42 protein-coding genes and 1 pseudogene are annotated in these 47,542 nt (G+C 70.4%); 11 read left to right on the forward strand and 32 right to left on the reverse strand.

Annotation, left to right across the window (positions count from 1 at the left end; translation table 11 throughout):
* The 3 genes and pseudogenes from ACNFOC_RS09950 to ACNFOC_RS09960 form a co-directional block, all read left to right on the forward strand.
* A partial coding sequence (locus ACNFOC_RS09950) for a ketopantoate reductase family protein (protein WP_416958717.1) occupies positions 1–966 on the forward strand: 966 nt, incomplete at its 5' end.
* A 25-nt stretch (positions 967–991) separates the two neighbouring features.
* Positions 992–1,615: a TIGR03086 family metal-binding protein gene (locus ACNFOC_RS09955; protein ID WP_416958718.1), complete on the forward strand. Its 624-nt coding sequence runs from the start codon at positions 992–994 to the stop codon at positions 1,613–1,615.
* Positions 1,616–1,771: 156 nt separating this feature from the next.
* Positions 1,772–1,984, forward strand: a pseudogene (locus tag ACNFOC_RS09960) (mycothiol-dependent nitroreductase Rv2466c family protein); the annotation flags it as partial.
* Positions 1,985–2,200: 216 nt separating this feature from the next.
* On the opposite strand, the gene ACNFOC_RS09965 reads toward ACNFOC_RS09960, so the two are convergent.
* The 21 genes from ACNFOC_RS09965 to ACNFOC_RS10065 form a co-directional block, all read right to left on the reverse strand.
* Entirely contained in the window at positions 2,201–4,729 is a 2,529-nt protein-coding gene (locus ACNFOC_RS09965) for a GTPase-associated protein 1-related protein (RefSeq protein WP_416958719.1), read from the reverse strand.
* A gap of 104 nt (positions 4,730–4,833) precedes the next feature.
* Positions 4,834–5,580 carry a sirohydrochlorin chelatase gene (locus ACNFOC_RS09970; RefSeq protein ID WP_416958720.1) on the reverse strand — a complete coding sequence of 249 codons (747 nt, stop codon included), beginning with the start codon at positions 5,578–5,580 and terminating at the stop codon, positions 4,834–4,836.
* 5 nt (positions 5,581–5,585) lie between these two features.
* On the reverse strand, positions 5,586–6,464 hold the full coding sequence (locus ACNFOC_RS09975) for an ABC transporter permease (RefSeq protein ID WP_416958721.1): 879 nt from the start codon (positions 6,462–6,464) through the stop codon (positions 5,586–5,588).
* Complete coding sequence (locus tag ACNFOC_RS09980; protein ID WP_416958755.1) at positions 6,451–7,233, reverse strand: ABC transporter ATP-binding protein; 783 nt, start codon at positions 7,231–7,233, stop codon at positions 6,451–6,453. Before ACNFOC_RS09980 ends, ACNFOC_RS09975 begins: the two co-directional genes overlap by 14 nt.
* A 37-nt stretch (positions 7,234–7,270) precedes the next feature.
* Positions 7,271–8,383, reverse strand: a complete 1,113-nt coding sequence (locus tag ACNFOC_RS09985; protein ID WP_416958722.1) for an aliphatic sulfonate ABC transporter substrate-binding protein — start codon at positions 8,381–8,383, stop codon at positions 7,271–7,273.
* Positions 8,384–8,618: 235 nt separating this feature from the next.
* On the reverse strand, positions 8,619–9,953 hold the full coding sequence (cysN, locus tag ACNFOC_RS09990; RefSeq protein ID WP_416958723.1) for a sulfate adenylyltransferase subunit CysN: 1,335 nt from the start codon (positions 9,951–9,953) through the stop codon (positions 8,619–8,621).
* Between the two features lie 2 nt (positions 9,954–9,955).
* On the reverse strand, positions 9,956–10,894 hold the full coding sequence (gene cysD, locus ACNFOC_RS09995) for a sulfate adenylyltransferase subunit CysD (protein ID WP_416958724.1): 939 nt from the start codon (positions 10,892–10,894) through the stop codon (positions 9,956–9,958).
* Positions 10,891–11,427, reverse strand: coding sequence for an adenylyl-sulfate kinase (gene cysC / locus ACNFOC_RS10000; protein ID WP_416958725.1), 537 nt, complete (start codon positions 11,425–11,427; stop codon positions 10,891–10,893). Before cysC ends, cysD begins: the two co-directional genes overlap by 4 nt.
* 71 nt (positions 11,428–11,498) lie before the next feature.
* A complete protein-coding gene (locus ACNFOC_RS10005; protein WP_416958726.1) occupies positions 11,499–12,209 on the reverse strand; it encodes a phosphoadenylyl-sulfate reductase in 711 nt (236 codons plus the stop codon).
* Positions 12,206–12,385, reverse strand: coding sequence for a hypothetical protein (locus ACNFOC_RS10010; protein WP_416958727.1), 180 nt, complete (start codon positions 12,383–12,385; stop codon positions 12,206–12,208). Before ACNFOC_RS10010 ends, ACNFOC_RS10005 begins: the two co-directional genes overlap by 4 nt.
* The gene (locus ACNFOC_RS10015) at positions 12,382–14,079 is read right to left on the reverse strand and encodes a nitrite/sulfite reductase (protein WP_416958728.1); all 1,698 of its coding nucleotides are present in this window, start codon (positions 14,077–14,079) and stop codon (positions 12,382–12,384) included. The genes ACNFOC_RS10010 and ACNFOC_RS10015 overlap by 4 nt, the downstream gene beginning before the upstream one ends.
* 129 nt (positions 14,080–14,208) lie before the next feature.
* A complete protein-coding gene (locus tag ACNFOC_RS10020) occupies positions 14,209–14,292 on the reverse strand; it encodes a putative leader peptide (protein WP_317774501.1) in 84 nt (27 codons plus the stop codon).
* A gap of 127 nt (positions 14,293–14,419) precedes the next feature.
* On the reverse strand, positions 14,420–14,992 hold the full coding sequence (locus ACNFOC_RS10025) for a GNAT family N-acetyltransferase (protein WP_416958729.1): 573 nt from the start codon (positions 14,990–14,992) through the stop codon (positions 14,420–14,422).
* A gap of 45 nt (positions 14,993–15,037) precedes the next feature.
* The gene (locus tag ACNFOC_RS10030; RefSeq protein WP_416958730.1) at positions 15,038–16,297 is read right to left on the reverse strand and encodes a hypothetical protein; all 1,260 of its coding nucleotides are present in this window, start codon (positions 16,295–16,297) and stop codon (positions 15,038–15,040) included.
* A 246-nt stretch (positions 16,298–16,543) separates the two neighbouring features.
* Positions 16,544–17,833 (reverse strand): helix-turn-helix domain-containing protein, encoded by a 1,290-nt coding sequence (locus tag ACNFOC_RS10035; protein WP_416958731.1) that lies wholly within the window; start codon positions 17,831–17,833, stop codon positions 16,544–16,546.
* A 205-nt stretch (positions 17,834–18,038) separates the two neighbouring features.
* Positions 18,039–19,673, reverse strand: a complete 1,635-nt coding sequence (locus tag ACNFOC_RS10040; RefSeq protein WP_416958732.1) for an acyl-CoA dehydrogenase family protein — start codon at positions 19,671–19,673, stop codon at positions 18,039–18,041.
* Positions 19,674–19,765: 92 nt separating this feature from the next.
* A complete protein-coding gene (gene sbnA, locus ACNFOC_RS10045) occupies positions 19,766–20,740 on the reverse strand; it encodes a 2,3-diaminopropionate biosynthesis protein SbnA (protein ID WP_416958733.1) in 975 nt (324 codons plus the stop codon).
* 32 nt (positions 20,741–20,772) lie between these two features.
* Entirely contained in the window at positions 20,773–21,801 is a 1,029-nt protein-coding gene (sbnB, locus tag ACNFOC_RS10050) for a 2,3-diaminopropionate biosynthesis protein SbnB (protein ID WP_416958734.1), read from the reverse strand.
* Positions 21,798–22,802 carry a TauD/TfdA family dioxygenase gene (locus tag ACNFOC_RS10055; RefSeq protein ID WP_416958735.1) on the reverse strand — a complete coding sequence of 335 codons (1,005 nt, stop codon included), beginning with the start codon at positions 22,800–22,802 and terminating at the stop codon, positions 21,798–21,800. Before ACNFOC_RS10055 ends, sbnB begins: the two co-directional genes overlap by 4 nt.
* A gap of 55 nt (positions 22,803–22,857) precedes the next feature.
* Positions 22,858–24,945, reverse strand: coding sequence for a non-ribosomal peptide synthetase (locus ACNFOC_RS10060; protein WP_416958736.1), 2,088 nt, complete (start codon positions 24,943–24,945; stop codon positions 22,858–22,860).
* Between the two features lie 42 nt (positions 24,946–24,987).
* Entirely contained in the window at positions 24,988–27,438 is a 2,451-nt protein-coding gene (locus ACNFOC_RS10065; protein ID WP_416958756.1) for a Pls/PosA family non-ribosomal peptide synthetase, read from the reverse strand.
* 529 nt (positions 27,439–27,967) lie between these two features.
* Between ACNFOC_RS10065 and ACNFOC_RS10070 the strand changes: the two genes are divergently transcribed.
* Positions 27,968–29,131 carry a YihY/virulence factor BrkB family protein gene (locus ACNFOC_RS10070; protein ID WP_416958737.1) on the forward strand — a complete coding sequence of 388 codons (1,164 nt, stop codon included), beginning with the start codon at positions 27,968–27,970 and terminating at the stop codon, positions 29,129–29,131.
* A 93-nt stretch (positions 29,132–29,224) separates the two neighbouring features.
* Here the strand turns inward: ACNFOC_RS10070 and ACNFOC_RS10075 are convergent, their stop codons facing one another.
* A complete protein-coding gene (locus ACNFOC_RS10075) occupies positions 29,225–30,067 on the reverse strand; it encodes an NmrA family NAD(P)-binding protein (protein WP_416958738.1) in 843 nt (280 codons plus the stop codon).
* A gap of 81 nt (positions 30,068–30,148) precedes the next feature.
* On the opposite strand from ACNFOC_RS10075, the gene ACNFOC_RS10080 reads away from it, so the two are divergent.
* Both ACNFOC_RS10080 and ACNFOC_RS10085 read left to right on the forward strand, forming a co-directional pair.
* A complete protein-coding gene (locus tag ACNFOC_RS10080; RefSeq protein ID WP_416958739.1) occupies positions 30,149–31,084 on the forward strand; it encodes an AraC family transcriptional regulator in 936 nt (311 codons plus the stop codon).
* A gap of 28 nt (positions 31,085–31,112) precedes the next feature.
* Positions 31,113–31,811: a helix-turn-helix domain-containing protein gene (locus ACNFOC_RS10085; protein WP_416958740.1), complete on the forward strand. Its 699-nt coding sequence runs from the start codon at positions 31,113–31,115 to the stop codon at positions 31,809–31,811.
* A 20-nt stretch (positions 31,812–31,831) separates the two neighbouring features.
* Here the strand turns inward: ACNFOC_RS10085 and ACNFOC_RS10090 are convergent, their stop codons facing one another.
* Positions 31,832–32,230, reverse strand: a complete 399-nt coding sequence (locus tag ACNFOC_RS10090) for a VOC family protein (RefSeq protein ID WP_416958741.1) — start codon at positions 32,228–32,230, stop codon at positions 31,832–31,834.
* A gap of 75 nt (positions 32,231–32,305) precedes the next feature.
* Positions 32,306–32,938, reverse strand: a complete 633-nt coding sequence (locus ACNFOC_RS10095) for a VOC family protein (protein WP_416958742.1) — start codon at positions 32,936–32,938, stop codon at positions 32,306–32,308.
* Between the two features lie 84 nt (positions 32,939–33,022).
* Here ACNFOC_RS10095 and ACNFOC_RS10100 point away from each other — a divergent pair, with 84 nt between their 5' ends.
* From ACNFOC_RS10100 to ACNFOC_RS10120, 5 genes are all read left to right on the forward strand, one after another.
* Entirely contained in the window at positions 33,023–33,673 is a 651-nt protein-coding gene (locus ACNFOC_RS10100; RefSeq protein WP_416958743.1) for a hypothetical protein, read from the forward strand.
* Between the two features lie 218 nt (positions 33,674–33,891).
* Positions 33,892–34,749 carry a 2-amino-3,7-dideoxy-D-threo-hept-6-ulosonate synthase gene (locus ACNFOC_RS10105; protein WP_416958744.1) on the forward strand — a complete coding sequence of 286 codons (858 nt, stop codon included), beginning with the start codon at positions 33,892–33,894 and terminating at the stop codon, positions 34,747–34,749.
* Complete coding sequence (locus ACNFOC_RS10110) at positions 34,730–35,830, forward strand: 3-dehydroquinate synthase II family protein (RefSeq protein WP_416958745.1); 1,101 nt, start codon at positions 34,730–34,732, stop codon at positions 35,828–35,830. The genes ACNFOC_RS10105 and ACNFOC_RS10110 overlap by 20 nt, the downstream gene beginning before the upstream one ends.
* Before the next feature lie 7 nt (positions 35,831–35,837).
* A complete protein-coding gene (locus ACNFOC_RS10115; RefSeq protein ID WP_416958746.1) occupies positions 35,838–36,653 on the forward strand; it encodes an arylamine N-acetyltransferase family protein in 816 nt (271 codons plus the stop codon).
* 2 nt (positions 36,654–36,655) lie between these two features.
* Positions 36,656–38,173 carry a class I adenylate-forming enzyme family protein gene (locus tag ACNFOC_RS10120; protein ID WP_416958747.1) on the forward strand — a complete coding sequence of 506 codons (1,518 nt, stop codon included), beginning with the start codon at positions 36,656–36,658 and terminating at the stop codon, positions 38,171–38,173.
* A 91-nt stretch (positions 38,174–38,264) separates the two neighbouring features.
* Here the strand turns inward: ACNFOC_RS10120 and ACNFOC_RS10125 are convergent, their stop codons facing one another.
* From ACNFOC_RS10125 to ACNFOC_RS10160, 8 genes are all read right to left on the reverse strand, one after another.
* Positions 38,265–38,708, reverse strand: a complete 444-nt coding sequence (locus ACNFOC_RS10125) for a hypothetical protein (RefSeq protein WP_416958748.1) — start codon at positions 38,706–38,708, stop codon at positions 38,265–38,267.
* A gap of 38 nt (positions 38,709–38,746) precedes the next feature.
* Positions 38,747–39,799 carry a LacI family DNA-binding transcriptional regulator gene (locus ACNFOC_RS10130; RefSeq protein ID WP_416958749.1) on the reverse strand — a complete coding sequence of 351 codons (1,053 nt, stop codon included), beginning with the start codon at positions 39,797–39,799 and terminating at the stop codon, positions 38,747–38,749.
* A gap of 200 nt (positions 39,800–39,999) precedes the next feature.
* Positions 40,000–41,592, reverse strand: a complete 1,593-nt coding sequence (locus ACNFOC_RS10135) for a glycoside hydrolase family 43 protein (protein ID WP_416958750.1) — start codon at positions 41,590–41,592, stop codon at positions 40,000–40,002.
* Positions 41,589–42,494 (reverse strand): carbohydrate ABC transporter permease, encoded by a 906-nt coding sequence (locus ACNFOC_RS10140; protein ID WP_366493039.1) that lies wholly within the window; start codon positions 42,492–42,494, stop codon positions 41,589–41,591. The genes ACNFOC_RS10135 and ACNFOC_RS10140 overlap by 4 nt, the downstream gene beginning before the upstream one ends.
* Positions 42,494–43,378: a carbohydrate ABC transporter permease gene (locus ACNFOC_RS10145; RefSeq protein ID WP_416958751.1), complete on the reverse strand. Its 885-nt coding sequence runs from the start codon at positions 43,376–43,378 to the stop codon at positions 42,494–42,496. Before ACNFOC_RS10145 ends, ACNFOC_RS10140 begins: the two co-directional genes overlap by 1 nt.
* A gap of 10 nt (positions 43,379–43,388) precedes the next feature.
* Positions 43,389–44,720, reverse strand: a complete 1,332-nt coding sequence (locus ACNFOC_RS10150) for an ABC transporter substrate-binding protein (RefSeq protein WP_416958752.1) — start codon at positions 44,718–44,720, stop codon at positions 43,389–43,391.
* Between the two features lie 203 nt (positions 44,721–44,923).
* Positions 44,924–46,015: a LacI family DNA-binding transcriptional regulator gene (locus ACNFOC_RS10155; RefSeq protein WP_416958753.1), complete on the reverse strand. Its 1,092-nt coding sequence runs from the start codon at positions 46,013–46,015 to the stop codon at positions 44,924–44,926.
* A 120-nt stretch (positions 46,016–46,135) separates the two neighbouring features.
* On the reverse strand, positions 46,136–47,149 hold the full coding sequence (locus tag ACNFOC_RS10160; protein ID WP_416958754.1) for a hydroxyacid dehydrogenase: 1,014 nt from the start codon (positions 47,147–47,149) through the stop codon (positions 46,136–46,138).
* Positions 47,150–47,542: the final 393 nt, after the last annotated feature.

Consider the following 47,542-nt stretch of genomic DNA (forward strand, 5'->3'; position numbering starts at 1 on the left):
GCCGGGGCGGGGTGCGAGGTCGTACTGGTCGCGCGGGGTGCGCAGCGGGCGGCGCTGGCCGAGCACGGGCTGCGGCTCAAGGTGCCGGACGGGGAGTCGACGTATCGGCTGCCCGTCGTCGAAGGGCCCGCCGAACTGGGCGAGTTGAGGCCCGACGACGTACTCGTGCTCGCCGTCAAGACGCAGGACAGCGAGGCCGCGCTCGCGGTCTGGGGCCAGGCGCCGGTCACCGGCGGCGGCAGCGCCGCCGAGCGACTCCCCGTCGTCTGCGCACAGAACGGGGTCGAGAGCCAACGGCTCGCGCTGCGCCGCTTCCGGAAGGTCTACGGCGTCTGCGTCTGGCTGCCCGCGACCTTCGTCGAACCGGGTGTGGTCGCCGCCGAGGGCGCCCCGCTCACCGGCATCCTGCACCTCGGCCGTTATCCGCACGGCGCGGACGAGACCGCCCGGCTGATCGCCGCCGACCTGGAGAAGTCGAGGTTCGAGGCGCCGGTCGTGCCGGATGTGACGCGCTGGCAGTACGCCAAGCTGCTCGGCAACCTCGTCAACGCGATCGAGGCGGTCGCCGAGGTGCGCGGTACCGAGGAGAACCTGGCGCTGTACCGGCGGGTGCGGGCCGAGGGCGCGGCCGTGCTCGACGCGGCCGGAATCGCGTACGCGAGCGCCGAGGAGGAGAAGGAGGCGCGCGGCGACAAGATCCAGCTCGTGGAGATCGACGGCGCCCCGCGCGGCGGCGGCTCCTCCTGGCAGTCGCTGAGCCGGGGCACCGGCACCATCGAGGCCGACTACCTCAACGGCGAGATTGCGCTGCTGGGGCGGCTGCACGGCGTACCGACACCGCTCAACGACCTGCTGCAACGGCTCGCGAACGAGTTCGCGCGCGAGCGCAGGGCGCCCGGTTCACTGCCGTTCGACGAGCTGGTCCGCCTCGCCGACGGCGCTGTCGCGTTTGTTCAAGAGTCCTGAGGGCCCGCTCCCTAGCGTGGGGTGCATGAGCAACCACGACCAGCACCAGGACACGAACGACCTGTACCCGTACATGATCGAATGCGCCGCCGAGGCGGCCCGCGTCGCGCGCGGTGTCACCTCGGACCGGCTCGACGATCCGACGCACTGCCCCGACTGGGACGTCCGCGCGATGGTCAACCACTGGGTCCTCTACACCTCGCACGGCATGGAACACCGCGCCCTGCGCAAGCAGCTCTCCGAGGAGCTGACCGCCCGCGACTTCACCGCCGACCCGGAGTGGGCGGAGGCGTACGCCGCCCAGCTGGACCGGGCCGTCGCCGCCTGGTCCGACCCGGCGGCGTGGGAGGGCGAGGTCGACCTCGGCATGGCGAAGATGCCGGCCGATGAACTCGCCTCGATGATCATCAAGGAGCTTGCGGTGCACGGCTGGGACGTCGCCACCGCCACCGGCCAGCAGTACCGCGTCTCGGACGGTGCCGCCCGCCTCGTCCTCGACGTGGTCGAGAAGCACGGCGAGCTCTACCGCCAGTACGACGGCTTCGCCGACCCGGTGCCCGTACCGGACGACGCGCCCGTGTTCGAACGCGCCCTCGCGTCCAGCGGACGGGATCCGCGGCAACAGGTCACGAGCAAAGTGGACCACTGAGAGTTCGCCGGATTGGGTCGTTCTTTCGCGCCATTCCGCGGCTGACGTTCCCGGTATGAGCCAAGACAGCAGCCGAGGCGGCGGCCACGGCACCCCCGTCCGCGTCGACTTCTCCTTCGACCCCGCCTGCCCCTTCGCCTGGATCACCTCCCGTGCAGTCATGAGGCGGGCGTCGAGGAGGAGTCGGGCGGATACGTGGGGACGCCGACCCTGCATGTCGACGGGACGGTGTGGTTCGGTCCTGTGCTGCGGGCGATCCCGCGCGGCGCGAGGGCGGCCGAACTCTTCGACAGTTTCCGGGTGTTGGCCACCCATCCCGATCTGTTCGAGTTGAAGCGGACGCGCACCGGGGGTCTGTCCTTCGACTGAGTCCGGCGCTCATGTTCCGTGAGGCCGAGGCCAGTTGCAGTCACGCAGTGACATAAACGCGGCGGGAGACGCAGTACGGATTGCGACCCCCGCGATCATGCTCATGTCGGCGGGGGCCGTGCTGCGGACGGGCCGTCCGGGGTCCGACATCACAGGGGAGTGCCGGACTTCGGGCGGCGCTCCCGTACCCCCGGACCGGTCATGACCCGAGGCCGGTCACGCGCCGGGCTGTTCGGCGCGCCGGCCCCGTCCCGACAGTCGTCCCGCGAGGCGCCCCAGCGCACCGGGCCGGTTCCAGGCGCGGTACGCGTCGAGCTTGCCGCGGCCCGCGCGATCGAGCGCCGCCTCGACCTCGTCCTGGTCCTTGCCGGACATGGCCCGCACGACGGGCCGCAACACCTTGGCCAGCAGGGCCGTACGGGTCTCGTCCCAGGCCTGGTAGGTCCCCGGGAACGCGCTCCAGTCGCAGAACCGGGCGGCGGCATACGCGGGCTCGGTCCGCAGCCGCTCGCCCACCCGGTCCGAGCGGCCCGCCCGCTCGTACGCCGCGAGGAGACGCGGCTCGGCCGAACGGGCCAGTGAGTACAGCTCGTTCTCCGGCGCCGTGCCCTCCAGGAGCCGCCACGCGAGGGCCTCGAAGACGCGCTCGACGACCGTGTCCGGCACCGGTTCGGCGGCGTCGGCCTTCAGGCTCAGTGCCCGGCCGACCCACTCCTCGCCCTCGTTCCCGGTGCCCAACACCCCCGTGAACTCCAGGAGTCGCAGAGCCGAACGCCGACCCGGCCCCAGTTCCGTGGTGAAGCAGCGGAGCAGATCGGTGGCGAGCGCCGGTATGTCACGGTCCTCCGGGGAAGCGGAGAGTGCCGCCTCGATCAGCGACTCCCGGGTACCGGCGGCACGGTGGGTGTCGGAACCCAGCTCCTTCAGCAGCAGGCTCGCCTCCCGGCCGTTCGGCAGCTCGCCGCCGGGCCAGGTGAGGCGCAGGGCCGTGCGCAGCACGCTCGGATCGGCCAGCGGTGAGACGCCGGCCGTGCGGAGCAGGCCGTGGAACCGGTCGAGCCGGTCCTGTGACCCGGCGGGCGCGACACACATCCGCAGATGCGGGAAACCGGACTGCTGGAGGTCGAGCGGCAGCCCCGAACCCTTCAACACCCCTGCCACGGACGCCGGTTCGGCGACGGCGAGCGTGTCGAGCGAACCGAACAGCGCGACCCGCAGCCCGGGGTGGGTGTGCACCGCGTCCAGGAGTGCGGGCGGACAGCCCACGGCGGGAGGCTCCCCGCCCGCCCGGCGCCCGGTGGGTTCGGGCGAGGGCTTCGTGTCGCCGTCCGACAAAGACGTGGCCGAGGCGCCCACCAGCTCCCGCGCCAACCGCTCGGCCAGCTCCGGGAGTTGGTCCTGGCAGTCGACGTCGAGCAGGTCGGCGGCCCGCAGCAGCGCGAGGGGCCGTCCGACGGCCGGTTCGTGCGTGTCCGCGATACCGGCCCGCAGCGAGGGCGCGAGATCGCGGGCCAGGTCGTCATGGGCCCGCGCGGTCAGGGACCCGGCGCGCAGCACGGGCACCGGTCCATGGGCGAGGACCGCCGACGCCAGCACGCGCGCGGCGAGCGGCGCCGACACCGCGGCCGTCACGCGCCCGTCCAGCCGGGCCAACAGCGCGGCCAGGGCGACCTGTTCGGCCTCGCCGGGCAGGGTCGCCGAGCGGGAGCCCAGATGCGGCACCGGGCCGCCGCACAGCCCGGCGACCAACGCCGTCAGTCCCTCGTCGGGCAGTGCGTCCAGCTGCTCGGCCGCCCAACTCGCCGCCGCAGCACGGGCGTCCGTACGCAGGTCGATGCCCGCGACGAGGGCGCTCACCACCAACGGGCCCAGATCCTCGGGGTCGTTGTGGAACAGGTCGGGGCGGCCCGCACGCCAGATGCGGGCGCACACCTCGGCCCAGGTGTCCGCGACCGGCCCGGACGGCTGCCGGCCCGTGCAGTTGTGCACGCGGTAGCGCTCGTCGTCGGCGACGGGCTCGGAGGACGGCAGCGCGCCGACGAGCTGCTGGCGGGCCTGCCGGGGGTCTCGGGCGTACGTCGTGAAGGTGAGCCGGTGCGCCTGCTCGCGGGGCAGGACCGTGCAGGCGAGCGCGATCCACCGGGCCACGTCGGCGCTGTCGTGCTCCACGACCACGATCTGCCCGGCACGCGGGTCCGCGGCGACCGCGCGCAGATCGGCGAAGAACGCGGCGAGCCGTCCGGCCCGTGACACCGCGAACGGGACCAGCGCCTCCTTGCGCAGCAGCCCGGACGGTTCGACACGGCCGACGGGATCGGGCCCGCCGTCCGGGGGAGCCGACTCGGCCCAACGCGGGGACTCCCACGTGGAGATGGGCAGGACACCGTCCGGCAGCCGGGTCCCGGCCGGCAGCAGGACGGCGTGCGTGTGGAAGGAGACCGGGCCCCCGGCCCAGTCCGTGCCGGTGCACACGGAACGGCTCAACAGCCGCCCGCCGTCGGCGAGTTCGCTGAAGCCGAAAACCGTGGGGAACCTCTTGAGCTGCTCGGCGTCGGGCTGCTGCGGACTGTCGGGCGGCGGCTCGTACCCGAGGAGACGCTCGGCCTCCCGCAGCACCCCCGGCGGCACCTCCGCGCCGACCGCCGTGAACCGGGGGCCGGAATCCTCCGAGCCGGACGGCGCCGAGGCGTAGTGCAGCTGGGCCGGCGCAGGCCCTTCACGATGCCCGAACTCCTGACCCACCACGTGTACTTGCTCCCTGCTAGCCCTCAGAGGCACCATCCCAGCAGATCCGGGCGCCGGGGGAGACCCCTTTCCGGGAATCCGGGCAGGTGGGAACCGTGAAGACGTTATGCGCCGACTGCGGTGAGCGCCGGAGCCAGGGCCGCCGCGTCGTAGCGCTCCAGCAGCACCCGCACCACCTCCGGTGCCGGGCCCAGTACGTCGGCGAGGGTATCCGCCTCCGCCGCGCCCCGCGCGATGCGGTCGGGGAGGAAGCCGGGGGCGAGGACGTACGGCGCGACGGCGACGCGTTCGCAGCCCAGGGCCCGCAGTTCACGGACCGCGTCCTCGGTGCGGGGGAGGGCCGCCGAGGCGAACGCGGGCCGTACCGCGCGCCAACCGGTGTGCCACCACTGCCGCGCGAGGTCGTCGATCACCGCGATCGCCTCCGGGTCGGTGGACCCCGCCGAGGCCAGGACGACGCCGGTCGAGCACTTGTCGGCGGGCGCCAACCCGGCCTCGTACAACCGCCGTTCGAGGGCCCGCAGGAGCAGCGGCGACGGGCCCAGCACCTCCGCCTGCCTGATCCGCAGCCGCGCCGGTGCCTCCCGCAGGACCGCGGGGATGTCCGCCTTCGCGTGGAACGCGCGGGTCAGCAGCAGCGGGAGCGCCACCACATCCTGGACGCCCTCCGCCGCGAGCGACTCCAACACCCCTTGTACGGAAGGGATGTTGAAGTCCAGGAAGCCGGTCTCCACACGCAGCCCTGGCCGCCGCGACCGTATCCGCCGTACGAGGGCGTGGACGGTCGCGGCGTGCCGCGGATCGCGGCTGCCGTGGGCGACGACGAGAAGGACCGGCTTCCTGTAGTACATGGGACTCAGCTCTTCACCAGCAGACCGCGGCTGCGCAGCACCCACCGCTCCAGGGGGCTGAAGAGCAGCAGGTCGATGGCGATACCGACGAACAGGATCAGGATGATCGCCTCGAACACCATGGCCATGTCGCTGTTGGTACGGCCGTTCTCCAGCAATTGGCCCAGGCCCACGCCCAGATCGGGGAACTGGGCGATGATCTCGGCCGCCATCAGCGAGCGCCACGAGAACGCCCAGCCCTGCTTCAGGCCCGCCACATAGCCGGGGAGCGCCGCCGGCAGCGTGACGTGCCAGATGCCCTTGACGCCGGTCGCGCCCATCGTGCGGCCCGCCCGCAGGAACAGCGGCGGCACCTGGTCGACGCCGGACACCAGGCCGTTGGCGATCGAGGGGACCGCGCCGAGCAGGATCACCGCGTACATCATCGAGTTGTTCAGGCCCAGCCAGATCACGGCCGGCGGCACCCAGGCCACCGACGGCAGCGACTGGAGCCCGGACAGGATCGGGCCGATCGCCGCGCGCACGAACTTCACCCGGGCCACCAGCAGTCCCAGCGGGGTGCCGATGAGCAGCGCGAAGAAGAAGCCCAGCAGACCGCGCGAGACGCTGGTCCAGATGTAGCCGAGGAGATCGCCCTGGAGCCAGGCGTTCTTGAACTCGGTGCCCACCGCGCCCGGCGAGGGCAGCTTGCTCGGGTCGTCGACGACCGGAGTCAGGATCAGCCAGACCACCATGACCACCGCGAGCGCGACGATCGGCGGAAAGATCTTGTTGACGAAGGTCTGCCGGAAGGTCGGACGGCCCGTGACCTGACTCTCCAGGGCGTCGAGGCCCGCCTCGACACTCCCGCCGTCCTGGACGGTCGTGGTCTCAGTGCTGGCCATGACGGCGGATCTCCCCACGCAGTACATCGGTGATCTCAAGGGACAGTTCGGCCACGGGCGCGTCCTCGATGCGGCGCGGCTGCGGGATGTCGACCGTCCACTCACGGGCGATCCGGCCGGGCCGCGAGGACAGCAGGATGACCCGCTGGGCGAGCCGTACCGCCTCGCGCACGTTGTGCGTGACGAACAGGACGGAGAGTCCCGTCTCGCCCCAGATACGGGTCAGTTCGTCGTGCAGGACGTCCCGCGTGATGGCGTCCAGCGCCGCGAACGGCTCGTCCATCAGCAGGATGCGGCTCTCCTGGGCGAGCGCGCGGGCCATGGCGACACGCTGCCGCATACCGCCGGACAGCTCGTGCACCCGCTTGCCGTACGCGCCCGGCAGCCGGACCAGTTCGAGCAGCTCCTCGGTCCTGCCGCGCCGCTCCTCCTTCGGAACTCCCCTGAGTTTCAGGGCGAGTTCGATGTTCTTGCCCGCGGTGAGCCACGGGAACAGGGCGTGCTCCTGGAACATCAGCGCGGGGCGGCCGTCCGCCGTGATGGAGCCGGCGGTGGGCTTGTCGAGGCCCGCCACCAGGTTCAGCAGCGTCGACTTGCCGCAGCCCGAGGCCCCCAGGAGGGTGACGAACTCGCCGGGCGCGACATCGATGCTGATGTCGTCCAGGACGAGCTGCTGCCCAGCCGGAGTCGCGAAGGACTTCGAGACATGCTCAAGGCGTGCCGCGTACTCGACCGACGCGGTGGTCTCCTTGGCGAAGGTTGTGGCCATGGTCGTCACCTCCTGGGAAGTCATCGGGCTCCTCCGATCAGCTCGTGCCGAGGCCGGCGGCGTCGACCGTGCTGTCGCCGTCCGCCTTGAGGACCTTGTTGAGGAGCGTCAGGTCGTAGATGCCGCTCAGGTCGGGCTTCTCCAGCAGACCGGCCTTCACCGCGTGCGCCGCCTCGGTGTTGAGGGTGGCGGCCAGCGGGTCGTTGGTGAACTGGATCGAACTCCACGCCGGGTCAAGGACGTTGGCGGGCAGCGCCTTGCCGGAGTCGGCCTCCAGCTGCTTGTTGGCCGCGGCCTTCGCCTCGGTCGGGTTGGCGTTGATCCACTTGTTGGCCGCGACCGAGCCCTTCAGCACGGCCTCGACGACCTTCGGGTGCGCCTTCAGGAACTTCTGCGACACGATGATGTTCGTGATCACGAACTTCTTGTCGGGCCACAGCGTCGACTCGTCGAGGATCGTCTTGCCGCCCTCGGCGACCAGTTTCGACGCGGTCGGCTCCGGCACCCAGGCGCCGTCGATCGAACCGGCCTTGAAGGCGTCCGGGGTGATCTTGTTGTCGGTGCGGACGACGGTCACGTCACCCTTGCCGCTCTGCGCGTCGACCTTCCAGCCCTGGTCCGCGATCCAGTTGAGGAACGCCACGTCCTGCGTGTTGCCGAGCTGAGGCGTCGCGATCTTCTTGCCCTTGACGTCCTTCAGGGACTTGATCTTCTTCGGGTTGACGACGAGCTTCACGCCACCCGACGCCGAACCGCCGATGATCTTCAGGCTCTTGCCGTCGGACTTGGTGTAGCCGTTGATCGCCGGGGAGGGGCCGATCCAACCGATGTCGATGGAGCCCGAGTTGAGCGCCTCGATCTCGGACGGGCCGGCGTTGAAGGTCGCGTACTCGGCCTTGGTGGCGCCCAGTTCCTTCTGGAAGAGGCCCTGTTCACGGCCGACCAGCGCGGTCCCGTGGGTCAGGTTGCCGAAGTAGCCGATCTTCACGGAGTCGAGACCCTCGATCTTCGAGGAACCGGCGGCGACCTTCTCCTTGGAGTTGTCGCTCTTGGACTCCGACCCGTAACCGCAGGCGGCGAGGGTGAGCAGAGGGAGCGCGGCGATCACGGCTATGCCGCGGCGCAGGTATGTCGAGCGGTTGGCAGGCACGGGAGGTGTTCCTCTCGTTGGCCCGGCGGTCACGGTCTCAGCTCGTGGCCGGGAGGTCGGCAGGTCTTCGTTTTCGTCGCGTCCGGGACGGCGGGTGGGGGGACGGGGCGCGCAGGCAGTGCGCGTACGTCAGCCCGCACATCGCGCCACTCCGCCCTGCCCGCTGCCGAGGGCGCCGCTGCCGACGCGGCCGCCCTCCTTCGCGAACGTGGAGTAGAAGTCCGTGGACGTCATGTCAGAAGTCCCAACCGTCGTCGTCCGACGCGTCCTTGACCGGCTCCGGCGCCGCGAACGACTCGCCGACCATGCCGGCGGTGAGCGTGGTGCCGTCCGCCGGGTCGATCAGGATGAACGAGCCCGTACGGCGCGAGTCGGCGTACGAGTCGACCGGCAGCGGCTCCGCGGTGCGGATCTTCACGCGGCCGATGTCGTTGGCGACGAGCTGTCCCGGATGCGGGTGCAGGGACAGGTCGTCGAGCGTGAGCCGGGACGGGATGTCCTTGACGATCGCTTTCACCGTGCGGGTGCCGTGCTTCAGGAGCACACGGTGGCCCACGGTCAGCGGCGCGTCGGCGACATGGCAGACGGTCGCCTCGATGTCCTGCGTGGTCGCCGGGGCGTCCTTGCTGGGCACGATGAGGTCGCCGCGCGAGATGTCGATGTCGTCCTCAAGGAGGACAGTCACCGACTGTGTGGTCCAGGCGGTCCTGACCGGCTTGCCGAGCAGGTCGATGCCGGAGATCTTCGTGGCCCGCCCGGACGGCAGCACCGTCACGGCGTCGCCGACGCGGAACGTACCGGCCGCGATCTGACCCGCGTACCCCCGGTAGTCCGGAAGGTCGGCGCTCTGCGGCCGGATCACGTACTGCACGGGCAGCCGCGCGTGGCAGTGGCTCAGATCGTGGGCGACCGGCACCGACTCCAGGTGCTCCAGGAAGGTCGGCCCGCCATACCAGTCCATGTTCGCGGACGGGTCCACCACGTTGTCCCCGGCCAGCGCCGAGATCGGGATCGCGGTGATCTCCGGGACGCCCAACTCGCTGGCGTACGCGGTGAATTCCTCGGCGATCGCGGCGAACACGGACTCCTTGTACTCGACCAGGTCCATCTTGTTGACCGCGAGCACCACGTGCGGGACACGCAGCAGCGCGGCGATCGCGGCGTGGCGCCGGGTCTGCTCGACGACACCGTTGCGGGCGTCGACGAGGATCACCGTCAGCTCGGCCGTGGAGGCACCCGTCACCATGTTGCGGGTGTACTGCACGTGACCGGGCGTGTCGGCGAGGATGAACCGGCGCCGGGGCGTGGCGAAGTAGCGGTACGCCACGTCGATCGTGATGCCCTGCTCGCGCTCGGCGCGCAGGCCGTCCGTGAGCAGCGCGAGGTCGGGCCCGTCCTGGCCGCGGTCGGCCGACACCCGCTGCACGGCCTCCATCTGGTCGGTGAGGACCGACTTGGAGTCGTGCAACAGCCGCCCGACCAGAGTGGACTTGCCGTCGTCGACGGAGCCCGCCGTGGCGAACCGCAGCAGCGTGGTGGCCGAGAGTTCCTCGGTCGTGGTGGTGCTCATGGTTAGAAGTACCCCTCGCGCTTGCGGTCTTCCATCGCGGCCTCGGACATCTTGTCGTCGGCACGCGTCGCGCCCCGCTCGGTCAGCCGGGAGGCGGCGATCTCGGTGATGACCTGCTCCAGCGTCACCGCGTCGGAGTCGACGGCACCCGTGCACGACATGTCGCCCACGGTCCGGTACCGGACGAGCCGCTTCTCCACGGTCTCCTCCGCCTTCGGGCCGCCCCACTCGCCGGCGGTCAGCCACATGCCGTCCCGCGCGAACACCTCACGCTCGTGCGCGAAGTAGATCTCGGGCAGCTCGATGCCCTCGCGGGCGATGTACTGCCAGACGTCCAGCTCGGTCCAGTTGGACAGCGGGAACACCCGGACGTGCTCACCAGCCGCGTGCCGGCCGTTGTACAGGTTCCACAGCTCGGGCCGCTGCCGACGCGGGTCCCACTGCGAGAACTCGTCCCGCAGGGAGAACACCCGCTCCTTGGCGCGGGCCTTCTCCTCGTCCCTACGACCGCCACCGAAGACCGCGTCGAACTTCTCGCTCTGGATCTTCTCGGTGAGCGGCAGCGTCTGGAGCGGGTTGCGGGTCCCGTCCGGACGTTCCTTGAGCACACCGCGGTCGATGTAGTCCTGTACGGAGGCCACATGGAGGCGGAGTCCATGTGCGGCGACCACACGGTCGCGGTACTCAAGGACCTCGGGGAAGTTGTGCCCGGTGTCCACATGCAGCAGCGTGAACGGCACCGGCGCGGGCGCGAACGCCTTCAGCGCGAGGTGCAGCATGACGATCGAGTCCTTGCCGCCGGAGAAGAGGATCACCGGCCGCTCGAACTCACCCGCCACCTCACGGAAGATGTGCACCGCCTCGGACTCGAGGGCGTCCAGGTGCGAGAGGGCGTACGGCGTGTCCGTGTCCCCGTCGGCCTTGGCAACGGTCGTCGTCATGCCAGTCCCCTCTCGGTGAGCAGCGCGTGGAGTGCCGCCGCCGACTCCTGCACGGTCTGGTGCTGCGACTCGATCCGCAGATCCGGCGACTCGGGCTCCTCGTACGGGTCGTCGACCCCGGTGAGCCCGGTCAGTTCACCGGCGGCCTGCTTGGCGTAGAGACCCTTCACATCGCGTACGGAGCACACGTCGACCGGGGTCGCCACATGCACCTCGATGTAGGCGGCGCCGCTCTCCTGGTGCCGCTTGCGGACGGCCTCGCGGCTGTCGGCGTACGGGGCGATGACCGGGACGAGCGCCTTGACGCCGTTGCGGGCGAGCAGCTCGGCGAGGAAGCCGATGCGCTGCACGTTGGTGTGCCGGTCCTCGCGGCTGAAGCCGAGGCCCGCCGAGATGAACTCGCGGATCTCGTCGCCGTCGAGCACCTCGACGAGGTGGCCCTCCTCGCGCAGCCGGCCGGCCAGCTCGTACGCGATGGTGGTCTTGCCGGCACTCGGCAGACCCGTGAGCCAGACGGTGGCTCCGGTCGTCACTTGGTTCTCCTGATCCGTAGAAAGCACATGCGTCGGTGTCGAAGGCACCCGCGTCGAAGGCGTGGCCGCGGTCACTCGTGCAGCCCGCACTCGGTCTTCCCGCGCCCCGCCCAGCGGCCGGCGCGTGCGTCCTCGCCCTCCAGGACCCGGCGGGTGCAGGGCGCGCAGCCGACGGACGCGTAGCCGTCCATCAGCAACGGGTTGGTGAGGACGCCGTGTTCGGCCACGTACGCGTCCACGTCGTCCTGGGTCCAGCGGGCGATGGGGGAGATCTTGACCTTCTGGCGCTTCTCGTCCCAGCCGACGACCGGGGTGCCCGCCCGGGTCGGGGACTCGTCGCGGCGCAGTCCGGTCGCCCAGGCCGCGTACTTGGTGAGGCCCTGCTCCAGCGGCTGCACCTTGCGGAGCTTGCAGCACAGGTCCGGGTTACGGTCGTGGAGTTGAGGGCCGTACTCGGCGTCCTGCTCGGCGACCGTCTGGCGCGGGGTGAGCGTGATGACGTTGACGTCCATCACGGCCTCGACGGCGTCGCGGGTGCCGATGGTCTCCGGGAAGTGGTAGCCGGTGTCGAGGAACACCACGTCGACACCGGGCATCGCGCGGGAGGCGAGGTGGGCGACCACCGCGTCCTCCATCGAGGAGGTCACGCAGAACTGTTTGCCGAAGGTGGCGACCGCCCACTGGAGGATCTCCAGCGCGGAGGCGTCCTCCAGGTCACGGCCCGCCTGCTCGGCCAGGGCTTTCAAGTCGTCGGTCGGGCGCGCTTTCTGAGTCGTCGTCATATCTCGTCATCCCCTGCTTCGGTCTGCTGGAGACCCCGGGCGAGAAGCCCGAGGAACTTCAGCTGAAAGGCCCGATTGCATGCCGCGCATTCCCATGCGCCGTGGCCCTGCTCGCTGGGACGCAGGTCCTCGTCGCCGCAGTAGGGGCAGTAGAAGGGGGCGGCCCGCTCGCTCACGAGAGGGCCTCCTCGCTGGCGCGCGTGGCCCAGGCGGCGAACCGCTCGCCGTCCTCGCGTTCCTGCTGGAACCGGGTGAGGACCCGCTCGACGTAGTCGGGCAGTTCCTCCGAAGTGACCTTCAGGCCACGGACCTTGCGGCCGAAGCCGGCCTCCAGACCGAGGGCGCCGCCGAGGTGCACCTGGAAGCCCTCGACCTGCTCGCCCTGGTCGTTGAGGACCAACTGGCCCTTGAGACCGATGTCCGCGACCTGGATACGGGCGCAGGCGTTCGGGCAGCCGTTGATGTTGATGGTGATGGGCTCGTCGAACTCGGGGATGCGGCGCTCGAGTTCGTCGATGAGCGTGATGCCGCGCTGCTTGGTCTCGACGATCGCGAGCTTGCAGTACTCGATGCCGGTGCAGGCCATGGTGCCGCGCCGGAAGGGAGACGGCTTGGCGGTGAGGCCCAGTGCCTCCAGGCCCTCCACCAGCGAGTCGATCTGGTCCTCCGCCACATCGAGCACGATCATCTTCTGCTCGACCGTGGTGCGCAGCCGGCCCGAGCCGTGCGCCTGGGCCAGTTCGGCGATCTTCGTGAGCGTGGTGCCGTCGACGCGGCCGACGCGCGGGGCGAAACCGACGTAGAACAGGCCGTCCTGCTGGCGGTGGACGCCGACGTGGTCGCGCCAGCGGGCGACCGGCTGGGCGGGGGCCGGGCCGTCGACGAGCTTGCGCCCCAGGTACTCGTCCTCCAGGACCTGGCGGAACTTCTCCTGGCCCCAGTCGGCGACGAGGAACTTCAGGCGGGCGCGGGTGCGCAGCCGCCGGTAGCCGTAGTCGCGGAAGATGCCGATCACGCCGGCCCAGACGTCCGGGACCTCGTCCAGCGGGACCCAGGCGCCGAGCCGGACGCCGATCTTCGGGTTGGTGGACAGACCGCCGCCGACCCACAGGTCGAAACCGGGGCCGTGCTCGGGGTGGTTCACGCCGACGAACGCGATGTCGTTGATCTCGTGGGCGACGTCCAGGAGCGGCGAGCCGGAGATCGCGGTCTTGAACTTGCGCGGCAGGTTGGAGAATTCCCTGGTGCCGATGTAGCGGCTGTGGATCTCGTCGATCGCCGGGGTGCCGTCGATGATCTCATCCTCAGCGATGCCCGCGACGGGCGAGCCGAGGATCACGCGGGGCGTGTCACCGCAGGCCTCGGTGGTGGAGAGACCGACCGCCTCCAGGCGGTTCCAGATCTCGGGCACGTCCTCGATGCGGATCCAGTGGTACTGCACGTTCTGCCGGTCGGTGAGGTCGGCCGTGCCGCGCGCGAACTCCTGCGAGATCTCGCCGATCACCCGCAGCTGGTCCGTGGTCAGCCGGCCGCCGTCGATCCGGACGCGCAGCATGAAGTACTTGTCGTCCAGCTCCTCCGGCTCCAGGATCGCGGTCTTGCCGCCGTCGATCCCGGGCTTGCGCTGGGTGTACAGCCCCCACCAGCGCATACGGCCGCGCAGGTCGTTCGGGTCGATCGAGTCGAAGCCGCGCTTGGAGTAGATCGTCTCAATGCGTGTCCGCACATTGAGACCGTCGTCGTCCTTCTTGAACTGCTCGTTGCCGTTGAGGGGGGTGAAGTGTCCGGCGGCCCACTGACCCTCACCGCGGTGACGGCTCACCTTGCGGCGGGGCGCTGCGGCTGCAGGGTTCTCGGGGGTGGCGGCCATGGTTCTACGTCCTCCGGGACAGGCGGGTGATCGGCTCTGACCTGCGTCTACGGGCGCATGCGGGCATACGCGCGCATCTTTGCGCAGTATGAGGCAGATACGGGGAAATCCGGCGGTGCTGCGGCTCGGCTAGACGGCCGGACAGATGGCGCTGGACATGCGGCCGAGGTCGACGTGCCGCCGACTCACCAAGGCAATTCCAGTTCCGGACATGACGGAAGCGTGTCACGGCATTCTGGACACAGTCCAGCTTCGTCCGCCATGCGGACACCCTGGTCCCGCTATGTGAGACGAGGGTGTCGTCGGTCACAAGGCGCGCACGGCGTCTTGTCGGCGCAGGTCAGGCGCGGTAGGCGCCCGGCCAGGGGCCAGGAGTGGGTGCCTGGGTCACCTCCTCGACCTGCGTGTCGAAGAGCTTGAAGCCCCGGCGCTGATAGTTGTCCATCGCGTGCACGCCGTCCAGGCTGCACGTATGCAGCCAGACCCGCTTGGTAGGCGCCCGCCCAGGCCAGCGGTCCGCGAGGTCCCAGGCGCGGGCGGCGCCGTACGCGAGGAGATGGCCGCCGAGGCGGCGGCCGCGGAAGGCGGGGACCAGGCCGAAGTAGACGATCTCGACGGCCCCGTCGTCCTGCGGCTCCAGTTCCACGTACCCGCCGGGCGTGCCCCGGTCGTACACGACCCAGGTCTCCACGCCCGGCCGGTCCAGGTGCTCCTGCCACTGCGCGAACGTCCAGTGCAGCCGGTCGATCCAGAGGATGTCCCCGCCCACGGACGCGTACAGAAAGCGGCTGAACTCGGGGGAGGGAACCTCGGAGCGGACGATCCGCACGTCCCCCTCCGGCGCGATGGCCGGGAGGAGGTCGCTCGGGTCGGTCTGCTCCAGGGACCAGGTGGTCACCGGGATGTTCGTCATGCCCGTCAGGGAATCATCCGGCCAGTGGATCTGTCGATCAGCTGATCAACCGAGCGAGCTGTCGATCGAGTCCAGCGGCAGCGCGAACAGCATCCGCCCGGAAACCGACCAGACCTCGCCGGTCTCCTGCCAGTAGGAGAGGGAGTCGGTCTGCGGGCTCCAGCACTGGTGCGTCTCGTCCGCCCCGCACTCGGTGGCCTTGGCGCCGCGGGTGTCCTGGCGCCACATCGAGCCCCGGTCGCCGTCCGTCCCGGCCGCGCCGCCCACGTACCAGGCGGACCCGATCGCGAGTACGCCCCCGGCGCCGTCGACCTTCGTCGTGTACGCGTCCTCGGCCGTCGCGCGCCCCGCGGAGTCGGTGGCGAGCAGCCCCGCACGCGCGGGATCCCGGCTGAAGGGATAGCGCCACAGATGCTTCGCCCCGCTCGCGACCAGACTGTCAGGGACCGTGCTCCGGTCCAGCGAGAGACCCACGGGACGTACGGCCGCCTCGCCGCCGGCCAGCCGGTACGACCCGACCGCGGGCAGCACGTACCGGTACCCGGCGGCCGACCAGCCGTCCCGCACCCGGCCGACCGCGGAGGCCGTCACCGTGGTGCGCTGGATGCGGTTCATGTCGTACACGTACAGCGCGTCGCGGTTCCCGCTCGTGGTGGTGACCAGGAGTTTGTCCTGGTACCAGACCATCCCGGAAACCTTGGAGGCGAGCCCGCGGTAGTTGCGGCCACCGTCCGTCGGTACGGCCAGGAGGGCCCAGGTGTAGGTGAGATGCGCGGTGTCGGCGGCGTTCACGAAGGCGACCTTGGCCAGGCCGCGGGTGTTCGCGCTCCAGCCGGAGAGGATCACGCGGTTCGAACCCCACCAGCCGTCCTCGTCGGCGTCGCCCGAGGTGGTGACCGAGCGGGGCGTCCAGGCCGGGTCGGCCGCGTCGCCGCTGTCCCAGCAGTACGCGCGGGTCGCCGCCGGTTCGACGGGCAGTGCCGACTTCTCGTCGGTCGTGCAGTCCGCGGCGTCCCGCAGGGTGTGGTCGGCGCTCTCCAGGACGGTGCCGACGCCCACCGGGCGGCCCATCGCCGAGGCGAGCCGGTCCAAGGACCGCTGTGGCTCCAGTCTCTCCCGCAGCTGCAACGCGCTCAGATCGGAGGCCGAGGTGAGCGGCTTCAGCGCCCCCGGATCGGAACCGACCGTCGCCTGCGAGGCGCTGATCATCGTCGCTGCCGCGGTGAGGCCGAGCGCGGCCCCGGCCAGCACGGCGCGCAGCGCCCTGCCCCGCCTGCGCCGGCGATGTCGCCCACGTGCACTCATAGTGTCCTCCCGAGGCGAGCCAACTGCGCCTGGTGATCCGTGCGTTGACCAGGGAGCAGGTGGGGTGGCCCGTAGGGGGATGCTACGGCAGTCATGGCCCCCTCATGGCTAAGACCCCGCAAATATGCGGAAGATGCAGTCGGACGCGCCTTTTGCGCCACCTGTCCGCAGCAGCGCCCCGACCGGCGCCTCCGCCTCCGTCCGGGTCCCGCCGTCCGGGCCACGGCCCATAAACCGACGTCCCCGCTACGGCACTTGGACCGACGTCCGCCCCCTGGTCACCCCGGGTGCCGTCGAGTGCGGCAGCAACTCGCGCGGGTCGTCCGGCAGCAGCACCTCGATCTCCGCGTCCTCGCGGAAGCGGTACGGCCGGTGCTCCAGGAACGCCCCGAGATAGCGCCGTACCCGCGACATCTCGGCACGCACCGTCACCGTGCGGCCGGGGTCGCCGAACATGTCCTCGGCCAGGGCCGCGGCGCTGCGGCCGGTGCGGTGCAGGGCCAGGAGGTAGAGCAACTCGGCGTGCCGGGGGCTCAGTTCGTGAGTCCAGGAGCCCGCGCTGCCGGAGACCGTCACCGACCAGCGGCGCGGCTGCGCCAGGTCGAGGGCGATGCGGGTGGCGGCGCCGGGCCCCGGTTCGTCGGCGGCGCGGATCAACCAGCCCCCGGCCAGCGGCTCCAGGGAGCACAGCCCGAGCGAGGGCAGCCAACGGCGGCCCCCGGAGGGCGACTTGGGCAGCGCGATCCGCTTCACGTACGGCATCCCGGTGACCGCGGCGGTCCAGCCGTCCCGGTCCACCACCAGGGCCCGGCCGCCGATGCGGGGCAGGATCGGCGCGGCCACCGCGCGGAGCCGCTCCAGCGAGGTCATGTGCAGCTCGCGCAGCCGGGCCTCGGCGAGTTTGGCCACCGAGTCGACCCAGGCGAGGGTGGCCGGGTGCATGGTCTCCAGCGGGCCGCTGACATCGACGACACCGATCAGCCGGCCGTCCCTGGGGTCGGTGATCGGGGCGCCCGCGCAGGTGAACGCGGCCAGCGCGCGCGAGAGATGCTCGCCGGCGAAGACCTGCACGGGCCGCCGTACGACCGCCGGGGTGCCCAGGCCGTTGGTGCCGACGACGTCCTCGCGCCAGTCGGTGCCCACCTCGATGCCGACCTCGTCGGCCTTGCGCAGCACGGCGGCGCTGCCCTCCCGCCACAGCGCGCGGCCCTCGTCGTCGGCGATCAGCACGATGTGGTGGGCGGCGTCCGCGACCGACACCAGACCCTCCCGCAGCACCGGCAGGACGTGCCGCAACGGGCTTGTGCCGCGCCGCCGTTCGACCTCCTCACGGGAGAGCAGCCCGGTCCGCAGATCGTGGTCGGGGTGGGTCCCGCCGCGTAACGCGCGCTCCCAGGACTCCTCGATCACCGGGCGCGGAGCGGTGCGGACGCGCTGTCCGAAGGGCGTGGCGTGCCGGGCGTCGCTCAACATCCGGGCCGTCCGCGCCGCGTCGAGGGTGGTGCGCCGCGGCAGTCCGGCCGGCGGGTTCGCCATGGGTCCTTCTCTCCGGTCCCGTATCGACTGTTGGTCTCATAGTGCCGCTCCGCGGTGACGGAGGGAGACAGTCCGGACACAGAAGCGGCCAAGTTGCAACCCTCTGCAACCCTGGTGAACAGCCGTACGGTGTCTGAAACTTGTTCCAGCTGCGAGGGTGGTGCCGTGTCGGCGCAGCACCACCCTCGCGTTGTGCCGGTGCGCTTCAGACCGCAGGCCGGGCCCGTTCCGCGATCGACGTCAGGTCCAGGCTCGGCGGCAGGGTGCCGAAGGCGGAGCCCCAGTCGCCGCCCAGCCGGGAGGCGCAGAACGCGTCGGCGACCTCCGGCGGCGCGTGCTGGACGAGCAGCGCCCCTTGCAGCACCAGCGCCATCCGCTCGACCACGCGCCGGGCGCGGCCCTCGATGCCCTCCAGGTCGGCGAACTCGGTGAGCAGGTTCTTCATCGCCCCGTCCAGCCGGTGATCGGCGCCGCGCACCCGGCCGACCTCGACGAGGAAGGCGTTCAGTGCCTGCGGTTCGCGCCGCAACGCCCGCAGTACGTCCAGGGCCTGGATGTTCCCGGCGCCCTCCCAGACGGAGTTGAGCGGGGACTCCCGTACCAGGCGCGGCAGTCCGGACTCCTCGACGTATCCGTTGCCGCCCAGGCACTCCGCCGCCTCGACCGCGACCGGCGAACAGCGCTTGGTCACCCAGTACTTGGCGGCCGGCACCGCCAACCGCAGGAACGCCAGCTCCTGTTCACCACCGTCGTCGTAGGCCGCCGCGAGCCGCAGCGCGAGCGTGGTGGCCGCCTCCGACTCCAGGGCGAGGTCGGCCAGCACGTTGCGCATCAGCGGCTTGTCGAGGAGCTTGCCGCCGAACGCCTCGCGGTGGGTGGCGTGATGGACGGCCTGCGCGACGGCCTGCCGCATCAGACCGGCCGAGCCGAGCACACAGTCGAGCCGGGTCGCCGCGACCATCCCGATGATGGTCCGCACCCCGGCCCCCTCGTCCCCGACCCGGCGCGCCCAGGTGCCGTCGAACTCGACCTCGGCGGAGGCGTTCGACCGGTTGCCCAGCTTGTCCTTGAGCCGCTGGAGGAGGAACACGTTGCGGGTGCCGTCCGCCAGCACCCGGGGGACCAGGAAGCAGGTGAGCCCGCCGGGCGCCTGGGCCAGCACGAGGAAGCCGTCGGACATCGGCGCCGAGCAGAACCACTTGTGGCCGGTCAGCCCGTACGTCCCGTCCTCGGCGAGCGGACGTGCCTCCGTCGTGTTGGCGCGGACGTCGCTGCCGCCCTGCTTCTCCGTCATGCCCATCCCGAAGACCACCCCGGCCTTGAGATGGGCGGGCCGCAGCTCACGGTCGTAGACCATGGACGTCAGCCGGGGCTCCCACTCGGCGGCGAGCGCGGGGTCGGCGCGCAGGGCGGGCACCGCCGCGTGGGTCATCGACAGCGGGCAGCAGTTGCCCGCCTCGACCTGGGTCCAGACGACGAAACCCGCGGCCCGCCGCACATGTCCGGCGGGGCGGTTCCAGGCGGCGGTCAGCCCGGCCGCCACGCCCTTGCCGAGCAGCCGGTGCCAGGCCGGATGGAACTCGACCTCGTCGATCCGGTGGCCGTAGCGGTCGTGGGTGCGCAGGCCCGGGGGGTTGTCGTTGGCCTGCGCACCCCACTCCTGGAGCTGGGCCGAGCCGGCGGCGCGGCCCAGCGCGGAGAGGTCGTCCCGGACCTCGTCCAGCAGTCCGGGTGCCGTGTGCCGCTCCACCGCCTCCGTCAGGACGCGGTCGGTGGTGAAGACGTCGTGTCCGACCAGTGGGGGAGCCTGGTTCGTCACGGTGTGGGTGGTGCGTGCCATGGCTGGAACCTACCCGTGGGGACGGCGGTGGTCGGGATCTCCACCTGCGGGTGCTCTGGATCTCCACCCTGACACAACCGCCGTCACGGACGTCAGGCCGAGCGGGACATGGCCGCCAGCATCGCGGTCTCGGGCACCTCCTCCTCCAGCCAGCCGGTGCGGTAGACGGTGTCCAGATAGCGTTCGCCCAGGTCAGGAGCGATCGCCACCGCCGTGGTGCCGTGCCGGCCGTTGCGGGCGAGCCACTGTTCGGCCCCGCTGACGACCGTGCCGGTGGACCCGCCGAACAGGAAGCCCCGCGCGGCCAGCCGACGGCAGGCCAGCACGGTGTCCGGCTCCTCGACATGGATCACGTCGTCGATGTACGACGTGTCGAGGAAGGCCGCCCCCACGCTGGTGCCCAGCCCGGGGATCATCCGGGGCCTCGCCTCCCCGCCGAAGGTGACCGAGCCGACGGCGTCCACGGCGACGATCCGCACCCGGCGCCGCCACTGCCAGAACCAGCGTGCGCAGCCCATCAGCGTCCCGGTGGTGCCGGCGCCGACGAACAGCACGTCCAGCTGCGGGAACCGGCGGGCGATGGCGGGTGCCGTGGTGCGGTAGTGCGCCCGCCAATTCCCCTGGTTCGTGTACTGGTTGAGCCACACGTACCGGTCGTCGGAGGCGCACAGCGCCCGCACGTACGCGATCCTGGCGCCCAGGAAACCGCCGTGCGCGTCGGGCTGGTCGACGACGTGGACCCGGCTGCCGAGCGCCTCCATCAGCTGCACCGTGGGTACGTTGCAGCGTCTGTCGGTGATGCAGAGAAACCCGTATCCGCGGCTCGCCGCGAGCACGCTCAGTGCCACCCCCAGGTTGCCGGACGACGACTCGACCAGCACCGAGCCGGGCCGCAGGATGCCGGCCCGCTCGGCGGCGTTCACCATCTCGGTGGCGGCCTTCAGCTTGACCGAGCCGGCGAAGTTGAACCCCTCGCACTTCAGATAGAGCGGTAGTTCCAGTGCTGCCCGCAGGTCGACGTAGAGGTCGTCCTCGTTGAACTCCGCGGGATCGGAAATAACAGCCATGTTTTCCCCCTAGTGGTGCGCCACGATCGCCGTCAGCCGTACCGGCGCAGCTCGTGGAAGAACCCGTCGACGACGTGGAGTTCGCCCCGTCGAACCACTTCGTCATGGACGAACCTGCCGACCGCGAGGTCGAGCACCCCCAGCCCGAAGGGCGAGAACACCACCGTCCGGTCGGTCGGTACGCTCACGCGGCCTGTCAGTACGTCGTCCAGCGTGCCGTCGATGAACTCCCGCCCCCCGGTGACCTGTTCGGCCAGGTGCGGTGACGTGTCGGCCTTCAGACAGTGCTCGACGTCGTCCACGAAGTTCGCGGACGCGAGCAGGACCGCCGGGTCGAGATCCCGCAACGACACGTGCAGGACCAGCGGATGATGGTCGAACCAGGCCGGATCGTGCACATGCGGCGAGCCGGCGATCGTCGCGAACACCAGCAGGTCGCTGGAGCGGACAAGACCTTCGATCTTGTCGTGCACCGCGACCCGCCCCGTCGCGCCCGACCGCTCCAGATATCCCCGGAACCCCTCCGCACTGTCCGCGGACAGGTCGTACACACCCGTCTCCTCGAACTCCCAGCCGGTGGCCCGGAGATGGGTGTGGATGTAGCGGGCGATCAGGCCCGTCCCCACGAACCCGACCCGCGGCGGCCGTGTCCGCCCCTGGCTGAGCCTGTCGGCCGCGAGCGCCGCCGAACTCGCCGTTCGGGTCGCGCTGATCACCGAACTTTCCAGGCAGGCGTACGGATAGCCGGTGTCCGGGTCGTTGAGGATCAGCACCGCCGAGGCCCTGGGCAGCCCCGACCCGGTGTTCCCCGGGAAACTGGAGATCCACTTCAGGCCGTCCACCCGCGACGGCCCCCCGAGCGACGCGGGCAGCGCGATGATCCGGGACGACGGACGGTCCGGGAAGCGCAGGAAGTACGACGGCGGGTTCACCGACTCGCCCGCGCCGTGCAGCCGGTAGGTGGCCTCCACGAGGGCGCCGATCTCCGACTCCCGCCCGGTCAGGGCCTGTTGGACCTGTTCGCCGCTGATGACCGCGAACGACGGTGTGTCGGTGCTCATGCCGCCCTCCCGCCGGCCGACGGGGCGAGGTCCGTCAGGCGTACCGGATCGCCGAGCCCGGCGAGCACCTCGCGCGGCCCCTCGAACGGCTCCCTGCCGTGCGCGGTACGGATGTTGTCCACGAGCAGCAGATCCCCGGAGCGCCACGGCTCGCGCCGGACGTGCCGGTCGTAGGCCTCGTTGATGGTCGTCACGATGCCCGCGTCGATCGGATCGCCGTTCCCGAAGCGGGTGTTGAAGGGCAGTGCGTCGGCGCCGTAGACGTCGACCAGGTATTCGCGCACCTCGGGCTCCATCGTCCATTCGTTCAGGAAGGCGATCTGGTTGAACCAGCAGCGGCGGCCGGTGACCGGGTGGCGGAGCACGGCGGCGCGGCGCTGGCGGGTGCGCAGCGAGCCGTCGTGGTGCCAGGCGAACTCGATGCCCTGGGTGCGGCAGTAGCGCTCCACGACGGCCCGGTCGTCGGTGCCGAAGGCCTCGGCGACCGACGCCCCGATCTCCTCGTGGTACGTCCGCGTCAGCAGCCAGCCCTCCCGCTCGAACCGCTCGACGAGCGGCGCGGGCAGCGACTGGAGTACGGCCTCGGCGTCGGCGACCGGGGTCGCGCCGCCCTGTGTCGGCGCCTCCAGACAGGCGAAGAGCAGCAGGCCGGGGAACTCCAGGGCGTAGCTCAACTCGTGGTGCTGGCACATCGGTTGGTCGGTCGGCCACTTCGTGGCGGAGTACACGCCCTCCGCGTAGGTACGGCGGGGCGCGAACGGCTCCCGGTCCGCCATCAGGGAGTCGGTGAGCCGCCGGAAGACGGTCTCGGCGCCGGCCGGGTCGGCGAGGCCGAGCCCGCGGACCAGGACGCAGCCGTGCTCGGCGACGACGGACCGCAGCGCCTCACGGTGCCGGGCGGCCCAGCCGACCGGGTCCGAGCCGACGTCGGCGTGCAGCAGCGGTGGACTGTCCGGGCTCAGGGCCACGGAGTTGAGCAGCGTCGCGGAAGAGAGCGACATCTCGGTGTTCCTTTCGGTGGTGCTGTCGTTCGTTCGGCCGGGGGTGCGGCTGGACTCAGGAGGAGACCGGCGGGTCCAGCAGTCCGGCCAGGTCCGCGAGGACCGGGTGACGGGTGACGTCCTTGAGGCTGATCGCCCGGTCGAGGGCGACCGCCAGCTTCACCGCGGCCAGCGAGGTGCCGCCGCGGTCGAAGAAGTGGTCCTGGCGGCCGATCCGTTCGGCCGGGATGCCCAGCACCACCGCCCAGGCGGCCGCCAGCCGGCGCTCGGCCGGTGTGTCAGGCCCGTCGCCGACCGCGTCCAGGTCACCGGCGAGCGCGGTCAGCGTCCGGCGGTCGGTCTTGCCGTTGGCGGTCAACGGCAGCGACGCCCGCCAGTGCACGACCGACGGCACCATGTACGCGGGCAGCGACTCGGCGAGCCGTTCGCGCACGGCCGCGGCCTCGACAGGCCGCGCACCCGTGCAGAACGCCACCAGCTGCGTCCCGCGCACCACGACCACCGCGCCGTCCCGCACCCCGTCCACCCGCAGCAGCGCGTTCTCGATCTCGCCGATCTCGATGCGGAAGCCGCGGATCTTCACCTGGCTGTCCCGGCGCCCCAGGAACTCCAGCTTGCCGTCCGGCCGCCAGCGCCCGTGGTCACCGCTGCGGTACAGCCGCTCCCCGGGCCGGTACGGGTCCTCGGTGAACGCCGCCCTCGTCCGCTCGGGATCGTTGACGTACCCCCGGCCGACGCACACACCGGAGAACACGATCTCACCGGGCGCCCCCAGCGGCACGGGCACCAGATCCTCGTCCACGACGTAGACCCGCACGTTGGAGACGGGCCGGCCGAGCGGGACGCGGTCCCCGTCCGGTGCCCGGTCCATGACCTCGTGGTTGGTGTCGTCCGAAGTCTCCGTCAGGCCATAGGCGTTGACGAGCCGCACTCCGGGCCGCGCCGCGAACCAGCGGTCCACGAGTTCCTTCTTCACGGCCTCCCCGGTGACCGACACACAGCGCAGATCGGGGAGTTCACGCGGCTGCCGCTCCAACTCGGCCAGCACGGCCTCCAGATACGACGGCACGACCTGGAGCACGTTCACGCGCCCCGCCTCGATCGTGTCGACGAACCGCGCCACGTCCAGGATCACGTCCTGCCCCACCAGCAGCGTCCGCCCGCCCACGAGCGGCGCGCAGACCAGCTGCCACAGGGAGATGTCGAAGCACTGCGGCGCGGTCTGCGCCACCACCTGCCCGGACCCGATCCCCAGGTCGTCGAGCTTCGCGAACACGTGGTTGAGGAAACCCGCGTGCTCGCACATCGCGCCCTTGGGCTCACCCGTGGAGCCCGACGTGAAGTAGATGTAGGCGAGTTGACCGGGTGAGACCTCGATACCGAGGTCGGTGTCCGAGTGGCCCTCGGCGTACGCCTCGTCGACGTAGAGCGTCCGGTCGGACGGGTCGCCCAGCGCGCCGTCGCTGGCGCGCTCGGTCAACACCAGCTCGCACCCGGCACGTTCGAGAACTCTGGCCACCCGGTCGGCCGGGAAGTTCGGCTCGACGGGCAGGTACACCCCGCCCGCCTTGAACACGGCGAGCACGGCGGCCATCCAGTCCAGGTTCCGCTCCAGCACCACGGCGACGACACCCTCGCGGGTCAGCCCCCGGGAGAGGAGCGCCCGACTCAGCTGGTTCGCCCGGGAGTTGAGCTCCCGGTACGTCCACTGCCGGTCCCCCTGGACGGCGGCGACCGCGTCCGGCTGTGCCGACACCCGCTCCTCGAACAGCTCGTGCACCCGCCGCTCGGGCAGCTCGCGCAGCGGACCCGCCAACTCGTCGAGCTGGAAGCGGAGTTCGGCGTCCGACAGCAGCACCGGCCGGTCCGGCTCGGTGAGCGCGGTCAGGTGATAGCCCGCGATGCGGGCGGCGGCCCCGGCGTCGAGGACGTCGGTGCGGTAGCGCAGCCGCAGCGTGCGGCCGGTGACGCTCACCCGCAACGCCGGGTCCTCCTCGGCGGGTTCGCCGGACAGCGCCCCGAGGACCTTGGCGTGGGCGACTTTCAGTGCGGCGGGCTCGATCAAGAGCCCGTCGGGCAGGGACACTTCGTACTCCGCCACACCTGGCACCGGAGCGAGCGTCCACCGCGGAATGATCTCCATCGTTCTCTTCCCCCTGTTTCCTTCCCCCCACGGCACGAGCCGTCAGGGAGTCATGTGCCGTCCGGCGCGCCGTGGCGCCACTGCCGGATTCCCGCCCCACCGGGACCGCGCAGGCATCTCCTCGCCCTTCATCAGGAAGGAGTCGGCGGCCAGTTCGGCCCCGTCACCCATCGACACGCCGTAGTGGACGAGCGCACCCACCCCGAGGGTGCAGCCGGCGCCGATGGTGATGTGTTCGGACTTGAAGGTGCCGTCCTCCTGCGAGTGGGCCTGCACCTTGGTGTGCGCCGCGAGGGTGCAGTCGTCCCCGATCGCGGTCAGGGTGCGCTCGGTGATGTAGGCGCCGTCGTCGAAGACGCGCCGGCCGATGCGCACGCCCAGCAGCCGCCAGATCACGTTCTTGAACGGCGTCCCGTTGAACACCTGCATATAGGTGTCCGGGATCTTCCACAGCCGCTCGTGCCACCAGAAGTACGGCTCGTAGATCGAGCACAGCTTGGGCTCCAGCGGCCGGAACCGGCCGATCAGGCGCTCCGCCAGCACGTAGTAGCCGGCGGTGAAGCCGAGCCCGAGCATCAGGGACGCGCCGATCAGCAGCCCACCGCCGATGCCCTCACCCCCGTACAGGTCGATGGCGGCGAAGCCGACCACGGTGAGCACGAACCCGTGCAGCCAGCGCACGAACAGGAACAGGCCCATCGAGCGCAGGTTGTAGCGGTTCTTCGCGCTCAGCCGGCGGTTCAGCTCGTCGCCCTCGCGCAGGTGGTCGAAGCGGCTGTCGCGTTCCACCGAGCGCGGGATCTCGAAGCACGGCGAGCCGAGCAGGCCCACGCCCTCGCGGATCTCGCCGTCGATCGGCACCATCACCTTCGTGGCGAGCAGGCAGTTGTCGCCGGTGCGGCCCCCCGAGGGGTAGGCGATGTGGTTGCCCAGGAAGTTGCGCGGCCCGATCACAGCGCGCGACAGCCGGAACGACGTACTGGAGAAGTCCGCGTTGACGATCGACAGACCGTCGGCGACCATCGTGCCGGTTCCCACGGTGGCCAGATACGGCGTCTCGTGCTGCACCTCCGAACCGAAGTTGGAGCCGGTCTGCTCCACCACACCGAGGTCGTAGCCGATGGCCCGCAGATACCCGGTGATGTACGAGCTGTCCCCGCACAGCCACTTGAAGAACTTCAGGTTGGTCATCCGCGCGACCGAGCGCTGCACCGAGTAGTGGAAGCCGTACAGCGGATACACCCGGTCGGGGCGCAGCAGCGGACGGAGCAGCCTCGGTACCAGTGACACGGCGGCGAAGCCGAGCACCACGAACCCGACGAACGCCGCCAGTGACAGGGCCAGCGCCTCGCCGTAGAACCGGGCGGAGTTGAGGTCCTTGGTGTTCGGATCCAGCAGGTGGTCGAGGGCCGGGGCCACGGTCAGCAGCATGTAGGTGCCGCCGATCGCGAGCGGGACGTAGACCAGCAGCACCTGGAGGAACGCGGCCAGGCCGTAGCCGAAGCGGCGCGCTGTCGAGCAGTCCGCGTGCGGGATCCGGACGTAGTCGACGTCCGTGGGCTCCGCCGGCGAGCCGTGCACGCGCTGCCCCGCAGGGACCGCGGCGCCGTCGTACAGGGCGGAGGAATGGCCGAGTTGGGACCCGTCGCCCATGACGGTGCCGATGTCGAGGACGGTCTTCTCGCCGACGTACACCTCGCTGCCGAGCGTGACCCGGCCGGTGCGGATACGGCCGGCTCGTGCCTGGTAGCAGAGGAAGAAGGCGTCCTTGCGGATGACCGTTCCGTCTCCGATGGTCAGCAGGTCGGTGCAGACCGGTACGGAATGGGACAGGATCGTGACGCCCTTGCCGATCCGGGCGCCCAGGGCGCGCAGATACAGGACGTAGAGCGGGTTGCCGGCGAACAGGATCATCGGGTTGGCGTGCAGGAGGGCCTTGACGGTCCAGAACCGGACGTAGGCGAGGCCCCAGACCGGGAATTCGGTCTCCTTCCAGCGGCCCACAAGAACCCACTTGGCCACCACCGGCACCGTGCACACACCGATGAACACCGCGCCGCCGAATATCGCGGACCGCAGATATACCTGGACCACTCCGTCACCGGAGGAAACCCATTCGTATCCCTGGCCCGTGACCGTCCCGGCAAGCACGCAATACAGCGCGAAAACCAGGAACTGAAGCATCCCGCACAGCAGATAGCGGGCCGTGCTCCCGGCCGGCGGCGCCTCCGCCTCGACCGGTGCGACGGGCTCGGGTGTGTCGGCGAGCGCCGCCGCCAGACTGCGGATCGTCGGATATCCGTAGACGTCCCGCATCGACACCGACGGCAGATCCTCGCGCTTCCTGACCCGGGCGCAGAAGTGCGCCATCACCAGCGAGTTGGCGCCCAGGTCGTCGAAGAAGTGACTGTCGAGGGGTATGTCTTCCTTGCGTACGACACCGGCCAGGACCTCCGCGAGGACGGTCTCGGTGACGGTGCCGGGTTTTCCCACCACGTGGCTCCTTGTTACTGATCGTCGTCTTTGAATTGTCAAAGACGAATACGGTGGAGTCGCGCCCGATGTTCACGGCAGAGGAATATCAATGAGCACGCGAAACGGGTGTGGTGAATGGGAATTCGTGAGAATGGAGTTCCGCATTGTGTACAGAGTTGCCATTTGTACGAGGCTCTGGTCCTGAGCCTTTTGATTCCCCCGAGTCGTGTGCGCTGACGTCGCCCCAACGCGCGCAACGAATGCAGTCCGGATTATTTCTGGACATTCTAGGACGGGTCAAGGCCGTTTCGGTCAATGGCGCTTTTTCGTCTTCGCCGGCCGGGGGGCGGGTCAACATGAATTGACGGCCGAAGTCCTCACCGGGCCACTCTGTGAAACGGCCGTCGAAATATCGAATGCGGCTTCGATTCTCGGTGTGATTATTTTCGGCCATCGCGAGCATGACACGACCGTCCCCGAGGGCGTCCCGCCCGGCCGGCGACCCCGGGGGACGAGTGCATCCCGGCGCGGCGGATACCTTTAGGGCGTGCAGTCAGCAAGTGAACCCCCCGAGCGGCCCTCCAGCCGGTTCCACCGGGCGCGTGCCCTCTACCGGAACGTCTCCAAGCGCAGGACCGCCTGGCTGCTGGTCAAGGACACCGTCAACTCCTGCATGGAGTACCGCATCCTGGGCCTCGCGGCCGAGGCCGCGTTCTTCACGCTGCTGTCCGTGCCGCCGCTCCTGCTGAGCCTCATCGGCCTGCTCGGCTACGTCGACAGCTGGACCGGCGCCGACAGCATCGCCGGCCTGGAGAACAACATCCTCGAGGCGTCCCGCACCGTCCTGTCCGACAAGGGCGTGCACGAGATCGCCCAGCCGATCCTGCACGACGTGATGAAGGGCGGCCGGCCCGACGTCATCTCCATCGGCTTCCTGTTCGCCCTGTGGTCGGGCTCCCGCGCGGTCAACGTCTTCATCGACACCATCACCGTCATGTACGGCCTCGACGGTGTCCGCGGGCTCGTCAAGACCCGCATCGTGTCCTTCGCCCTGTTCGTCGCGGCCCTGCTGATCGGCTCGGTCGCGCTGCCGCTCATGGTGGCCGGACCGGACGCCGTGGTGAACGTGGTGCCGTGGTCGGAGACGGTCGTCCAGGTCCTGTACTGGCCGGTTGTCATCGTCCTCTCCATCGTCTTCCTGACGACGCTGTACCACGTGTCCGTCCCCGTCCGCTCCCCGTGGATCGAGGACGTGCCCGGCGCCCTGGTCGCCCTCGCCATGTGGGTCCTCGGCAGCTACCTGCTGCGCATCTACCTCACCAGCACGGTCGAGGGCCCCACCATCTACGGCTCCCTGGCCGCACCGGTCGCAGTCCTCCTCTGGATCGGCGTCTCCGCGTTCGCCGTGCTCGTCGGCGCCGCCGTCAACGCGGCCATCGACCGCGTCTGGCCGGCCGCCGCGACCGCCGCCGCCCGCGCCGCCAACGAACGCCGCCAGGACGAGCAGGTCGCCGAGTACGTCGCCCGCATGGCCGCCGTCCGCTCCCACGACGGCGAGGACGACGACGACCCCGACGACTCCTACATGCCCTCCGAGTTCCCGGAACGCTGGTCCCGCTTCCTCCCTCCGGAGGACGTCACGTCACGGTTGCGCACGCATGCAAAGAGCACCCACAAGGGAACCGGGGACTCTCAATCGCCGGACAAGTAAAACGTCCCTGAAAGGGGCGCGGGGAACGGCGCGACCAGCCACAACGGACTCGCAGCCTACGGACCGGCCGACCAGCCACAACGAACCCGCAGCCTAAGCACCGGCCTTCCACGCGCCCGCCGCCGCAGCCTCCCGCACGAACTCCGAGAAGTCCCGCGGCTCCCGCCCCAGCACCTCCTGAACCCCCTCGGAGAGATACGAGTTCCGCCCATCGAGCAGCGACTCGAACAACTCCACCAGGAACTCCACCTCCTCCGCCGGCACCCCGAACCCCGCGAGACGCTCCCCGTACTGACGGGCAGACACCGCCCGGTACGTCAGCCGGCGCCCCGTCACCGCAGCGATCTCCGCGACCGCCTCACCGAACGTCAGCAACCGCGCCCCGGACACGGTGATCGCCTGCCCGACATACCGGTCCCCGCCAGTCACCGCCGCGACGACCACGTCCGCGATGTCCCGCACATCGACGAACGGCTCCCGCACTGAACCACCGGGGAACACCAGTTCCCCACTCTCCCGCAACCCCTCCACCAGCGGCCCCTCGCTGAAGTTCTGCGCGAACCACGACGCCCGTACGACCGTCCAGTCCGCCCCCGACCCCCGCAGCGCCTCCTCGGTCGGCCGCGCCCGCTCCTCACCCCGGGACGACAGCAGCACCAGCCGCCGTACGCCCAGCCCGACCGCCTCCTGCGCGAGCAGCCCCACCGCGAGTCCCGCGTCCGGCGCCCCGACGTCCGAGGGATACACCAGGTACGCCGCATCCGCACCCCGCAGCGCATCCGCCCACGTCGACCGGTCCGCCCAGTCGAACCCCCGCGCCCGCGAGGCCGCCCGTACGGTGAGTCCCGCGGCCCGCGCGGCCTCCGCCACCCGGCGCCCGGTACGCCCCGAAGCACCGGTCACCACAATCGTCATGTTCTGTGCATTCTGTGTCATGCCATCCAGTCAACGCCCCCGCGCGAGCACGGACCATCGCTGAACGGCTCATTCCCATAATCGCCCGTCTACGCTGGCCACATGGACGCCCTCGCAGGCCTTCTGGAGGGTCCACGCGCGCGTGGCGCCTTCATGATCCGCGCGTGCTTCGACCCGCCGTGGGCGGTACGCGTCGAGGACCGTGCCCCGCTGACGGTCATGCTCATGGTCCGCGGCGACGGCTGGATCACCCCGGACACGGGGGAGCGGATACGGCTGCGGTCCGGCGACCTCGCCATCGCCCGCGGCCCGGACCCGTACACCTGCGCAAACGCCCCCGACACCACCCCGCAGGCCCTGATCCTGCCCGGCGGCGAGTGCCACTACCCCGACGGCACCCCCCTCAAGGGCTCCATGGACCTCGGCGTCCGCACCTGGGGCGACCGCCCCGACGGCTCCACGGTGATGCTCATCGGCACCTACCTCATGCGCGGCGAGATCAACGGCCGTCTGCTGGACGCCCTCCCGCCGTTGCTCTCCCTCCCCTCCGAGGTGTGGGAGTGCCCGCTGACCCCGCTCCTCATGGAGGAGATCGTCCGCGACGAACCCGCCCAGGAGGTCGTCCTGGACCGCCTCCTCGACCTGCTCGTCATCGCCGCCCTGAGGGCCTGGTTCTCCCGCCCGGAGGCGGAGGCCCCGGCCTGGTACCGCGCCCTGGCGGACCCCGTCGTCGGCAGGGTCCTGCGCCTCCTCCAGGACGACCCCGCCCACCCCTGGACGGTCGCCTCCCTGGCCGCCGAGGCGGGCGTCTCCCGCGCGGCCCTGGCCCGCCGCTTCACCGACCTGGTCGGCGAACCCCCGATGTCCTACCTCACCGCCTGGCGCCTCGCCCTCACCGCCGACCGCCTCCGCGACACCGAGGACACCATCGGCGCGATCGCGGGACAGGTCGGCTACGGCAGCGCGTTCGCCCTGTCCAGCGCCTTCAAACGGGTCTACGGCGTGAGCCCGCAGGAACACCGGACGCGGGCGGGATAGAAGCGCCGGTGGGCGTAGCCTTTCGACCGTGTACGTGGAGAGGGCGTCCCGGCTGCCGGGCGCGGTGGTCTGGAGCCGCACGATCGAGGCCTCCACCGTCGACCCGGTCCACCCCGTCCTGCCCGACGGCTGCATGGACCTCCTCTGGAACGAGGGCCGCCTGCTGGTCGCGGGCCCCGACACCCGCGCGTACGTCCCCGGGAGCGCACCCGCGCACTGGGCGGGCCTCCGCTTCGGCCCCGGCACCGCCCCCACCTACCTGGGCGTCCCCGCACACGAACTCCGCGACCGCCGGATCGACCTCACCGACCTCTGGCCCGCCGCGACGGTACGCCGCCTGACCATCCGCATCGCCAACTCCCCCGACCCGGCCACCGCGTTGGAGGAACTGGCACTGCACCGCGCCACCGAGACACCCCCACCCGATCCGCTCCTACGACACCTCGTGGCGGCCCTCGACACCGGTCGCCCCGTCGCCGCCACCGCCGACGAACTCGGCCTCGGCGCCCGCCAGTTGCACCGCCGCTCGTTGGCGGCCTTCGGCTACGGCCCCAAGACCCTCGCCCGGGTCCTGCGTCTCCAGCGCGCCCTCGCGCTGGCCCGCGCCGGAGTGCCGTTCGCGGAGACGGCGGCCCGGTCCGGTTACGCGGACCAGGCCCATCTCGCCCGGGACGTCAAGGAGTTCGCGGGGATGCCGCTGGGGCGGCTGCTCGGCCGGGCCGGCTGAGGCAGGCGGCGGCATCGGCTCTAGGCGGACGGCAGCGGGGCGAAGAGGTCCACGCCGTTGCCGTCGGGGTCGTGCACGACGGCGTACCGCTGGCCCCAGAAGGCGTCCCACGGCTTGAGTCCGCCGTGGTGCCCGGCGCCGGTCAACTCCTCGTAGACCAGGTCGACTTCGGCGGGGTCGTCGCAGAGCAGGGCGAGCGCGGCCCGACCGCTGCCGCTGGGCGTCTGCCAACCCGGGTGGAACGAGCGGACGGTGTCCTCCGTGTCCAGCAACAGCCGTAGCCCACCGGGCAGTTGGGCCTCGGCGTGCGGCTGGCTCTCGGCACCCTCGGGGAACCCGAACCCGAGCCGGCGGTAGAAGGCGACAGAGGCGGCCATGTCGGAGACGACCAGGCCGATCGCGTCGAATCGTGGAGTCATGGGGGCAACGGTAGGCGGGGGCGGGCCGGCCGGTCTTGAAGGAATCGGACACGGCGGTCGTGCCGGGGCGGCCGCTCAGCGGAAGGCCACCGGTCCGCGCGGAGTGTCCAGGGTGAAGGAGAGGCCCACCGGCCCGGTCGCCACCGCCAGCTCCGCGCCCACCGCCGACAGCAAGGGGCGGATCTCGTCCGGGACCGGGGCCGTCGCGGTCAGCTCCAGCAGGGGTGCGACGGGCAGGCCCGAGGCGGTCGGATGGGGCGAGGAACTCCAGTCGATGAGGAACGGCACCAGGCCGGAGGGATGCGCCGTGTCCCCGTCGGTGAGCCGCCACTCCAGCAGCGTCCCGTCGGGCCGGCGGCGGCTCATCGCCCGCACCGGCCCGGGGTCGTACCCCTGGACACGGGCCGCCGCGACCGCCGCGTCCAGGTCGGGCGGGGAGACCGCCCAGGTCACCGTCCGGGCGACGGACAGCCCGTCGACACCGAAGGGACGCGGTCCCGACGGCTCGGACTGCTCCGGGTCAGGACCGATGATCTCCAGGTACCGGGAACCACCCAGCGAGACAAGGTAGTTGCGGGTGCCGAGCCCGACATGCGCGCCGCCCGGGACCGGAGCGATGCCCGTGCGCTCGGTGAACTCGGCGACCGTAGCCGCCAGTTCGGGGGTCGCGAGGACGAGATGGTCGAGGCGTGCGGGAAGGACATTCATCCCCGACGAGGCTACGCGGCGGGACCGTGCCACAGGAGGAAAAAGTCCCTCAACCGCGGAACACCTGTACGGCAGGATGGGCACATGATCCGCACCGCGCGCGCCCTGCCACTGCTGTTGCTGCCGGTGCTGCCCCTGCTGCTCGCAGGCTGCGGCACGGAGCGGGCGGGCGCAGGTGCCGGAACCCCCGAGGCCTCGTCCACCACCGCCGATGTCACCGCCACGTCCGCCGAAATCGCTTCCAGGGCAAGGTCGTTGGGCTTCGACCCCGACCTCGTCCACGTCATCGACCCTCCCGGGTTCACCCTCGCCGAGCAGTCGGTCGGCGTATCGGACGTCGGTCTCTCCATCGCGTACACACAGCTGAAGACCGGTGCCGTGATCACCCTGCGCGTGGAGCCGGGCACGATGACCGACGCGAACTGCGCGACGCAGGCGGCGATCAGCGTGCCCATGACCTGTGTACGCGACGGGAACGCCTGGTACCGCACAGGGGGCGGGGAGATCGAGTACGTGCTGGCGCAGCAGGGCCACCTCGTGCACGTCGGCGCCGAGCGGGGCTCGGTGACCCGCGCGGTCCTGCGCAAGGCCGCCCAGTCCCTCCGCCGCCCGTACAAGAGCGAACTCCTGGTCGTCCTCCCGCCGGCCCACACGGCCACCGCCCCCGTGCAACGCGGCGACCTGCCAGCGAACGGGGACGGGGCGCCCGACAACGAGGTGGGCAAGGGCGGTTGAGCGCACGTCGTGACGGAGGCACAGCGGTGAGGCCCTGAGCCCGGTTCGTCCTGTTCGCAGGAGGGAACCGGGCTCGTCCCGTGGCCGGACCGGCCGGGTCTCGAATGTCGGGATCTTCCAGTGAACCTCTCCCGGGTGGCAGCCGTAGCCGACCACAGCGGGTGGCCCGATGAGCCCCCTGCTGGAGACCGGACAGCCGGCCAGGCACGGGAATGGGAATGGACTGGATGCAGATGTTCGACGGCGCTTCGGGCGCCCGCAAAATGAGACTGCTTCGGCTCTGTCGACGCAATCCGCGACGCATGCTGGTCGTTCCCCTGGACCATCCTCTGACGGACGGGCCCATTGCCGGGGGCGGTTCGGGACTCAACCGGCTGGTCGGTCAGTTGGCGACGAACGGTGCGGACGCCGTGGTCCTGCACAAGGGAAGCGTCCGCCGCGTGGATCCGGCCTGGTTCACTCAGACTTCGCTCATCGTGCATTTGAGTGCGAGCACCGCCCACGCTCCCGATCCCGACGCGAAATGCCTCGTCGCGACCGTCGAGGAGGCGCTGCGTCTCGGCGCCGACGCGGTGAGCGTGCACGTCAATGTCGGTTCCCGGGAAGAGGCCCGGCAGATAGCCGACATGGCGGTGGTCGCGGAAGCCTGCGACCGCTGGAACATTCCGCTGATGGCGATGATGTATCCGAGAGGACCCCGCGTCACCGATCCCCGTGATCCGGCGCTGGTGTCCGCCGCCGTGACGGTCGCGGCCGAACTCGGGGCCGACCTGATCAAGACCTACGCCCTCGAATCCGATGGGGACATGCTGCGCCTGACGGCCTCCTGTCCGGTACCCCTTCTGGTGGCCGGCGGCCCCCGGGTCGGCAATGGGAAAGCCCTGCTGGAATTCGTCGATTCCGCACTCCGGGGCGGTGCGGCCGGTATCGCCATGGGCCGGAACATCTTCGAATCCGACAATCCGGCCGCCACGACACGTGAACTGGCCCGCCTCGTGCACGGAGACGTTCCGCCGCCCGCCCCGCTCGAGTTCTCCACGAAAAGGATGGGAAATCATGAAGCTCACGTGGCTTGATATCCGCGGTGCCGCCGACAAGCAGGCCGTGCTTGAAGAGGCGCTGCACCAGCGGTTGGACGGCATAGTCTCCGACACCCTCGCGGACCTGGGCGACCTGCCCCCTACGGTGAAGAAGGTCTTCCTCCCGCTCGGCGAGGAGCTTCCCGACGATCTCGGTGCGGCCGACGTGGTGATCGTCGACCCGCGCGAGCACGGGACGCCCGCGGAACTCTCGGCGGTGCGTCCGGGAGTCGAGTTCGGACGGTTCGTGGAGATCGTCGACGCGGAGACCCTGGAGGACGCCTGCCAGTCGGCGCGCGCCGAACAGTGGAGCCTGCTGCTGTTCCGTGATCCCACGAAGATTCCGCTGGAGATCGTCATCGCGGCCGCCGCCGGTGCCGAGGGCAGCCTGATCACGGTCGCCGGGGACGTGCCGGAGGCGGAGATCATCTTCGGCGTGCTCGAACACGGCTCCGACGGCGTGATGATGGCGCCGAACGCCGTGGGTGACGCCACCGCCCTCAAGCAGGCGTCCGCAGTCGTGACCCAGCCCCTCGATCTGGTCGAACTCACCATTGTCGCCACCGAGCATGTGGGCATGGGGGAGCGGGCCTGCGTCGACACGTGCAGCCACTTCCGTGAGGACGAGGGAATCCTGGTCGGCTCGCACTCCAAGGGGATGATCCTCTGTGTGAGTGAGACGCATCCGCTTCCCTATATGCCCACCCGGCCGTTCCGGGTGAATGCAGGGGCCATCCACTCCTACACGCTTTCCCGTGACGGGCGTACCCACTATCTCAGCGAGCTGAAATCCGGCAGCAAGGTCATGGCCGTCGACGTCAAGGGACAGACCCGTATCGTCACCGTCGGACGGGTCAAGATCGAGAGCCGACCGCTCATCTCCATCGACGCGAAGTCGGAGGACGGGCGCGCCGTCAACCTGATCCTTCAGGACGACTGGCATGTGCGCGTGCTCGGCCCGGGCGGGGCGGTACTGAACAGCACCGAACTCAAGCCCGGCGACCGGGTGTTGGGATACCTGCCCGAAGAGGACCGCCATGTCGGCTATCCCATCAACGAGTTCTGCCTGGAGAAGTGAGCGCGCCATGGACGACGAACTCATCGACGCGTATCTGGAGCGCATAGGCGCCAAGCGGCCCGAGCGGGTGGACGCGGACGCCCTGCGGCATCTTCACGAGCGCCATGTGCTCTCCGTTCCGTTCGAGAACCTGTTCTTCCTTCTCGGGGAACCGATCCCGTACTCGCTGGAAGCGGTCAAGAAGATCGTGCACGAACGGCGCGGTGGCGGGTGTTTCGAGCTGAATTCCGCTTTCGCGATGCTGCTGGACGCTCTCGGATTCCAGGTCACCCTGCTGGCCGGGTGCATCTATCGCGGTGAGGCACTGGACAGTCCCATCGGTCATCTGGCGCTTCGGGTGGAGACCGGTGAACCGGGCGGACATCCATGGCTGGTGGACGTGGGGCAGGGAAGCCACAGCCGATGGCCCTTGCGGCTGGATCTGCGCACACCGCAGGACGACCCGCACGGCGCGTATCTCGTCACGGAGACATCCGAAGGGGACATCGACGTGTTCCGTGACGGTTCTCCGCTGTACCGGATGGAAATGAGACCCCGGAAAATCGAATTCGGCCTTCCCTCCATGTGGTGGTATCAGACGGCCCCCGAATCGCCCTTCAGGAACCGGCTGATCTGTGTGCAGCCCCGGGAGGACGGAAGGGTCACTCTCGCGAACAGGGTCCTCATCCGGGAGCAGGGCGGGCAGCGGACCAGGGAACGGATCGTCACCGAAGAGGCGCTGAAGGAGGCACTCGGGACCTGGTTCGGGATCCATCTCGACGAGGTGCCGAAAATCCCGGACAGGACCGCGGCACCGTCCGCCGCCGGAGAGGGGCGTCCGTAGCCATGCCCGGGAACGTAACCGAGGATCTGGCCCGACTCGCCCGCGCCAGAGGGTGGTTGGAGCGGATCGCCTTCCTGGCCGACGGCCGCGCCTGGACGTACGCCGAGGTCTTCGACGGCGCGGCGCGGGCCGCGAGGGGGTACCGGTCCGCGGGACTGCGCCGCGGAGACCGGGTCCTGCTGGCGCTGCCCGACAGTGTGGAGATGGTCTGGTCGGTGCTCGGCGCCTGGCAGGCCGGTCTCGTCGCCGTTCCGGTCAACGTCCGGATGAGCGGTGAGGATCTGACGCGGGCCGTGGAGACGGTGGAGCCCGCGCTGGCCGTGATCGACCCGGACACCGCGGGACGGCTGGAGCTGCCGGGCTTCGCCCCCGCCATGAAGGTCGCGACACTGGTCGCGGGCGAACCGGACCCGGATTTCGCCGAGGGCGGGGACGCTCCGGCGCTGGCGGTCTTCACGTCCGGCACGACGGGCGCCCCGAAGCTGTGCTTCTTCCTGCACAGCAACTTCGCCGCTCCTCCCGCTCCTCCCGCTCCCCCCGGCCCTCCAGGCCCGAACGGCAGTGGCCGTACGACAGTCGGGCTGTCGGTGTCCCGCATGTACTTCCTGGGCGGACTGCACTTCTCGGTGCTCACCACCCTCGCCACCGGGCAGACCGCCGTCCTGTCGCGCACCCGGGCGACCCCGGCCACGGCGATCGAGCTCATCGGCCGCCACCAGGTGACGAACCTCTTCGCGCAGCCGAGTTTCCTGGCCCGCATGCTCCTTGAGCCCGGCCACGCGGAGACACTCGGCCGCCTCCGGGAGGTGTCGAGCGCGGGAGAGGTCCTCTCGCTACGGCTGCGCGAGCAACTGGTACCGATCCTGGGGAACCGGCTGGTCAACAACTACGGTGCCACCGAGATCGGCGTGATCTCCATGGGCCGGCCCGCCGCGTACAGGGCCCCCTCGGCGGTCGGCCCCGCCGTCCCCGGCCGGCCGGTGCGCATCGTCGACGTGGACGGCCGGCCGATGCCCGCGGGCCGACAGGGCGAGCTGCACGTCTACGCCGACTTCGCGTCCCGGGGCGTCGAGCGGGGGAGTCTGGGCCCCGATCAGGTGACCGACACCTGGTGGCCGACCGGGGACCTGGCGTCGATCGACGACGACGGCGTCCTCCACGTGCACGGCCGACTGGACGACGTCGAAGTGATCGGCGGACAGAACGTGGTGCCGGGCGAGGTCGAACGGCTTCTGGAGCGCCACCCGCGCGTGCTCGAAGCGGCGGTCAGTTCGGTCCGCCGTCCGGCCGGGGACACGAGTCTGCGCGCCTACGTGGTGACCGTCCCCGACGACGGAGAGACGGCAGCCGGCGGAGCGGACGGCGCCGCCCTGGACGCCGAGTTGATCGCCCTGGCCCGGTCCCGGCTGTCCTGGTACAAGGTCCCGCAGGACGTCGTGCGGCTGGACAGGCTGCCCCGCAACGCGAACGGCAAGATCCTGCGCAGACACCTTCGCGCGGTGGGCGACCAGTTCGTCTGACACCGGGACGGCACGCCGTGACGGGGCGGCGGACGACAGATCCGCCGCCCCGTCCTTCTCGTTGCCCTCTACGTCGAGACGGCGGCCCGGCTCACTCGGCCGGGCGCCACCGGAACCAGTGGTCGACCCCGTCGAACCGGTAGCGGTCGTCCCCGTCGTCGAACCGCACCTCACCCACCAGCCGGCGAGCACCGTCCGGCGCCTGACGGTGCGGCGCGAGGAGCGACTGTAGTTCGTCGTAACGGGCATCGATCCCTCCGTGCCCCGGATGCTCCTCCAACCCGGCATCGGAGACCTCGTAGGTGACGTAGATCGCCCACTGCTCGCGCTCCATCGCCACCGCCGCCTCGCTCGCGGGCCACACGAGGTACTCGTCGGCCTCGTCGGCGCGGTCGTACTCCCAGCCCTCGTAGTAGTGCGGGACACCGTCGACGAGGGCGAGTCCCTTGCGCGGCCCGTCGTACCACTCCAGGTCCACGTACGTGGGCTCGAAGCCGTCCGCGATCAACTGCTGCTTGTCCCATGACATGGCCATACCGGCAGGCTACTGACCGGCGGCCCCCGCAGCCACGGTCACGATCTATGGCCGGCCGGCACCCCCGTACTCGCCCGTTCCACCAGCCGTGTCGACAGCTCCGTCCGGGTCCCCTCCGGCCGGTCCCCGTCCATCAGCCGGAGCAGCAACCGCAGGGCCGTGGCGGCCATCTCCGAGAGCGGCTGGCGGATCGTGGTCAGGGCCGGGGTGACCCAGCGAGCCTCGGGAAGGTCGTCGAAGCCGACCACGCTGATGTCGTCAGGGACGCTCAACTCCCGTTCCGCCAGGGCCTCGTAGACCCCCAGAGCCATGCGGTCGGAGCAGACGAAGACGGCCGTGGGCGGTTCGGGCAGGTCGAGGAGTTCGCGCATACGCGTGCGGGCCATGGCCTGGTCGAAGCCGCCGTGGCGGATGTACTCGGGGCGGACCGGCACACCGGCGGCGGCGAGCGCGGAGCGGTAGCCGGAGACGCGGGCGCTGCTGCACATCTTGTGGCGGTGGCCGGCGATGACGGCGACGCGTTCGTGGCCCAGGGACAGCAGATGCTCGGTCGCCGTCACCCCGCCCTGCCAGTTGGCCGCGCCGACCGACACCACGCCCGGCGGCGGTTCGTGCACGGGGTCGATCATCACGAACGGGATGCGGTGCTGGTCGAGCCACGCGTACTGGGACGGCGTCAACTCCGCCAGATTGAACAGGACTCCGGCCGAACCCCGCCCAACCAGCTTGTCCAGCCAGCCCCGTTCGGGCCGCTCGGCCCGCGTCCGGGTGAGCCCGGCCGAGACCACGACCTCGAGACCGGCCTCGTACGCCGCCTCCTCCACCCCGTGCAGCACCGCCCCCGACCAGGAACTCTCCAGCGAGTGGACCACCAGGTCGACCATGCCCGGCGCCTTGCCCGCGTCGAAGCGCGGCCTGCGCACATAACCGAGCCGCTCCAACGCCTCGGTCACCCGCCGCCGCGTCTCCGGTGCCACGTCCTCCCGGCCGTTGACCACCTTGGACGCCGTCGGCACGGACACCCCCGCCTCCCGGGCCACGACCGCCAGCGTCGGACCTGCCGTCACGCTCGCGCTCCCCGTACGGACCATCGGGTACCGCCTCTCCGGCCCGCCCGAGGGCCATCGAAAGTTTCGACCAGCGCTGCTTCCCCGACTCGATCACCAGTCATCCAGAAAGCGCTTCCTACGATAGGTGCGCGTCAACACGGCGGGAAGACCAGGGAATTCACGCGATGGTGCCGACCCGATCTTTCGAAACCCCGAACAGGGGAGAAAGCGTCACCTTCAGGTCACTCCGCCGTACACGTCAGCCGGAATCCCGCGAAGTCCGCCGTGAACGCGCCCTCGACCAGATCCCACGCGTGGATGCCCGCCATCGCACCGGTGAACCGCAGCCGCGACCCGTGGTCGTCGGACAGCCGGCTGAAGTCCAGCCCCGGCCCGACCGCCGTCCGCACCCCCTCCCGCACGTACCAGAACCGTGCGTCGGCCCCCTCGACCGTCACCCCCAGCACCACGGGAGCACGCGCATCCACCTCTACGACGGCCACCTGCCGGGTGCCGCCCTCGTCCCGCTCCACCAGGTTCAGCACCGTACGGCCGCCACCCCGCCACTGCTGCCCCCGCTGCCCCTCGCCCTCGGGTTCGGCCCAGGTCAGATGCAGGCTCAGATACGCCTCGGCGCCGTACCAGAGCACCAGCCCCGCCGCCTGCGTGAACGTCAACGGCCGTGCGTCGAGCGTGACTTCGGCCTCCGCGCGATGTTCCGTGATCCGCTGGGTGAGCAGACTGTGCGCCCACCGCGACTCCGGCCCGTGCCGCCCGCGCAGCCGGATCCAGCCGGGGCGGGTGGTCGTGTCGGCCCAGGACGGGTCCGGGTACGCGCGCGGACTGCTCCACGGCCATCCCAACGGCCCGTCGGCGGCCGCGACTTGGTCCGGTGGGGCGGGACTCGTCGCTACGTCCACCTCGACCGCCGGGTGCCAGCCGCCCTGCCGCAGCCTCGGCCAGCCGTCCCCGTCCCAGGTCACGGCCTGGATCGCGGTCTCCCGTCCCAGGGTGCACCGCGGCCCGTCCGGTGTCCGCACCGGCCGCGCCGCCAGATGGCTCAACACCCACTCCCCGCCCGGCAGTTCGACCAGCTCACCGTGGCCCGCCTTCTGCAACGGCACCGACGGGTCGTCCCGTGACGTCAGCAAAGGGCGGTCGTCGAGCTCGTACGGACCGGTGACCGTACGGCTGCGCGCCACCAGCACCCCGTGCTCGAACCCGGTACCGCCCTCCGCGAGCAGTAGGTAGTACCAGCCATCTCGGCGCACCAACTTCGGCCCCTCGACGAGCCGTTCGTGCTGGAGCAGCAGATGGGTGACGCCGATCGGGGCGAGCGTGTCGCGGTCCAGCTCGGTGGCGACGATGCCGGCGAAGCGGCGGCCGCCGGGGCGACAGTCGTTCTGGAGGTTGAGCAGCCACAGTCGGCCCTCGTCGTGGAACAGCGCCGGGTCGAAACCGTGGCTCGCCACCCGCCTCGGGGTCGTCCACTTCCCGGCCACGTCCGTCGCCGTCGTGACGTACGTGTCCAGGTCGAAGTACGACGTACCGACCGAGCGGACGATCGAGTACGTCATCCAGAAGCGCTCGCCGTCCCAGCTCAGCGACGGCGCCCAGATGCCGCCCGAGTCGGGGACCCCGGCGAGGGAGTCGCCGGGGACCGCGCCCCGGACATGGCCCGCGTACCGCCAGTCGGCCAGATCGCGGGAGCGGTGGATCGGGATCGTGGGGAACCACTCGAAGGAACTGGTCGCCACGTAGTACCGGTCGTCGACCCTGACCATGGACGGGTCGGGGGCGAAACCGCGGACAACAGGGTTGTGCAGCAAGGTCACTTGAGGGCTCCCAGGGTGACCCCGGTACGCCAGTAGCGACGCATCGCGACCATCATCACGGCCATCGGGACGATCGACAGGAGTGCGCCGGTGAGGACCAGGCTGGTGAGGTCGACGCCGGACTCCATGCGTTTGCCGGACCAGTTGTAGAGGCCGAGGTTGAGCGTCCAGTTCTCCTCGCCGCGCAGCACGGTCAGCGGGAGGAAGAAGGCGTTCCAGGTGTTCACGAACGCGAGCAGGAACACCGTGGCGCCGCCCGTCGTCATCATCCGCAGCACGATGCTGAAGAAGATCCGCAACTCGCCCGCGCCGTCCAGGCGCGCCGCCTCCAGGAGTTCGAAGGGGACCGTGGCCTCCGTGTACACCTTGGCGAGGTAGACGCTGAACGGGTTGATCAGGCAGGGGATCAGCATCGCCCAGGGGGTGTCCACCAGGCCGATCTTCGAGAACATCAGGTACAGCGGGAGCGTGAGCAGCGCGATCGGGATCAGGAACGAACCGACCACGCACGCGAACACCGCGCTGCGGCCCGGGAATTCGAAGCGCGCGAGACCGTAGCCCGTCGCGAGCGCGATGAGGGTGCCGCCGAGGGAGCCGACGCCCGCGTACAGGAACGAGTTGGCGGTCCAGCGCAGGAAGATGCCGTTCTCGTAGGTGAAGACCTGACGCACGTTCGCCCACAGGTGCATGCCGGAGAACCAGAGGCCGTTGCTCTGGTACAGGCCCGTGCGGTCCTTGGTCGCGGCGACGATCAGCCACCACACCGGGAACAGGCTGTAGGCACTGGCCAGGACCAGACCGACGAGGAGGAAGCGCTGGCCGCCGCGTGAACGGGCCGCCGGATCGGGCTTGTTGAGGCGCCGGACCTGATGGGCGTTCCGGCGTTCTTCGGTGAGGGTCATCAGTCGGCCTCCTTCGCGGTGAGCCGGTAGAAGAGGAAGGAGGCGAGGCCGAGGATGAGGGCGAGCAGGACCGAAAGGGCCGCCGCGTAGTGGTAGTTGCCCGCGTTGAACGCCTGGTTGTAGATGATCATGATGGGCGTGAAGTTGTCGTTCACCGTCTGCGGGGTGACGTTCCGGAACAGCGCCGGCTCGTTGAAGATCTGGAGCATCTGGATGATCGAGAGCATCCCGGTCAGCACCAACGCCCCTCGTACGTAAGGGATCTTGATGCTCGTCGCGACCCGGAACTCGGAGGCGCCGTCCAGCCGCGCCGCCTCGAACAGATCACGGGGCACGCCCTGGAGCGCCGCGTAGATGATCACCATGTTGTAGCCGATGCCGTGCCAGGTCAGCAGGTTGCCGATGGACGGCCACACCATCGAGGGCGCGAAGAAGTTCCAGGACAGCCCGAACACCTTGCCCAGCGGCGTCAACGGGCCGACGTCCGGGCTGTACAGGTTGATCCACACGATCGCCGCGACCACGCCGGGGATCATGTACGGCACGAGGAGGAAGATCCGGAACCGGCCCGCCGCCTTCGAGGACAGCGCGTCCAGGAACAGCGCCAGCAGCAGGCTGACGAGCAGCATCACCGGGATCTGCACGCACGCGAACAGCACCACGCGCAGTACCGAGTTCATGAACGCCGAGTCGGTCAGGCCCTGTTGGTAGTTGTCCAGGCCGGAGAACCGCTGCGTGGAGCCGCCGAGGCCGAGCCCCGACTGGTGCTCCACGAACAGCGACTCGTAGACGGCGTACCCGATCGGTATCAAGTACAGGAAGACGAAACCGAGTTGGAAGGGCACCGTGAACGCGGCACCCTTCCAGCGCTGGGAGCGAATCATCGGCGCTGCCTCAGCCCTTGACGCTGATACCGCGGGACTTCAGGTCCTTGACCGTCCATTCCTGCATGTGCGCCAGCAGATCGGTGACCTTCTCCTGCTTGTTCATCACCTTCGCCCAGCCGGTCTGCAACTCGGTGAACATCGCGGTCCAGTCCGGGCCGAACACCCAGTCCGAGGTGACGGTGTTCAGGCTGTCGGTGACGACCTTCTTCGCCGGCTCGTAGTTCGCCCCGAGCAGCTTGTCGGAGATCGCCCCGGCGACGTACGAGTCGCTGTCGGCCAGCGCAGGCATCACGCCGTTGCCGGTGGTCGGGCTCGCCATCGTCTTCACCGCACCGGTGTTCGTCGACATCCACAACGCGGCCTCGGCGGCCTGCTGTTGGTGCGCGCACTGCTTGGTCACCAGGGTGACGCCACCGCTCTGGTTGGTCCCGGCAGGCGTCTTGGCGGCCTCGCCCGCGAACGTCGGCCAGGGCGACAGCGCCCATTTCCCGTCGGACTTGGTGAAGTTCTGCACCATGCCCGCCATCTGCCAGGTGGAGATCTGCCGGGTCGCGGTGCCGCCGTCGTCGTAGTTGCGCTGCACGGCCGCGTAATCCGCGAAGGAGAGCTTGGAGTTGAGGTCGTTGTCGATGATGTCCTGGATCACCTGGGCGGCCTTGAGGCTGCCCGCGTCCTGGAAGTCGACCTTCCAGGAGTTGCCGTCGATGGCGTACCAGTGGGCGCCCGCCTGCATCGCGAGCACCTCCAGGGTGCTGGGGTCCTCACCGGCGAAGTTGGTGATCTTGATGCCGTGCTTCTTCAGGACCTTGCCCGCGGCGATGAACTCGTTCCAGGTCGTCGGGGCCTTCAGGCCGTACTGCTTGAAGAGGTCGGTGCGGTAGATCGTGAACGCGGGGGCCGAACTGGTCGGTACGCCATAGGACTTGCCCTGGACCTGCGCACTGGCCCACGAGCCCGCGTTGAACTTGTCCTTGTCGGCGGAGACGTACTTCGAGATGTCGGCGAGCGCGCCCTGCGAGACCCAGGTGGTCACGTACTCCGCCGTGTTCTGCACCAGGCAGGGCGCGTTGCCGGCCTTCACCGCGTTGGTCAGCTGCTTCTGCATCGTCAACTGGTCGGTGACCTTGGTGTACTTGAGCTTGATGTCCTGGTGAGCGGCGTTGAACGCCTTCACGACCGCGTCCTGCCCGTTGGCCCAGCCCCAGAAGGGGAGGGTGACCGGCCCCGAGGACGCTTTGTCCCCGGAACCGGATCCGCCGCAGGCGGAGAGCAGACCTGTCAGTGCGAGGCCCGCGACGGCTGCACGAGCGAAGCTTCTCCGGGGGCTGGTGAAGTTCATCAGACCGTGTTCCTTCGGAAGAGAAGAGGTAGAAACCGGTTGCTGCGAAGGTAGGCAGGACGGCATGTTCGGAGCAAGAGGTGTGCAGCAAGTTGTTTCGATCGCCCAGGACAGACCCCGTCTGGCCAGGGGATTTGAAGAGAAACCGGTTACGTAACGCCCTGGTTCCGTGAGCCGCGCGAGCCCGTGCGGCAGACCCTGAGCTAGTCCCGCCGGGCCGGCGGACGTACCGAGTTCCGTACGACGACATGCGTGCCCAGGACCAGATGGTCGCCGTCGCCGCCCCTGCGCCGGCCCGTGCCGCCGCCCTCGCGCCGGTCCGCCACCGCGCGCAGCGCGACCCGGCCCATCTCCTCGTACGGGACGTGCACGGTGGTGAGCTGAGGGGTGAGCTGGGAGGCCAGCGGGATGTCGTCGTAGCCGACGATGGACACGTCCTCGGGCACCCTGAGGCCCGCCGCGCGCAGCGCCTGCATGGCGCCCGCGGCGACCACGTCGGTCCCCGCGAGCACCGCGGTGAAGTCCACGCCCTCCTTCAGGGTGTCCTCCACCGCCTCGTACCCGTGCTCGTAGTCGTACGGACCGTGCCGCACCATCCCCGGTTCGAACGGCACGCCGTACGCCTCGAAGGCCCGTTGCGCGCCCCTCAACCGGCCCTGGGCCGTGGTGAGTTCGGCATGACCGGGGAGTACCAGGACCCGTCGGTGGCCGGCCGAGAGGAGGTGGCTGGCCATGGCGTAGGCGCCGCCCTCGTTGTCGTAGTCGACCGTCGTCGCCGGGACGTCGCCCTCCAGCGGCGGGCGGCCGACGAGGACGAGGTGCGAGCCGGCCGCGTCCAGGGAGCGGGCGAAGCCGGCCATGCGCAGCTGGTACTCGTCGAAGTCGTACGCCCCGCCCAGCAACACCACGGCGGCGACGCCCTGTTGGCGCATGAGGTTGACCAGCGCGAGTTCGCGCTCCGGGTCGTCGCCGGTGGTGCCGACCAGGGAGAGCCAGCCGCGCAGCGTGGCCGCGCCCTCAACTCCCTTGGCCACGTGGGCGAACGCCGCGCCGGTGATGTTGTTGATGAGGATGGCCACCGTGGGCGTGCCGCCGCCGGCCAGGGAACGGGCGTGCGCGTTGGTGACGTAGTCCAGGTCGCCGACGACCTTCATCACCCGGCGGCGCAGCTCCTCCGACACCGGGTAGTTGCCGGACAGCACGCGCGAGACGCTCGCCACGGAGACGCCGGCGCGCTCCGCCACGTCCCGGATCGTCGCCCGGCCGACGTCGCCCGACGCCTTGCGCTGACTCACCGTAGCGACTCCTTCACCGTGACCGCGTTCCCACCGGGCGCACGAGGGTCTGCTTCGGCGCCGGTCCGGAAACCGTATCCCACGGTTGTTCCCGGTGCGCCGGCCTGTGGACGGCGCGGATCAGGCGACACGGGCCAGGTCCGCGTGCCGTACCTCGTGGACCGGCGGCAGGCCCGCGGCCAGGCGCTCCAGTTCGTCGACGACGATGCCGCCGAGCCGCGCCAGCTCGTTGCCGAGGGAGCCCGCGATGTGCGGCGTGAGGAAGACGTTCGGCAGCTTGTACAGGGGAGATGTGGGGGGCAGCGGCTCGGGTTCGGTGACGTCGAGGATCGCGGTCAGCCGGCCGGACAGCAGCTCGTCGGTGAGGGCGTCGTGGTCGATCAATGCGCCTCGGGAGGTGTTGATCAGCACCCCGCCGTCCCGGATGAGGGCGAGCCGCCCGCGGTCCAGCATGTGCTGCGTCTCGGGGATGTCGGGGGCGTGCAGACTCACGATGTCGCTCCGGCTCAACAGGTCGTCCAGCGGCAGGAGTTCGGCCCCCAGCACGGCGGCCTCGGTGACGCTGACGTAGGGGTCGTGCAGCAGGACCTCGAAGTCGTACGGCCGCAGCAGTTCCAGCAGTCGGCGGCCCACCCGGGAGGCGCCGATGACGCCGATCCGGCGGCCGAGGTTGCCGATCGGCGCTGTCTCGGCGGGCGTCGGGTACGCGTGCGTGTGCCGGAAGCGTTCCCGCTGGGCGAAGGTGTCCTTCCCGGCGAGCAGGATCATCGCGAGGGTGTACTCGGCGACCGGGAGCGCGTTGCCGGTGACCGCGCTGGAGACGGTCACCCCGCGTTCCCACAGGGCCTCGCCGACCAATGAACGCACCGAGCCCGCCGCGTGCAGCACGGCACGCAGCCGGGGTGCCGTGGCCAGCGCGTCGGCGTCGAGGTGCGGGCAGCCCCAGCCGGTGATCAGGACCTCGGCCCCGGCAAGGGCTCCGGCGGCCTCGGGTGCGCCGAAGTCCCGTACGACGAGCCCTGGTTCTATCTCGGCCGTCTGCCGGAGCCGTGCCATCAGGGGCGGGGGGAAGAGCAGGGGCAGGTGCACCGGATCCATGGCGAACACGGCCCTCGGCAGCTGGGCGCTGGGCATGACCCTCCAGAAGTGCGGCGTGAGTACGGCATGACAATGATGTCGGAAACGTTTTCTGAAAGCGTCTTCTACCGTAGATCTGCTGTGGAGCGGGGGTCAATCGGTGAGAAGGGACCCCGGGCGCGGAAACATTTCGATCGGTTCCGGGACCGGGGGGAGGTGATTCCGCGCGGCATGACCCGTCCAGCGGAGTTCGCCCGCCGGAATAGCCGGGCGCGATGTGATGCTCTGATGAGCGTGGTTCACGAGCGTGGTGAGGAGCTGGTGGGCAGATGACGGCGACGCGGACCGAAGAGCAGACGAACCCCGTGGTCGGCACCCCCTACGGGTCGGTGCGCGGCCGGTACGAGAAGGGGATCGCGGTCTTCCGGGGCATCCCCTACGCGGCACCCC

Origin of the sequence: Streptomyces colwelliae (genome assembly GCF_048158785.1) — a bacterium.
Lineage (GTDB): Bacteria > Actinomycetota > Actinomycetes > Streptomycetales > Streptomycetaceae > Streptomyces.

Coding starts and splice junctions, on each gene's coding strand:
- ACNFOC_RS09955 (WP_416958718.1), top strand. CDS start 992: ATGAGCAACCACGACCAGCACCAGGACACGAACGACCTGTACCCGTAC.
- ACNFOC_RS09970 (WP_416958720.1), bottom strand. CDS start 5,580: ATGTACTACAGGAAGCCGGTCCTTCTCGTCGTCGCCCACGGCAGCCGC.
- ACNFOC_RS09975 (WP_416958721.1), bottom strand. CDS start 6,464: ATGGCCAGCACTGAGACCACGACCGTCCAGGACGGCGGGAGTGTCGAG.
- ACNFOC_RS09980 (WP_416958755.1), bottom strand. CDS start 7,233: ATGGCCACAACCTTCGCCAAGGAGACCACCGCGTCGGTCGAGTACGCG.
- cysN (WP_416958723.1), bottom strand. CDS start 9,953: ATGAGCACCACCACGACCGAGGAACTCTCGGCCACCACGCTGCTGCGG.
- cysD (WP_416958724.1), bottom strand. CDS start 10,894: ATGACGACGACCGTTGCCAAGGCCGACGGGGACACGGACACGCCGTAC.
- ACNFOC_RS10005 (WP_416958726.1), bottom strand. CDS start 12,209: ATGACGACGACTCAGAAAGCGCGCCCGACCGACGACTTGAAAGCCCTG.
- ACNFOC_RS10015 (WP_416958728.1), bottom strand. CDS start 14,079: ATGGCCGCCACCCCCGAGAACCCTGCAGCCGCAGCGCCCCGCCGCAAG.
- ACNFOC_RS10020 (WP_317774501.1), bottom strand. CDS start 14,292: ATGTCCGGAACTGGAATTGCCTTGGTGAGTCGGCGGCACGTCGACCTC.
- ACNFOC_RS10025 (WP_416958729.1), bottom strand. CDS start 14,992: ATGACGAACATCCCGGTGACCACCTGGTCCCTGGAGCAGACCGACCCG.
- ACNFOC_RS10030 (WP_416958730.1), bottom strand. CDS start 16,297: ATGAGTGCACGTGGGCGACATCGCCGGCGCAGGCGGGGCAGGGCGCTG.
- ACNFOC_RS10035 (WP_416958731.1), bottom strand. CDS start 17,833: ATGGCGAACCCGCCGGCCGGACTGCCGCGGCGCACCACCCTCGACGCG.
- ACNFOC_RS10040 (WP_416958732.1), bottom strand. CDS start 19,673: ATGGCACGCACCACCCACACCGTGACGAACCAGGCTCCCCCACTGGTC.
- sbnA (WP_416958733.1), bottom strand. CDS start 20,740: ATGGCTGTTATTTCCGATCCCGCGGAGTTCAACGAGGACGACCTCTAC.
- sbnB (WP_416958734.1), bottom strand. CDS start 21,801: ATGAGCACCGACACACCGTCGTTCGCGGTCATCAGCGGCGAACAGGTC.
- ACNFOC_RS10055 (WP_416958735.1), bottom strand. CDS start 22,802: ATGTCGCTCTCTTCCGCGACGCTGCTCAACTCCGTGGCCCTGAGCCCG.
- ACNFOC_RS10060 (WP_416958736.1), bottom strand. CDS start 24,945: ATGGAGATCATTCCGCGGTGGACGCTCGCTCCGGTGCCAGGTGTGGCG.
- ACNFOC_RS10075 (WP_416958738.1), bottom strand. CDS start 30,067: ATGACACAGAATGCACAGAACATGACGATTGTGGTGACCGGTGCTTCG.
- ACNFOC_RS10080 (WP_416958739.1), top strand. CDS start 30,149: ATGGACGCCCTCGCAGGCCTTCTGGAGGGTCCACGCGCGCGTGGCGCC.
- ACNFOC_RS10090 (WP_416958741.1), bottom strand. CDS start 32,230: ATGACTCCACGATTCGACGCGATCGGCCTGGTCGTCTCCGACATGGCC.
- ACNFOC_RS10095 (WP_416958742.1), bottom strand. CDS start 32,938: ATGAATGTCCTTCCCGCACGCCTCGACCATCTCGTCCTCGCGACCCCC.
- ACNFOC_RS10100 (WP_416958743.1), top strand. CDS start 33,023: ATGATCCGCACCGCGCGCGCCCTGCCACTGCTGTTGCTGCCGGTGCTG.
- ACNFOC_RS10105 (WP_416958744.1), top strand. CDS start 33,892: ATGGACTGGATGCAGATGTTCGACGGCGCTTCGGGCGCCCGCAAAATG.
- ACNFOC_RS10110 (WP_416958745.1), top strand. CDS start 34,730: ATGAAGCTCACGTGGCTTGATATCCGCGGTGCCGCCGACAAGCAGGCC.
- ACNFOC_RS10115 (WP_416958746.1), top strand. CDS start 35,838: ATGGACGACGAACTCATCGACGCGTATCTGGAGCGCATAGGCGCCAAG.
- ACNFOC_RS10120 (WP_416958747.1), top strand. CDS start 36,656: ATGCCCGGGAACGTAACCGAGGATCTGGCCCGACTCGCCCGCGCCAGA.
- ACNFOC_RS10125 (WP_416958748.1), bottom strand. CDS start 38,708: ATGGCCATGTCATGGGACAAGCAGCAGTTGATCGCGGACGGCTTCGAG.
- ACNFOC_RS10130 (WP_416958749.1), bottom strand. CDS start 39,799: ATGGTCCGTACGGGGAGCGCGAGCGTGACGGCAGGTCCGACGCTGGCG.
- ACNFOC_RS10140 (WP_366493039.1), bottom strand. CDS start 42,494: ATGACCCTCACCGAAGAACGCCGGAACGCCCATCAGGTCCGGCGCCTC.
- ACNFOC_RS10145 (WP_416958751.1), bottom strand. CDS start 43,378: ATGATTCGCTCCCAGCGCTGGAAGGGTGCCGCGTTCACGGTGCCCTTC.
- ACNFOC_RS10150 (WP_416958752.1), bottom strand. CDS start 44,720: ATGAACTTCACCAGCCCCCGGAGAAGCTTCGCTCGTGCAGCCGTCGCG.
- ACNFOC_RS10160 (WP_416958754.1), bottom strand. CDS start 47,149: ATGCCCAGCGCCCAGCTGCCGAGGGCCGTGTTCGCCATGGATCCGGTG.